The organism is Thermophilibacter sp. ET337 (genome assembly GCF_024733715.1).
In the GTDB taxonomy this organism is placed as follows: domain Bacteria; phylum Actinomycetota; class Coriobacteriia; order Coriobacteriales; family Atopobiaceae; genus Thermophilibacter.
The window spans coordinates 54986-112480 of record NZ_JANRHO010000007.1 but is presented as its reverse complement, the minus strand read 5'-3'; the positions used below and the strand labels follow the sequence as shown (position 1 = coordinate 112480).

Below are 57495 nucleotides of genomic sequence, written 5' to 3'. Positions count from 1 at the left end.
GACAGTTGCGTCAGGTTGCGGGTTGACAGTTGCGTCAGGTTATATTGTCAACTCGTTCCGAGTTGACAATATAACCTGACGCAACTGTCAACCCGCAACCTGACGCAACTGTCACGACCAACAGCCCCTCTCACTGCAGGAACGCGGGCATCTCGCCGGCTCGGGTGGCGCGGGCGATCTCGAGCAGCGCGTCTGCCACGCCCTCGTCAGCGACAGAGCCCACGCGATAGTTGGCGGTGGCCAGGACCTCGTCGGTGGCGTTGGCCACGGCCACGGAGTGGCGGACCTTGCGAAGGATCTCGAGGTCGTTCTCGGCATCGCCAAATGCGACGACCTCATCGGCCGTGATGTCCAGCGCGTCGAGAAGAACGTCGAGCCCGGCGGCCTTGGAGACGCCCTGCGGCATGATGTCAAACCAGCCCGAGATGGGCGACGCGATCCGCATGTCCGGCGCCGCCTCGGCCACGATCTGCCGGCAGCGCTCCATGTGCTCGGGGTCCTCCGGGCAGGCGATGGTCGCCGCGATGTAGTCCTCGTCGGGGATCTGGTCGACGGCGATGCCGGTGAAGCGCGTGCGGCGGGCGTAATAGGCGAGCTCATCGTCGGTGGTGCCCACGCCATACGCGGGATAGAGCAGGTTGGTCTGCTCGGGGTAGCACACGAGGAACATGCCCGGCTCGGGGCGCAGCGCCGCGTCGATACGCTCGAGGGCGTCGCGCGGGATGAGCGTCATCTGGACGTAGGCGCCGTCAAGGCGGATGCGCTTGCCGTTGGAGAGGATGCCCGTCTTGAAGCAGGACTCGTCCATGTCAAAGAAGCGCAGCAGCTCGACGGTGTCGCGACCGGTGGCAGGGCCAAAGCGCACGCCCGCGTCCATGAGCTCGTGGATGGCGGAGATGGTGCGCGGGCTCACGTGCTTCTCGCCCAGCGGAATGAGCGTGTTGTCCATGTCCGAAAGAACGAGCTTGATCACGAGATGATTCCCCCCTCCACGCGCGGAAGCGCGTCAAAGCGGTCCATGGCCATGAGGATCTGCTCCACGTCCACCATGCCGGAGATGCGGCCCACGCGCCAGCCGCGCGCCCAGATGACGAGGTCGCGGTACCCCGAGCCCTTGCGCAGCCCGACCCACCCGAGCAGGTCGATGTCGTCAAATCGGACGGACGCGTCGTGCCCGACGAACGGCGTGATGACCAGGCGCGAGCCAAAGACCGAGACCTTGTAGCGGTTAAGGATGGCCCACCCGGCAAAGCACGTGACGATGAACGCGTCAAAGAACGCGAACACCGGCAGCGGGCTGGGCAGAAACTCGAGCATCGCGCAGAGCCAGCCCAGGACAAACCCCAGCACGCTCATGAACGCCATGGCCAGCACGAGGCCGCGGGTGAACGAGACCGGCACGACGTAGGTGTCGTGGTGGCGGTGATGCCGCTCGGAGAGGCGCACGTTGCCCATGTGCTCGAGCAGCAGCGCGAGCACCGGCAGCACGACCTCCACGGCGGCAAGAACGACGAGCTCCACGGGTCCCTACGCCTCTCCGCCGGGAGCCGCGGCGGCGAACTTCGCCACGAGGCGCTCCAGCATGTCGACGGTGAGCTCGAGGCTGCGCACCGGCACGAACTCGCGGACGGAGTGGGCGTTGTAGCCGCCCGTCGCGAGGTTGGGGCACGGCAGGCCGCGGAAGGTGAGCTGGGCGCCATCGGTGCCGCCACGCGCCGGGACCTCGACGGGGTCGATCCCCACCTCGCGGTTGGCCTCGAGCGCAAAGTCAATGAGACGCTGGTCGGCGGGGCCGAACTTCTCTGCCATGTTGCGGTACTGCGGGCGGATGGAGACGCTCACCGTACCCTCGCCGTAGCGGGCGTTGAGGAAGGCGGCGACGTCGCGCATGGTCTGCTCGCGGCGCGCGAAGGCATCGGCGTCGAAGTCGCGCAGGATGTAGGTGAGGGTGACGGCGGAGGCGGTGCCCTCGATGTCGGTGGGGTGGAAGAAGCCCTCGCGGCCCTCGGTGTGCTCGGGGCGCTGCGCGGCGGGAATCATCTGCTGGAACTCTCTCGCCACGGTGATGGCGTTGACCATGACGTCCTTGGCGCTGCCGGGATGCACCATCACGCCGCGCACGGTGACGGTCGCCTCGCTGGCCGAGAAGCACTCGTAGTTGAACTCGCCGAGCGCCTCGCCGTCCACGGTGTAGCCGCCGCACGCGCCGAGCGCCTCGACGTCGAGCAGGCTCGCGCCGTGGCCGATCTCCTCGTCCGGGACAAAGGCCGCGACGATGCGGGGATGCGGCAGCGCGGGGTTTTCCGCCAGGCGGGCGAGCAGCGCCATGATCTCGGCGACGCCGGCCTTGTCGTCGGCGGAGAGCAGCGTGGTGCCGTCGGAGCAGACGATGTCCTGTCCCACGAACCGCGCGAGGTCGGGGACCTGCTCGGGCGTGGTCTGGACCGGCTCGCCGTCGACGACGCCCGAGACGAGCGGGCCGCCCTCGTAGCGCACCACGTGCGGGCGCACGCCGTGGGCCGGGGCGTCCGGGGAGGAGTCGATGTGCGCGCAGAGCACGAGCGCCGGCAGGTCCTCCGCGCCGGCCGAGGCGGGCAGGAAGCCCGTGACGTAGGCGTGCTCGTCTGCCGTGACGTTCTCGCAGCCGATGGCGGCGAGGTCGTCCGCGAGCAGGCGCGCCATGTCGTGCTGGCAGGGGGTCGACGGGGTCTGATCGAGGTTGTCGGGGTCTGACGGAGAGTCAACCTGGACGTAGCGCAGGAAGCGCTCGAGGACGTCTGACATGGAACCTCCCGTGGTCGTTGCGGGGTCGCGATTTTCTCGCCTGATAGTCTAGCGCAGGGGTGGGCGACGCGCGTCAGCGGGAGGTAATCGAGGCGATCACGTCCGCTCCGCGCGAACGGTCTAGCCGAGCAGCGGCTCCAGGTAGCGCGCCACGCCGGACTCGGTGCACGGCGGCGCGACGTGATCTGCGGCGGCCTTGACCTCGGGCCGCGCATTGCCCATCGCCACGCCGTCGCCGGCCGCCTCGAGCATGGAGACGTCGCTGTCGGAGTCGCCAAAGGCGACCACGTCCGCGGGCGAGACGCCGAGGTGGCCGCAGAGCCAGGCCAGCGCAGTCCCCTTGGTTGCCGCGGCGCTCGTGATCTCGACGTTGACGCCGATGGAGGACGTGCGGCAGAGCTCCGGCCGCGCGTCGACGCCGCGCCAGACGGCGTCGCGCCCCGCGTCGTCCACGAAGAGCGCGTTGATGCGGTAGATGCGCTCCATCTGCTCGATGAGCTCGCCCGTGGTGCCCTCAAAGCGAAGGCGCTGCGCGAGCACCATCTCGCGCGTGGCCTCGTCAAGGGGCGCCTCCCAGTAGACGGGCCAGCGATCGGCGGAGGCGAAGACGGCGTCCTCGCCCGTCAGATCGAACGAGATGCGCTGCTCGCGCACCTCCTCGTACAGCGACCGCACGACGTCCTTCCGGATGGGAACCCGGTGAAGGGGTGCGGGGCCCTGTGCATTAGAGCGGAGGTCGTAGACGAGCGCGCCGCCGCTGCAGACGGCATAGCGCACGCAAGGATGGTCCCTGAGCTGCGGTGGAAGGCCACGGACGCTGCGCCCCGTGCAGGGGACGAACTGGACGCCCCGCTCGTGGGCCACGTCCAGGATGCGCAGGTTCTCCGGCGTGATCACCTTGTCCGGCGTGACGAACGTGTCGTCCATGTCCACAAAGACCAGCTTGACCATGTGCCCTCCCCCATCGTGAACGCACCCATGATAGCGCCGCCTCTTGCGCGGGGCGAAACGGGGACGATGGGGGCACGCGTTCTGCAAAAGTGGCCTTCGGGACATATTCCGGTGGGCGCCACGACAAAACCTTGCTTCGATCCATGAGTTTTTTGCCCAAGAGCGGCAGTCGCACGCGCGCTCGATTATAAAAGCCCAGTTAAGCTTTCCCGAGGCATGCCGCGAACCGGGCCGGAAGGCCAAAATGTCATGGATCGAAGCGAGGTTTTGCTTCGGCGCTCACCGGAATATGTCCCGGAGGCCACTTTTGCAGACACGGCGGGGCGGACCGGGCGCCCGGTCCGCCCCGCCGCGCCTCTAGCGGCGCTTGGCCGCCTCAATCTGCGCGAGCTGATCGTCGCTCAGGTGAATCGGGCCGTAGTCCTCGCCGCCGCGCGTGGGATCGTCGGGGTTCTCGAGCTTGAAGCCGCCCCCACGGTTGACGCGATAGTTCTCCTTGGCCACGGAGATCATGAGCTTGATGCGGTTGAGCTGGTTGACCTCGGAGGCACCCGGGTCGTAGTCCACGGCCACGATGTTGCTCTCGGGGTGCATCTGGCGCAGGCGCTTGATCACGGACTTGCCCACCACGTGGTTGGGCAGGCACGCAAACGGCGAGCAGCACACGATGTTGGGCGTTCCGGTCTCAATGAGGTCGACCATCTCGGCCGTGAGCAGCCAGCCCTCGCCCATCGTGTTGCACAGGGACAGCACCTTCTCGGCCTTGGCGGCGAGTTCGAAGATGTCGGGATAGGTCTGGAAGCGCGTGGTCTTGGCGAGCATCTTGTTGATGGGCTCGCGGAAGCTCTCGATGAGCTTGATGCCCGCCATGTGCGTGAGGCGGCTCGAGGCCTTGGTGCCCAGCTCCTTGTTGGTGTTGATGGCGTTGGTCATGCCAAAGAGGAAGAAGTCCACGAGGCCGGGCACGTTGGCCTCGCAACCCTCCTGCTCGATGACCTTGACCACCTGGTTGTTGGCCGTGGGGTGGAACTTGACGAGAATCTCGCCCACCACGCCCACACGCGGCTTGGAGCGGTCGTCCTCGAGCGGCAGCGCCTCGAAGGCATCGATGGTGCGCTGGCAGAGCTGGTAGAACCTGCCGCGAGACGCCGTGGAGGACGCCACGAAGCCCTTGGCCTCGGCCATCATGCGGTCATAGAGCGCGTCGGCAGCGCCGGTCTGCGCCTCGTAGGGACGGCAGCGGTAGAGCAGCTGCATGATGAGGTCGCCGTAAAGCAGGGCGTAGACGGCCTTGACCAGCAGGTCGGGCTTGAAGATGGAGAAGCCCGGGTTCTTCTCGTCCAGGCCGGAGGCCGCGGTGAGGGAGATCACCGGAACCTCGGGGTGGCCGGAGTCCTTGAGCGCCTTGCGGATGAGCGCGATGTAGTTGGTGGCGCGGCAGCCGCCGCCGGTCTGGGTGATGATGACAGCCGTGCGCGAGAGGTCGTACTCGCCGGAGAGCACCGCCTCCATGATCTGGCCCGTGACCAGGATCGACGGGTAGCAGATGTCGTTGTTGACGTACTTGAGGCCGGCCTCGACGGCGCCCTGGTCGACGGAGGGCAGCAGCACCACGTTGTAGCCGGCGCTCTTGAGCAGGACCTCGAGCAGGTCAAAGTGGATCGGCGCCATCTGCGGCACGAGGATGGTGTAGCCGGCCTTCTGCATGTCCTCGGTGTAGCGGACCTTCTCGAAGGCGGCGCTGGCGGCCTCGCGATAGACGGGCACGCGGCCGGGCGCGGTGGCGCGGGCGCGCTCGATGGAGCCGTCGGCGCTCATGACGCCCACGGGCTCGACCTCGCGGACCTTGCCCTGGGAGGCGGCGCGACGCAGCTCCTCGCGCTGCTCGGTGAGGGCCGCCATGAGTGAGCGGATGCGGATGCGGGCGGCGCCGAGGTTGGACACCTGGTCGATCTTGAGGACGGTGTAGATCTTGCCGGAGGCCTCGAGGATCTCCTGGACCTGGTCGGTGGTCAGGGCGTCGAGTCCGCAGCCAAACGAGAAGAGCTGAATGAGGTCGAGGTCGTTGCGGGAGGCCACGAAGCGCGCCGCGCGGTAGAGGCGGCTGTGGAACATCCACTGGTCGATCACGCGGATGGGGCGCTCGGGCTTCATCTTGTGCGCCACGGAGTCCTCGGTGAGAACGGCAAAGCCGAAGGAGTGCACCAGCGACGGAATGGCGTGGTTGATCTCGGGGTCGTTGTGATAGGGACGGCCGGCGAGCACGATGCCGTGAGCGTCGTGCTCCTCGATCCAGCGCAGGGCCTCGTCGCCGGCGCGGTGCATGGCGTCCTTGAACTCGAGGTCGGCCTCCCACGCGGCGTTGACGGCGGCGTCGATCTCGGAGCGGGTGATGCGCTCACCGCGGACGCGCCCGCGGCCCTCGGCGGCGTCCTTCTCGCGCTGCTCCACGATCAGCTCGTAGAGGCGGCGCTTGAGCTCGCGCTTCTTGTCATAGGGGATGAAGGGCGAGAGGTACTCGACCTTGCTCCCCTCCCCCAGCTCGTCGACGTTGAGGCCCAGCGCCTGCGGGTAGCTCATGACGATCGGGCAGTTGTAGTGGTTCGTGGCACCCTCGTCCTCCTGACGCTCCCAGCGAATGCAGGGCATCCAGATGAAGTCGGGGTCCTTGGCCAGCAGGTTCATGATGTGGCCGTGGGAGAGCTTGGCCGGGTAGCACACGCTCTCGGAGGGCATCGACTCGATGCCGGCGTCGTAGGTGGCCGCCGAGGTCTGATCGGAGAGCACCACCGAGAAGCCCAGCTTGGTGAAGAACGCGTGCCAGAACGGGTAGTTCTCGTACATGTTGAGCGCGCGCGGGATGCCCACGGTGCCGCGGGGCGCCTCCTCCGGCGAGAGCACCGGGCGGTCAAAGAGCAGCTTGTTCTTGAAGTCAAAGAGGTTGGGGGCGTCGTTTTTCTTGGCGCGCGAGCCGCCGGCGCCCTTCTCGCAGCGGTTGCCCGTGATGAAGCGACGGCCGCCGCCAAAGTCGTTGATCGTGAGCAGGCAGTTGTTGGAGCAGCGCCCGCAGTGGACGTTGGTGTGCTTGACCTGGAGGTTGTCAATCTCCTCGCGGGAGAGCAGCTGCGAGGTGCCGCCGACTCCGGCGCGGTCGCGGGCGAGAAGGGCCGCGCCGTAGGCGCCCATCGTGCCGGCGATGTCCGGTCGGATGACGTCGCGCCCGGTGAGCAGCTCGAAGGCGCGCAGGGTGGCGTCGGACATGAAGGTGCCGCCCTGGACCACGCAGTACTGGCCGATCTCGTCGAAGTCGCGGAGCTTGATGACCTTGAACAGGGCGTTCTTGATGACGGAGTACGAGAGGCCCGCCGCCACGTCGCCGATGGTCGCGCCCTCCTTCTGCGCCTGCTTGACGCGGGAGTTCATGAAGACGGTGCAGCGCGACCCCAGGTCGACGGGGCTCTTGGCGCCCACGGCCGCCTGCGCGAACTCCTGGACGGACATGTTCATGGACACGGCGAAGCTCTCGATGAAGCTGCCGCAGCCCGAGGAGCAGGCCTCGTTGAGCATGATGTGCTCGATCACGCCGTCCTTGACCTGCAGGCACTTCATGTCCTGGCCGCCGATGTCGAGGATGAACTCGACGCCCGGGACAAAGGCCTTGGCGCCGCGCAGGTGCGCGACGGTCTCGATCTCGCCGGAGTCGGCGCGGAGGGCCTCGATGAGGATCTGCTCGCCGTAGCCCGTGGTGGTCACGTGGCCGATGACGCAGCCGGCCGGCATCTTGTCGTAGATGTCGTCCATGATGGTGCGCGCAGTGCCGAGGACGTCGCCGTTGTTGTTGCCGTACCAGGTGTAGAGCAGCTCGCCCGCCTCGCCCACCACGGCGGCCTTCATCGTGGTGGAGCCGGCGTCGATGCCGATGAACACGCGGCCCTGATAGCTCTCGAGGTCGCCCTTGGGCACCACCTGCTTGTCGTGGCGCTCCTTGAACTCCTGGTAGTCGGCCTCGGTCTCGAAGAGCGGCTCGAGGCGCGCGACCTCGGAGCCCTGGACGTCCTTGAGGTTCTCGAGCAGCTGGATGACCTCGCCAAAGGTCACGTACTTCTCGGACTCGCCGGCGAGCGCCGCGCCGGTGGCCACGAACAGGTGCGCGTTCTCGGGCACGATGATGTGCTCGTCGTCGAGGTTGAGCGTGAGATAGAAGCGCTTGCGGAGCTCCGAGAGGTACTGGAGCGGGCCGCCGAGAAACGCCACGTGGCCGCGGATGGGGTGCCCGCACGCAAGGCCGGAGACCGTCTGGTTGGCCACGGCCTGGAAGATGGAGGCCGCGATGTCCTCGGGACGGGCGCCCTCGTTGAGCAGCGGCTGGACGTCGGACTTGGCGAAGACGCCGCAGCGGCTCGCGATGGGGTGGATCTGCGTGGCGCCCTTGGCGAGCTCGTTGAGGCCGGAGGCGTCGGTGTGCAGAAGGCTCGCCATCTGGTCGATGAAGGCGCCCGTGCCGCCGGCGCAGGTGCCGTTCATGCGCTGCTCGATGCCGTTGTCGAAATAGATGATCTTGGCGTCCTCGCCGCCGAGCTCGATCGCGCAGTCGGTCTGGGGGATGAGCGTCTCGACGGCGCGCTTGGAGGCGATGACCTCCTGAACGAACTCGAGGTCGAGCCAGCTCGCGAGCAGCATGCCGCCGGAGCCGGTGATCGAGACGCGCATGGGCGCCTCGCCGATCACCTTGCGGGCGCGGGCGAAGAGCTCCTTTGCCGTGGCGCGGATGTCGGTGTGGTGGCGCTCGTAGTTGGCGTAGACGAGGTTGTCAGAGTCGTCGATGACGGCGAGCTTGACGGTGGTGGAGCCCACGTCGATGCCCAGGCGCAGGTGGGCGTGGGAGAAGTCAGCGGGCCGCGCCGGCGAGAGCTCGGCACCTTCCTGCTTGAGCTCGAGCGGCTTGTGGGCGCGCGCGGTTTGCTCGGCCCGGATGGAAGCGGCGGTCTTGTCGGTCATCAGTTGTCCTCCTTGGAGCACATGGCGGCGAGCGCGAAGCTGGGTATGTCAAGGTCGATGGGGCTGTCGTAGAGGTCTCCTGGGCGCACGAACATGAGCGCGGTCATGAGGCGCGCCATGGTGGGAACGCTCTCGCGCATGCCGCCGTCGAGCCAGCGCAGGAGCACGCCGACCTCGGCCGAGATGGCAAACGTGAGGTAGTAGTCAAAGAGCGGGCCAAACGCGCGCAGGTCAAGCCCGTCGACCGCGCGCATGCCCACGACCTCGTGCACGAGCGCCTTGATGCGCTCGGCAAAGGCCGGGTCACCGCCGTTGCCGAGCAGCGGGCGCAGGTAGTCGCCGCGTTCGCGAACGGCGCGCAGCAGCGCCTCGGCGCCGGGGGCCGGCTCGCCGTTGGCGAGGGCGCGGCGCAGGTCGTCGAGGTGGCACGCGGCCAGGCGCGCGAGCGGAGCGCGCAGCTCGGCGAGGGTCTCGTCCTCGATCTGGCGAACGAGGTCGGGGATGTCACGGAAGTGGGAGTAGAAGGTGCGGCGCGTGACGCCGGCGCGCTCCGTCACCGCGGTGACGGTCACGCGGGAGAGGTCGCCGGTGGAGGCGATCTCCTCGGCGAGGGCGCGGCGCAGGGCAGACCTAGTCCGGACGCTCCTGCGGTCGGTGCTGAGCACGCATTCCTGCATGTGGCGGGCAGTCCCTTCGACGTTGCGGACCGGGTCGCGGGACCCGGATATTGCACAGCCTGCGTAGTATTGCACAACCTGTGCAGAAACCTTACGGCGGCGCGGATGCGGAGGCAGGCAGCACAACATCTCCACGGTGCGGCGGGGCTGCCCGGAGACGCATAGAAGAGGCCCTATCCCGCGCCCGACCGTTCGCACGTTTTTTCACAATGGATACCAAACGCCCTCCTGACGCTGCGATAATGGGAAGGGTTCAACGTGGGTTGGAGGCTTCATGAGGCACGGAGCAACGCTTGCTCAGGCGCTGGCAGGTACGGCATGTGCGGTTCTCCTTGCCTCGTGCGGCGTGACGGAGCCTGCCGTCACCGCCGAGCAAAGCGAGCCAGCGGCGCAGGTCGAGGTCGAGGACCGAGCCCCCGACGAGGAGCCGGACGACGCGGCGGCGGACGCGCAGGGCGAGCAGGACGAGCAGGCCGCCGAGCCCGCGGCAGAAAACGCCCCCGCCGAGGACGAGGCCTTCGATCCCAGCGGCCCCGTCGTCGAAGCCGCCTCAGATCTGGGCGTGACCGTGAGCGCGCCCGAGGGCTTCCTCGAGACGGAGGAGTTTGCCGCCCTGGAGTCGGAGATCTCCGCGCTCGTGGAGGCGGGCTACAGCGTGAGCGTGCGCGCCGTCGACCTGGAGAGCGGCGTCGGCGTGAGCTACAACGCAGACGAGGTCCGCTATCCGGCAAGCGCCATCAAGGCCGCCTACTGCGCCTACGTCTGCGAGACATACAGCGGCTCGGCGGGCCTGGGGCAGACCATGGCAGACTGCCTGCTCAACTCCTCCAACACCTCGTACGAGACGCTGATCGAGACCTTTAAGCTCGCGCCGTTTGCCGCGTGGCTCACGGAATGCGGGGCGACGGGCGCCGGCGGGCGCGCCTATGACCACTACTACCCCGACATCACGGCAAACGAGCTCGTTGCGGTGTGGCAGGAGATCTGGCGCTACGGCACCTCGGGCGAGGCGGGCGCCGAGGAGCTCACGGGGCTGCTCGCGCAGACGGGCTTCTCCCCCAGTGGCGGCGCCCTGCGCGACGAGCACGAGGTCTTGGCCAAGGCCGGATGGTATCCCGAGGACGGAACCGGCTACACCTCGACCAACGACGCCGGCGTGGTCATCTCGGAGGACGGCGCCTACGCGTTTGCGGTGATGACCGACCTCTCCGCCGACCTCGATCGACTCGTGCCGCTCATCTCCGCGCTCGACGACGCCCTCGACACGATGCGCTGAAGCCGCGCGGGGCAAAAAAATCCTCCGGGGATCAGTCCCATGGACTGCAAAATCGGCCTTCAGTCCATATTCGGCCGACCCGCAGAACAAAACCGTGCTTCGATCCATGGAAAAATGACCCCTCGGGCCGATTCGAGATGCTCCTTGCGATAGCTCAACTGGGCATATGCAATCGAGCAAGCGCGAGGACCGCGCCTGAGGGCAAAAAACTCATGGATCGAAGCGCGGTTTTGTTTTCCCGCCCGGCCGAATATGGATCGAAGGCCGTTTTTGCGGCGCGGCATCCCCCGCACGGGTCAGATTGCGCGCAAAGCGCCGCGTCAGACGAGGCGAAGGACGCTCTGCCGCTCGACGAAGGTCGTCGAGAGGTGCACCACGCTCGTGTAGTCGCGCGGCGAGCGCATGCGGTCCACGATGGTCTTCACCGCGAGCTCGCCCATCTCGCCGTTGGGGACGCGCATCGTCGTGAGCGGCGGGTTGGAGATGCTCGCGAAGGAGAGGTCGTCAAACCCCAGCACCGAGACGTCCTCGGGGATCTTGATGCCGCGCTCGGTCATGGCGCGCATGCAGCCGAGCGCCATGATGTCGTTCTCGACGAAAAACGCCGTGGGCAGCACCGGGTTAGTGGCCAGCCACGCCTTCATGGACTCGTAGGCGGTGTTGACCGTGGTCCCCACCTCAACACGGAAGTTGGGGTTGACGGGAAGGTTGGCCTCGCGCATCGCCCGACGGTAGCCGCGCTCGCGCAGCGGGAAGTTCTTGATGCGATACGACCCCGCGATGTAGCCGATCTCTCGGTGCCCCATCTTGATGAGGTAGCTCACCGCACGCAGGGCCGAGTTCTCGTTGGAGGTCACGATGCACTCGAAGAAGAGGTGGTCGCTCCACCCGTCAACGACCACAAACGGCGACTTGGCACCCCTGAACAGGTCGTAGTCCTCCTCCGCCATCTCCGTGCCAAGAAGGACCACGGCGCTCGAGGAGTCATTGACGATCTCACGGGCCTCGCGCGCGGCCTCCTGGCGGTCACCGAGCTCCATGTTGGTGAAGATGATGCTCAGGTCGTGCTCGCGCGCCGCACGCTCGACGCCCTTGATGACACCCATGTGGAAGGTGCCTTCGTCGAGAATCTCTCCGGTCTTGCGCGCCTGGACAAAGTTGATGTGAGTGATGTGGTTGGAGCGGTCATAGCCGAGCTCGCGGGCCGCGCGCAGGATGATCGCCGCTGTCTCCTTGTTCACGCCGCGCTTGCGGTTGAGCGCATTGGACACCGTCGCCGGGGAGAAGCCCGTCTTCCTGCTGATCTCTCGAACCCCGACGTTTCTCATGCAACAAACCGCCCTTCCGTGTCTCACAACATGAACACCATGATAAACACCGCCGAACAATGTTTGGCGCCCCATCTGGCCAGCGGCTCATTTCTCGGCGGACGGCATCTCTTCCCCTGGTTGTCAGCGACCTTCGTCGTACGCAAACGGGCCCGGCCGGCTCTTCTTGCCCAGCAGCTCTTCTCCTAGTCGTCAGCGACCTTCGACCCATACGACACGGGCCGCCCGCCCTTCTCATCCGGTGATTTCTGAGCGAAGCTCAGTGAACCGGAGAGAAGGGCGGGCGGCCCCTCAGGTGCGTATGGTGCGAGCGCGACTTACTCGTTGTCGCCCGCGGTCATCTGCGTGGCGGAGATGTCCTCGCCCGCGTCGGAGGCGTCACGCCACTTCCAGTCGGTGAAGGCCGGGTGGTCGTAGCCGTTGTCGACGGCAAACTGGAACGCGTCGACGCGGAAGTTCTCCCACTCGCCGATCTGCGCGGACCACTTGTCGGCGTCGATCATGCGCAGGGCATCGGCGGCAAGGGCCCAGCGGTCCATGTCGTTCACGCGGACCATGTCGTACGGCGTGGTCGTGGAACCCTGCTCCTGGTAGCCGTGAACGTTGAAGTTGTCGTGGTTCGGACGGTCCCAGATGAGGCGGCGGATCGTGCCGGGATAGGCGTGGAACGCAAACAGAACCGGCTTGTCGGCCGTGAAGAGCTCGACGAACTTCTCGTCAGACATGGCGTGATCGTTCTCGGAGACGTTCTGGATGCTGAGAAGGTCGACCACGTTGACCAGGCGGACCTTGACGCCGAGCTTGTCGAGCAGGTCGAGCGCCGCCATGGCCTCGCCGGTGGGCACGTCGCCGCAGCAGGCGAGCACGATGTCGGGCTCCTCACCCTCGGCGGTGTTGGAGGCCCACTTCCACTCGGCGGCGCCAGCCGCGAGCTCCTCGCGCGCCTCGTCGAGCGTGAGCCACGTGGGCGCGGGCTGCTTGCCGGCGAAGATGGCGTTCACGCAGTTGGTGGACGCGTAGGCGCGCTCGGCGACGGCGAGCAGCAGGTTGGCGTCGGCCGGGTAGTAGATGTTCACCACGTGGTCGTTGTTGAAGTTCTTGTTGAGAAGAACGTCCACGAAGCCGGGGTCCTGGTGGGAGAAGCCGTTGTGGTCCTGGCGCCAGACGTGGCTGGAGAGCAGCATGTTGAGGCCGGAGATGGGCTTGCGCCAGTCGATGTGGCGCACGGTGGCCTCGAGCCACTTGCAGTGCTGGTTGACCATGGAGTCCACGATGTGGACGAAGGACTCGTAGGAGCTCCAGAGGCCGTTACGGCCGGTGAGGATGTAGCCCTCGAGCAGGCCCTCGCACTGGTGCTCGGAGAGCTGCTCGATGACGTTGCCCACGGGCGAGAGGTGCTCGTCGTTGGCGGGGTCGTCATAGGTGCCCTCGCCAAACCACTGCTTGTCGGTCACCTGATAGGACGGCTGCAGGCGGTTGGACGCGGTCTCGTCCGGGCCAAAGATGCGGAAGGCGTCGCGGTTGTTGTTGATGAGCTCGGCGGTGTACTCGCCCAGGACGCGCGTGGCCTCGACGGCACCGAAGCCGTGGCCCTTCTCGGCGACCGGCACCTCGTACTTGCGGGTGTCGGGCAGCGTGAGCTCGTTGCGGATCGTGCCGCCGTTGGCGTTGGGGTTGGCGCCGATGCGCAGCTCGCCGGTGGGCATCCAGTCGTTGACCTCGGGGCGGATGGCGCCGTTCTCGTCGAAGAGCTCCTCGGGCCTGTAGGACTCCATCCAGCCCTTGAGGATCTGGAAGTGCTCCTCGGTGTCGCGCGCGGAGGCCAGCGGCACCTGGTGGGCACGCCAGGAGCCCTCGGTCTTCTTGCCGTCGATCTCCTTGGGGCAGGTCCAGCCCTTGGGGGTGCGGAAGACGATCATCGGGTAGAACGGACGGCTCGCCTCGCCGGCGGCCACGCGGGCCTTGATGTCGCAGATCTCGTCGAAGACGGCCTCGAGCAGCGCGGCGAAGCGACGGTGGATCGAGGAGTGGTCCTCGTTGTCAAAGCCGGCGACGAAGTTGTACGGGTGGTAGCCCATGCCGCGGAAGAACTCGTCGCGCTCGGCGTCGGAGATGCGGGCGAGGATCGTGGGGTTGGCGATCTTGTAGCCGTTGAGGTGCAGGATCGGCAGCACGATGCCGTCGGTCAGCGGGTCCATGAACTTGTTGGTCTGCCAGGACGTGGCAAGAGGTCCGGTCTCGGCCTCGCCGTCGCCCACCACGGCCACCGCGAGCAGGCTCGGGTTGTCGAGGACGGCACCGTAGGCGTGGGAGAGCGTGTAGCCGAGCTCGCCGCCCTCGTGGATGGAGCCGGGGGTCTCGGGCGCGTAGTGGCTGGGGATGCCGCCGGGGTAGGAGAACTGGCGGAAGAACTTCTGCAGGCCGGCCTCGTCGTCGGTGATGTCCGGGCGGACCTCACGATAGGTGCCGTCGAGCAGGGACTGCGCGGTGCCGGCCGGGCCGCCGTGACCGGGGCCCATCAGGAAGATGGCGTTTTGCTGGTGGTCGGCGATGAGGCGGTTGATGTGGCCAAAGAGGAAGTTGATGCCGGGCGTGGTGCCCCAGTGGCCCACGAGGCGGTGCTTGACGTCCTCGCGGCTGAAGCCCTCGCGCATGAGCGGGTTGGAGCGCAGGTAGATCTGGCCCACGGAGAGGTAGTTGGCGGCGCGCCAGTAGCGGTCGACGCCCTTGAGCTCCTCCTCGGAGACCGGCCCGTTGAGCTTCTTCCACGGGGTGCCGATGACGGGGTTAGCCATGCTGTTCCCTTTCTCCCTCGCGGCCTCGCGTGTCGAGCCCGCGATGTTTCCTAACGGTTTCAGTATATTTGGTAAAACGTTTTACCTCTCAGCGTTTTTCATTTTGACCGAACGTTTACTAAACGGCCTCCGCAGGCGGCTCGCCCATCGCGCGCACGCTGCTCTTGATCACGAGGCGCGGCATGAGGATCCGCTCCTCGGGCTCCCCGAGCTCGTCCTCCTCCACGCGCCTAAACATCACGTCGAGCGCCGCCGCGGCGAGCTCGTCGACGTTCTGCTCGATGGAGGTGAGCGCCGGCTCAAACAGCACGTCCGCCGCCGAGTTGTCGTAGCTCACCACCGAGTAGTCGCGCGGGACGCGCAGCCCCCGCTCGTAGAGGCGCTTGAGCAGGCCCAGCGCGATGTTGTCGCTGCCCGCAAAGACCGCCGTGGCGTCGGTGTCGAGCAGACGGGCCGCCACCTCGTAGGCCTTGGGGATGTAGTAGGCGCACGGCAGCACGAGCGCGGGGTCGGGCTCGATGCCGCGCTCGCGCAGCGCCCGCTCGTAGCCCGCCAGGCGCTCGCGCCCGGTGTTGGAGGCCACGTTGAGCAGGCACGCGATGCGGCGGTGCCCGGCGTCGAGGAGGTAGCGGCACGCCAGGTAGCCGCCCGCCTCGTTGTTGAAGGCGACCTTGTCGCAGGCGATGCCCTCGGCGAGGCGGTCGACCATCACAAACGGCATCGGCAGGCCCTCGAGCGCCGAGCGCAGGGCGGGGTCCCCCTCGGACCCGGTGGAGGCCACGACAAAGATCCCGTCCACGCCGCGGTTGGCGAGAAGACCCACGAGCTCGGCGTCGTTTTCCGGGGAGTCGTCGGAGTTGGTGATCAGCAGCACGTAGCCGCGCTCGCGACACCCCAGCTCGAGCCTGCGCGCGAGGGACGAGAAGAACCTGCTCTCGATGTTGGGCACCACCAGGCCGATGGTCTGGGAGCGCCGGGTCACGAGGCTGCGGGCGATCTGGTTGGGGATGTAGCGCTTGCGGCGCGCCACCTCCTTGATGCGCCGGCGGCTCTCCTCCGAGATCTTGCACGGGCGATCGTTGAGGACGAGCGACACGGCGGTGGTCGAGAGCCCCACCTCGCGCGCGATGTCGCGCAGGGTCACCTTGGCCGCCATGCGCTCGTCCTCCCCTCTCACTCGCTCGTGTCCGTTAGTGCGCGCCGCCCTGGCCGTAGTAGGCGTTGGGGCCGTGCTTGCGCAGGTAGTGCTTGTCCTGCAGGTACTGCGGCGCCGGCTCGACGCCGGGCAGCAGCGCCTCGGTGCGGGTTGCCATCTTGGCGACCTCCTCGAGCACCACCGCGTGGTAGACCGCCTGCGCAGCATCCTTGCCCCAGGAGAAGGGGCCGTGGTTGCGCACGAGGACGGCGGGAACGGCCACCGGGTCGATGCCGCGCTCGGTGAAGCCCTCGTAGATCACCTTGCCGGTGTTGAGCTCGTAGGCCTCCTCGATCTCGGCCTCGGTCAGGCCGCGCATGCAGGGCACCGGGCCGTAGAAGTAGTCCGCGTGCGTGGTGCCGTAGGCCGGCACGTCGCGGCCGGCCTGCGCCCAGGAGACGGCCCAGGACGAGTGCGTGTGCACGACGCCGCCGATCTTGTCGCCCCACTTCTGGTAGAGGTAGGCGTGGGTGGCGGTGTCTGAGGAGGGGTTGAGGTCCCCCTCGACGACCTTGCCGTCGAGGTCACAGACGACCATGGACTCGGGCGTGAGCTCGTCGTAGTCCACGCCGGAGGGCTTGATCACGAAGAGGCCCTTCTCGCGGTCGAGCTCGGAGGCGTTGCCCCAGGTGAACACGACCAGACCGTGCTTGGGAAGGTCCATGTTGGCCTCGTAGACCTTCTCGCGAAGCTCCTTGAGCATCATGTGCTTCTCTCCAATCAGTCAGACGATGAAAAGGGACGGTCCCCTTTCATCAGGCGAGGGCGGCCTCGGCGGCCTTCTCGGCCTCGTTGACCTTCTTGAACGTGGCAAGGAAGGCGCGGTAGCCCTCGACGTCGGCGGCATCGGGCTCGAGCGTGGTGCCCTCCATGTCCGCGAACACCTTGTCGTTGAGGTAGTCGGCCAGCGACTCGCCCTCGGCCTTGTGGATCATGTAGGACGCCGCGACGGCCTGGCCCCAGGCGCCGCCCTCGCCGGCGGTCGCCATGACGGTCACGGGCGCCTCGAGCGCGGCGGCGAGCAGGCTCTGCGCGACCTTGGGGGTCTTGAAGATGCCGCCGTGGCCGTAGAGCTTGTCGATCTTGACGTCCTCGGCGCGCAGGACCTCGTTGCCGGCGGCCAGGGCGCCGAAGGCGGCCATGATGTTCATGCGCATGAAGTTGGCGATCGTGAAGTTGGCGTTCTGGCCGCGGACCACCATCGGGTAGCCGGTCTGGACACCCATGACCGTCTCGCCCGAGATGAACGGGATGGAGACGAGCCCGCCGGCGTCCTTGTCGCCCGTGAGCGCGGCGTTGAAGAGCTTGGTGAAGACCTCGCCCTTGTCGAGCTTGGCGCCCATGAGCTCGGAGAAGTCGCAGAGCAGGTCGACCCAGTCGTTGATGTCGGAGGTGCAGTTGTTGCAGTGCACCATGGCCACCGGGTCGCCCACGGGGGTGGTCACGAGGTCGATCTCGGGCACGGTGGCGTCCTTGAGCGCGTGCTCGAGCACGACCATCGAGAAGACCGAGGTGCCGGCCGAGACGTTGCCGGTGCGCGGCGCCACGGAGTTGGTGGCGATCATGCCGGTGCCGGCGTCGCCCTCGGGCGGGCAGACCGGGCAGCCGGGCTCGAGGTCGCCGTCCTTGTCGAGAAGTACCGCGCCCTCGGCCGTGAGGTGACCGGCGACGTCGCCGGCGACGAGGATCTTGGGCAGCAGGTCCTCGACCTTCCACGCCACGCCCTTGCTCGCGACGAGCTCGTCGAACTTGGCGAGCATGGTGGCGTCGTAGTCGTGGGTGGTGGAGTCGATGGGGAACATGCCGGAGGCGTCGCCGATCGAGAGGACCTTCTCGCCGGTGAGCGCCCAGTGCGCGTAGCCCGCGAGCGTGGTGAAGAAGTCGATCTTGGAGACGTGCTCCTCGCCGTTCAGGACGGCCTGGTAGATGTGGGAGACGCTCCAGCGCTCGGGCGTGTGGAAGGCGAAGAGCTCGGAGAGCTCGTGGGCGGCCTGCGTGGTGGTGGTGTTGCGCCAAGTGCGGAAGGGCACGAGCAGGTTGCCCTCGGCGTCGAAGGGCAGGTAGCCGTGCATCATCGCGGAGATGCCGAGCGCGCCGAGCTTCTTGAGGGTGACGCCGTACTTCTCGGCCACGTCCTTCTTCATGGACGCGTACGCGGCGGCGAGGCCCGCGAAGATCTCGTCTTTGCTGTAGGTCCAGTAGCCGTCGACCAGCGAGTTCTCCCAATCGAAGGCGCCGATGGCGATGGGGTCGTTCTCGGAGCTCACGAGGACCGCCTTGATGCGCGTGGAGCCGTACTCGATGCCCAGCGAGGTGGCGCCGGACTCGATCTCTCCGACGATCTGTTCTTTGGTGAGTGCCATGTCTTCTCCTTGTTGAGTGAAGCGGCCGCGCCCCCGGGCGAGGACGCGGCCGCCGTGTGACAAAGGGGCTGTCCCTTCGTGTCGCTAGCGGTAGCAGACCTCGCCGAGCATGAGGTCGCGCTTGAAGCCGCGGATGGTGGTGTCGGCGTCGATGACCACGGACTCGATGCCCATGGCGTCGGCCCAGTCGACCATCTGGTCGGCCGTGAGGTCGTAGGACATAGCGGTGTGGTGCGCGCCGCCTGCGTAGATCCAGGCCTCGGTGCCCACCTTGAGGTTGGGGCGCGGGGTCCAGAAGACGGTGCCGGTGGGCAGCATCGGCATGGGCTTCTCGACCTTCTTGCAGTCGACGTCCTGGATGATCAGGCGGAAGCGGTTGCCCAGGTCGACGAGGGACGTGGCGATGGCCGGGCCGGTCTTGGCGGTGAAGATCAGGCGCGCGGGGTCCTCGCGGTCGCCCATGGAAAGCGGCGTGGCGCGGATGGCGATCCTGCCCTCGGCGACGGACGGGTCGACCTCGGCCATGTGGGACTCGAGGATGCCCTCCTTGCCCGGGACCAGGTTGTAGGTGTAGTCCTCCATGAGGGCGGAGCCCTTGGCGGACGGGTCGCCGGCGGTCATGACCTTCATGAGGCGCACCATCGCGGGCGTCTTCCAGTCGCCCTCGGGGCCAAAGCCAAAGCCCTTCTGCATGAGGCGCTGGATGGCCAGGGACGGCAGCTGCTTGAGCCCGCCGAGGTCGCCGAAGTGGTCGGAGAAGGCGTTGTAGTTGTGCTCCACGAGGAAGCGCTCGATGCCGATCTCCTGGGCGGCCTGGACCTCGACGTGGCGACGGAACTCGTCCGGGTCGCGGCCGTCGAGCACGAGCTCATAGGTGTCGTAGTACTCGTCGGTGAGGGCCTTGACCTCGTCCGGGGTGACGGCGTCGACGTAGGGCACGAGGTCGTTCACCGGCCAGGCGTCCACGGTCCAGCCAAAGACCTGCTGGGCCTCGACCTTGTCGCCGTCGGTCACCGCGACGTTGCGCATGGTGTCGGCGAAGCGGCACACGCGGATGTTGCGGGACTCGTTGATGCCCACCGCCACGCGCTGCCAGGCGCCGAGCTCGGCGAGGACCGACTCGTCCTTCCAGTAGCCAAAGATCACCTTGTGGTTCCAACGCATGCGGGCGAAGATGTGCCCGAACTCACGCTCGCCATGGGCCGCCTGGTTCTCGTTCATGAAGTCCATGTCGATGGTGTCGTACGGGATCTCCTCGTTGTACTGCGTCGCGAACTGGCACAGCGGCTTGCGGAGGTCGCGCAGGCCGGCGATGTAGTTCTTGGACGGGGAGAAGGTGTGCGCCCAGGTGATGATGCCCGCGCACTCCGGGTCCATGTTGGCCTCGTTGAAGGTGGCCTGGATGACGTCGGAGGTGAGCAGGTTGGGCTTGAGCACGACCTCGAAGGGCACCTTGTCGGAGGCGTTGAGCGCCGCGACGACCTCGGCGGAGTGCTCGGCGACGTGCTTGAGCACCTCGTCGCCATAGAGGTCCTGGGTGCAGGGGCAGAAATAGAAGCGGTACTTCTTGATCTCGAGCATGTCTGTTCCTTTCGGCACGACATGACAATGTCGTCAGACGTTTTTGTCAACCAGACTCGTTTGTCAACCGCCCCTTCCGACCCCGGGGCCCCGCCCCACGAGGGGGCGGGGCGGAGGGAAGGGAAGGAAGGACTCGTTACCTCAGGAGAGGCAGCGTCACTCCGTTTGCTTCTTGCGCGCGAGGACGATGCTCTGGATGACGAGGAACAGGCAGATCATCGCGGCGACGGTGATCTTGGCCCACCACGCGTCGGTAAAGCCGGCGGAAGAGACGATGTTCTGGATGGTGCCCAGGGACAGGACGCCGAAGAACGTGCCGATGATGTTGCCCACGCCGCCGGAGAGCATCGTGCCGCCGATGATGGACGCCGCGATGGCGTTCATCTCCATGCCGTCGGCGTTGGTGACGGCGCCGGAGGCGGAGTGCATGATGTAGACGTAGCCGGCGATGCCCGCGAGCAGACCGCTGATGACGTGAGCCAGGAACAGCGAGCGCTTGGTGTTGATGCCGAGCATAAGGGCGCTCTGGCGGTTGCCGCCGAGGGCGTAGAAGCTGCGGCCGAGACTCGTCCAGCGCAGCATCACGAAGGCCAGGACCACGAGGACGAGCGCCACGGCGACGCCGATCTCCATGTAGGCCGCGGTGAAGTTGCCGGAGTTGTTGACCGACCCGAGGAACGGGATCGTGATGCGGGTGTCCTTGAGGGCGAGGAACGCCTCGTTGGCGACGTTGAAGGGCTCAGCGTGGATGATCGTGGTCAGGCCGCGGGCGAAGAACATGCCCGCCAGCGTGACGATGAACGGCTGAATCTCCAGGTACGCCACCAGGAAGCCCTGGACCACGCCGAAGGCCAGGCCGATGCCGAGCGCGATGGCGAGCGCCGTGACGGGACTTCCGCCCTGATAGTCGAGGTTGACCGCGCAGCACATGGTGACGAGGCCGACGACGCCGCCGACGGAGATGTCGATGCTGCCGCAGATCATGACGATCGAGAGGCCGATGGCCGTGATGATCAGGGACGCGTTGGTGTTGAGGATGTTGAAGAACGTCTGCCACCTCAAAAAGCCGCGGCCGAGGAACAGCATGGCCCCGATGTACATGACCGCGAAGACGACGATGGTGATGGTGAGCAGCAGGTTGGTGTCCGTGATGGCGCGCTTGCCGGCGCCCTCGGACCTCTTGAGCTTGAGGGTTGCCATCTTACTTCACCGCCTCCACTTCTGCCTGCTTGGGACTGCGGATCTTCTTCCAGATCGCGGAGAGCTTGGCGCGCACGATCGGGGCGCTCAGCACCACGAGGATGATGACGACGACGGCCTTGTACGCCGGAAGGGCGGCGGAGGCGACGTTGAACTTGTAGAGCGTGGTGGTGAGGAACTGGATGACATAGGCGCCGAGGATGGAGGAGCCCATGTTGAACTTGCCGCCGGAGAGCGCGTTGCCGCCGAGGGCAACGGCCAGGATGGCGTCCATCTCGATGTCGGCCGCGATCGTCTGGTAGTTGATGGTGGAGATGCGGCTGACCTTGATGAGGGCGGCCACGGCCACGCACACGCCGAGGATCACGAACGTGAGCCACTTGATGAACGTGGGGTTCAAGCCGTTGAGGCGCGCGGCCTTCTCGTTGATGCCCACGGACTGGACGTAGAGGCCCAGGCTCGTGAACTTGAGCACGAGGAAGATCACGACAAAGCACGCGATGGCGATAAAGACGGGCGTGGGGATGGGCACGCCGGGGATGAAACCGCCAAAGACGCCAAAGCCGGAGTCGGTCGGGATGATCGGGAGCGCGTTGTTGTTGATCCACGCGGCGATGGAGCGGCCGGCGGTGTAGAGGATCAGCGTCGCGACCATGGGCTGCACCTTGAAGACGGCGACCATGACGCCGTTGAAGGCGCCGCACACCATGGCGATGACCACGCCAAAGAGGAAGGCCACGATGATCGGGGCGGCCAGCGTGTCCGGGCGCATGTTGCCGCCGCAGAGCACGGCGAGCATGGCGGAGCCGGCGACGGCGATCGTGGCGCCGACGGAGATGTCCTGGCCGCCGGTGGCCGCCGTGACGAGCGTCATGCCGATCGCAAGGATCGCGAGCTCGGAGCCGTTGTTGAGGATGGAGATCAGCTGGCCGGAGAGAACCGAGTTGCCAGTGGAGTCCTGGTTGATCGTAATGGCGAAGAACGACGGGTCAGCGATGAGGTTGAACACCACGAGCGCGAGAAGGGCCGCGATCGGGATGATCATCTGGCTGTGAAGAAGGCGCTTGAGGATGTTGTCGTCCTTGGTCTTCTCGATCGTCACTTTGCCTCACCTCCTGCGATGGTGCTCATGATCTTGTTCTGGTTGAGGTCGGAGCCGGAGAGCTCGCCGACGACGTGACGGTCGCGCATGACGACGAGCCTCGAGCAGGTGCGGATCATCTCGTCGAGCTCCGAGGAGATGAAGGTCACGCTCATGCCCTGGGACGCGAGCTGCAGCACGAGCTTCTGGATGTCGACCTTGGTGCCGATGTCGATGCCGCGCGTGGGCTCGTCGAGAATCAGGTAGTCCGGGTGGGTGAACAGCCACCGGGCCAGGATGACCTTCTGCTGGTTGCCGCCGGAAAGCGAGGCGATCGGCGTGTCGGCAGAGGCGGTCTTGATGTCGAGGAGCTTGATGTACTCGTCGGCGATCTTGTAGGTCTCGGCCTTGGAGAAGGGCTTGAGGAAGCCGCGGAGCACCTGGGCCGCGAGGATGATGTTCTCGCGGACGGAGAGCGACCCGATGATGCCGTCGCCCTTGCGGTCCTCGGGCAGGTAGGCGATGCCCTGCTTCATGGCGTCGAGCGGCTTGGAGATCTTGACGTCCTTGCCGGACTTCTTGACGGAGCCGCCGGTGACGTGGTCGGCGCCGAAGATGGCGCGCACGCACTCGGAGCGACCGGAGCCGAGAAGACCGGTGAAGCCCGTGACCTCGCCCTTCTTGATGTGGAAGTCGAAGGGGTAGACGGCGGCGTTGCTCTTGAGGCCGGTCGCCTCGTAGACCATCTGGTCGGCGTCGGCGCCGGCGTAGGTCTCGTAGTCGCCCTTGATGTCGGCCATGTCGTCCATCTGCTTGCCGAGCATGGCGGCGACGAGGTCGACGCGCGGCATCTTCTCGATCTCGTACTCGCCGACCAGCTGGCCGTCGCGCATGACGGTGATGCGGTCGCAGATCTCATAGACCTGGTCGAGGAAGTGCGTGACGAAGATGATGCCGACGCCGCGGTCCTTGAGCTGGCGCATCATGCCGAAGAGCTTCTCGACCTCGGACTCGTCGAGCGACGAAGTGGGCTCGTCGAGGATGAGGACCTTGCAGTCCATGTCGACGGCGCGCGCGATGGCGACCATCTGCTGCATGGCGATCGAGCAGCTGCCGAGCTGCTGCTTGGCGCTCACGGGGATGCCGAGGTTCTGCAGGATCTTGTCGGCGTCGGTGTACATCTGCTTCCAGTTGGCGACCTTGGAGTGGCCGCGGCCGATGTACATGTTCTCAGCGACGGTGAGGTTGGGGCAGAGCGTGATCTCCTGGTACACGGTGGCGATGCCCACGTCCTGCGCGTCCTGCGGGGACTTGATGGAGACCGCGCCGTCGTGGCCCTGGAGGTAGATGTCGCCGCCGTCCTTCTCGTAGACGCCGGTCAGGACCTTGATGAGCGTGGACTTGCCCGCGCCGTTCTCGCCCATGAGGGCGTGGACCTCGCCCGGGCGAAGCGTGAAGTCGACGTTCTGCAGGGCCTTCACGCCAGGGAAGTACTTGCAGATGCCCCTCATCTCAACGAGGTGGTTCTCTTTCACCGGTAGTTCACCTCCTTGTTCGAAAGAAGGGGCGCGGCGTCTGCGTAGTGCCAGTCGCGCCGCGCCCCTTCGTACAGTCAATCTGTCAGAGATGCTGAGTCATGGCGATTAGATGCCGTTCTCGTCGATGTACTCCTGCGTGATGGTCTCGCAGTCGGCGTAGCCCTCCTCCATGATGATCTTCTTCTCGGTGACCTCCTCGCCGGCCTCGAGCTTGTCGATGATCTCGAGGATGGTGGAAGCCTGGTAGGGGTTGCACTGGCCGTCGTAGTTCCAGTTGCCGGCCATGACCTCCTCGAGGGCCCAGGTGTTGTGGTCGAAGCCCATGATGATGACGTCGCCGTCCTTGCCGTGGGTGATGCCGGCGGCATCGAGGGCGGCCACGGCGCCACGGGCCATGTCGTCGTTCTCGGCGTAGATGACGTTGAACTCCTGGCCGGAGTCGATGACGGACTGGGTGATCTGCTGGGCGGTCTCGGCGTTCCAGTCAGCGGTCTGCTGGACGACGAGGTTCCAGTTGTCGTTGGCCTCGACGGCGGCGTTCAGAGCGCCGGTGCGGCCGACCTGGGCGGCGGAGCCCATGACGCCCTGGATGTGGATGATGTTGTAGGTGTCGAGGGCCTGGTCGGTCAGCCAGTCAACGGCGGTCTGGCCCTCGGCGTCCATGTCGGAGACGACGGCGGCCACGTAGAGGGACTCGTCAGCGTCGACGACGCGGTCGAACAGGATGGTCTGGGTGCCGGCGTCCAGGGCGTCCTGGAGCGGGGTGTCCCAGCCGGCGGTGTCGGCGGCGGAGACGAGCAGGTACTTGACGCCGTTCTGGATGAACTGCTGAGCGGAGGCGATCTGCTCCTCGTTCTTCATGCTGTAGGCGAACTCGGCGGCGAAGCCGTTCTCCTCAGTGAAGGTCTCCTTCATGTCCTTGTCGTTAGCGGTGCGGTAGCCGGACTCGTTGGGGTCGTTGTTGATGATGCCCACGGAGATGAGCTCGCCGCCGGCCTGCTCCTCGCCGCCCTCGTCGCCGCCGTCGTCAGCAGCGGGCGTGGTGTTGTTGCAGCCCGCAAGCGCGAAGACGCCAGCAGTGCCACCCGCGACCTTGAGGAAGTTCCTTCTCGAAATGCTCATGTTCCCTTTCCCCTTCCTTGAACCTTACGTTCATTCCTGCCTTGCGGCAGCTCTACCAAACCACAAGTAAACAATCATGGACTGTTTACTTATTCGGCAAACCCTAGGAACGCATCCGGTCGCAGGTGAGAGGGCCCCCTCGTAGCTACTCCCCTTTGGACGACACGCGACGCTGTCTTATGAACAGCCTCTTGTTGCCGTGCAAAGGGCGGGCGGTCCGGCGGCCCCTCCTATGCGCCATCTGGTCCCGCATTCGCTAAGCTTTTTTTACGCCTTGCCAACCCGAGGGCAAACCGTTCAACCCGCCGAGCGGCAGACTTTCGTCTGTAAACGTAATGTTTAGATTGTGTTTACACGAGGTTCGCTCGTTTTTGACGTTCTTTGTTTAGAAGTGTTTAGATACGCCGCAGGCCGGTGGCAAGCGTGGCGCTGGCGCCGTCTACCTGCTGATTTACAAGTGTTGGCGAGCATAAACGCCCTTGGCCAAGCAAGCCCGAGTCAGGCGGCTGCCAAACGTCTTTTCCTGAGCAACGGTTGCCGCCTGCGCGGCTAGCGGCGGTTCGCCCGCCAGAGGCTCCAAAGCCCGCGCAGGGTGAGCGTGGCGTCCACCTGCGCGTCGTGGCGCAGCAGCGCCGAAATCGCTTCGGCGCCGTCCCCGGTGACAACGACCGTCGCAGGCTCGCCGAGCTCCGCCATCACGGCGTCCAGCAGACCGTCGATCCGCGCGACCTCGCCGAGCACCACGCCCGACTGCATCGCCGCGCGCGTGTTGCGCCCGATGACCGCGGCCGGCGCGCGCAGCTCGATCATGGGCAGCCGGGCCGCCGCCGCGGAGAGCGAGCGGGCCCCCAGCGCCACGCCGGGCGCGATGATGCCGCCGACGAAGGTCCCCTCGGCGTCCACGACCTCGAAGTTGGTGGTCGTGCCCAGGTCAACCACCACGACGGGCGCGCCATAGTCCTCGCGGGCGGCCCGAACGTCGGCCACGCGGTCCGCGCCCACCTCGGAGGGGTCGTCGTAGCGCATCTTGAGGCCCGTCTTGAGGCCCGGCCCCACCACGAGCGGCCGGGTCCCGCACGCGGCGGCCAAGGCGCGGCGCCAGACGTCGGTGAGCGTGGGGACCACGCAGGCGAGGATGGCCTCCCCCGGAACGCCCTCCCCCATCAGCGAGAGCGCCTGCGCGAGCTGCATGCGCGCCTCGTCCACGGTGAGGCGCCCGCGGGTAGTGAGCTCCCAGGTGCTCGCGAGCTCGTCGCCCACAAAGAGCCCGAGCCGCGTGTGGGTGTTGCCCACGTCCACGGCAAGCAGGTTCTTCTCGGCCACGCTGTTCTCGTCACGCGCCATGCGTCCTCCAAAAGAAGCCCCCGGTTCCAGAAAAGGGATCGGGGAATGGGTATACTATGGATGATGGCAAGGCCCGCTGTGATGGGCTGGGTCGCGCCGGATATGAGTGGAGCGGGTCGCTAGTTCGCTAGGCTAGCGGCCCGACTCATGTTCGTCGTTGGACCTGCTCGCTTTGGACAGGAACGTCAAGACTCCGTTGACAAGGCCGAGCAGCGTACCGGCCAGCTTCAGGATTTCAGTCAGGAGTTCCATGGGGCTCACCTCCCTTCCGGGAGGCGCGACCCAGCGAACGAGACCTTGTTGTCAACCGCCTTCGATTTTACTTCATGGGCCAAACGCCTCGGCGCGCCGGCTTCTGCCATAATCAGACGGTCCCAGAAACCCGACTCCCCGCCAGGGGGAGCGGATATTCGAAGGAGCACATATGAGCGAGAAGGGCTCTCGCGCCTCGTGGCGCGGGCAGCTGAGCCCCGTGGGCATTGCCATCGGGTGCCTCGGCTGCGTTATCATCACGGCGTCCTCGGTCTACACCGCCCTCAAGCTGGGCGCGCTGCCGTGGCCGACCATCTTCACCTCCATCGTCGCGCTGTTCTTGCTGCGTGCCTTCGGGCACCGCAGCCTCAACGAGGCCAACGTCACGCAGATCGTGATGTCGGCCGGCTCCATGGTGGCCGGCGGCCTGGCCTTCACCATCCCCGGCATCTGGATGCTGGGCCTTGCCGACGAGGTCAGCTGGGTCGAGATGCTCGTCGTGGCGCTTTCCGGAACGCTGCTGGGCCTGGTGTGCACCGCGGCGATCCGCCGGCGCTTTGTCGACGAGTCCGACCTCGAGTACCCCATCGGCACCGCCGCAGCCGAGACGCTGATGGCCACCCAGACCGGCGGCGTGACGGGCAGGCGCCTCTTTGGCTCGATGGGCCTCGCGGGGCTCTGGTGCGTCGCGCGAGACGCGCTCGGCCTCATGCCCACGCTGCTGGCGCAGCTGCCCATCCCCGGCGTGAGCTTTGGCATCTACAACTCCCCGCAGATGCTCGCCGTGGGCTTTCTCGTGGGCGGCTTTGCCGTGGCGTTCTGGTTCCTGGGCGCGCTCGTGGGCAACTTCGGCATCATAGTGGGCGGCCTCGCCGCGGGCCTATGCGACGTTGCCACCGCGCAGGGGATCGTCTCCAGCCTGGGCATGGGCCTCATGATGGGCTCGGGCGCAGGCGTGGTCCTCAAGGACATCCTGCCCCACGCGGCGAAGCTGCTGCGCGGGCACGCGACGACGGATGACGCGGCGGGCGAGAAGGGCAACGGCGCCCGCGGCTGGAGCCGCCTCGAGCGCGGCACGCTCGCGCTCATGGTCGCGGCGGCGGCGCTGCTCGTGTGCATCGGGCTGGGCCTGGGGCCGGTCGTGGCCGTGGCGGTGGTTCTTCTCGCCTTTGTGACCACGATCATGAGCGCTCAGTCCGTGGGCCAGACGGGCATCGACCCGATGGAGATCTTTGGCCTCATTGTGCTGCTTGCCGTCGCGGCCTTCTCCGACGCGAGCCAGGTGCAGCTCTTCTACGTTGCCGGCGTGGTGGCCGTGGCGTGCGGCCTCGCGGGCGACGTCATGAGCGACTTCAAGACCGGCGCGATCATTGGCTCGAGCCCGCGCGCGATGTGGGTGGGCCAGGCCATCGGCGCGCTTCTGGGCACCGTGGTGGCCGTGGCAGTGCTGTGCACGTTGGTCGCCGCCTACGGCACGGATGCGTTTGGCCCGGGGCAGCTGTTTGTCTCCGCGCAGGCGAGCGTGGTGGCGACGATGGTCTCCGGCATCCCGAGCGTGCCCGGGTTTGTGATCGGGCTTCTGGGCGGCGTGGCCCTCTACTGGGCGGGGCTGCCGGCAATGATGTTTGGCCTGGGCGTCTACCTGCCGTTCTACATGTCCCTCACGGCGGCGCTCGGCGCGGGCGTCAAGTGGGCCTACGAGCGCGTCTGCGCGGCGCGCGGCGGCGAGACGGCAGGGGGCGCGGAGGAGAAGGGCGTCGTGGTGGCGTCCGGCGTGCTCGGCGGCGAGTCGATCGTGGGCGTGGTCATCGCGCTCGCGAGCGTGGTGAGCGGCCTGTCCGGCTAGTTCTGCACGTTGGGGACAGTCCCCAACGTGCAGGTGCGCCAGGTGAGCGAGGCGGCGAGAGGATCGTTCTTCTCGCCGCCTCTTTGCGTCCGCTACTCCTCGCCGCGGTTCTCGTGGCGCACGAGGCGCCGACGGTAGAGCCAGGTCTCGTGACGGTTGTCCCAGAGCTTGAACGCCTCGGCCACGAGGGTGGGCACCACCGAGAGCGCGAGCGAGCACGCCCAGCTGAAGGGCCCGATGGGCGCCAGGCCAAAGACCGCGCCCACGGGCTCCGCCAGCACGAGCGCCGAGAAGGCCGCGATCACCCCGAGCGCGCTCCACACGAGCGGCATGTTGTCGCGCACCGTGCGGCGAAAGACCGAGCCGCGCGTGCGGACCGTGAAGACGTGCAGCACGCTGGTGAACGCCACCACGAGGAAGCACATGGTCTGTCCCGCCTCGAGCGACGGCCCCTCCCCGCCCGGCAGCCACGCGAAGGCGCCCAGCCAAAACGCGAGCAGGCCCACCGCCGCAAACGCCACGGTCTGCAGCGCGATGACGCGCGTGATGCCCGAGAAGAAGCTCTCCGTGCGGCCGATCGGCCGGCGCGCCATGATGCGCTCGTCGCTCACATCGTTGGCGAGGTTGAGGCCGGGGATGCCGTCGCCCAGCACGTTGATGAGCAGCAGCATCACGGGGGTGAGCGGCGTGCCCCAGCCCATGAGCTGGGCGCCCAGCATGACGGCGATCTCCGAGAGGTTGCATGCCAGCAGGAAGTAGACGGTCCGCTTGATGTTGGAGAAGACGTTGCGCCCCTCGCGCACCGCCTCCACGATGGTGGCAAAGTTGTCGTCCGTGAGGACCATGTCCGCCGCGGCCTTGGCGACCTCGGTTCCGGAGCGGCCCATGGCAACGCCCACGTCCGCCGCCTTGAGGGCCGGGGCGTCGTTCACCCCGTCGCCCGTCATGGCGACGACCTCGCCCTGCTCCTGCCACGCCTCCACGATGCGAATCTTGTCCTCCGGGGAGACGCGCGCGTAGACGGAGTACGCGCGCACGTTCTCCACGAGCTCCTCGTCGGTCATCGCCGCGAGCTGACGCCCCGTGACCACGGGCGCCCCGGCGCGGATGAGCCCCAGCTGTTGCGCGATGGCGCCGGCCGTCGCCGCGTGGTCGCCCGTGATCATGACGGTGCGCACGCCCGCGCGTCGCGCGAGCGCGATGGCCTCCGCAGCCTCCGGGCGCGGCGGGTCTATGAGGCCAACGATGCCCTCGAACGTAAGGTCGCGCTCCAGGGACTCGAGGTCCCCGTCCGTGGGAAGCTCGTCCACCACGCGGCTGCCCAGCGCGATCACGCGCAGCGCGTCGTGGGCAAAGGCGTCGTGGGCGGCCTGGCGCTCGGCGCGCTCGGCCTCGCTCGCCGGCGCAAAGGGCAGCCGGTCGAAGGCGCCCTTGGTGAGCACGAGGAAGCGGCCATCCGGTAGCGAGTGCACGCTCGTCATCATCTTGCGGGCGGACGAGAAGGGCACCTCGCCCACGCGCGGGAGCTCGGCCAACAGCGCTTCGCGCGTCTCGCCGGAGGCGGCGAGCAGGCGCATGATGGCGGTCTCGGTGGCGTCGCCCACGATCTTCTCGCCACCCTTGCCGTCAGGCTCGACGGTAGCGTTGCTCGCAAGGGCAAGGCGGCGGAGAAGAACCAGCGCCCGCGGGTCCTCCGCGCGCTCCCCCACCTCAGCGGCCGGCGCGCCCGGAACCCAGACGCGACGCACGCTCATGCGGTTCTGCGTGAGCGTGCCCGTCTTGTCCGAGCAGATGACCGAGGTCGAGCCCAGCGTCTCCACCGCGGGGAGCTTGCGGATGAGGGCGTGCCTCTGCGCCATGTTGCGCACGCCGCGCGTGAGCGTGAGGGTGACGATGAGCTGCAGGGTCTCCGGAACGGCGGCCACGGCCAGGGAGACCGCGGCGAGCATCATGGCCCAGAACTCCTCGCCCTGCTGAAGGCCCGTTGCCAGCAGCGCCACGGCGGCGAGCACCGCCACCGCGCTCAACCCGTGCACCACGCGGGCGAGCCTGCGCTGCAGCGGTGTCTGGATCTTCTGGGCGTCGTTCAGGAAGGAGGCGATGCGTCCCATCTCGCTTGCCATGCCCGTGGCGGTGACCACGGCGCGCGCGTTGCCCGCCGTGACGAGACAGCCCGAGAAGACCATGTTGGCGCGGTCGCCGAGCGGCGCGTCAGGCTCCGCCAGGGCTTCCGCGTCCTTCTCGGCCGGCTCGGACTCGCCGGTGAGCGAGGACTCGTCCACCGCGAGGCCCACGGCCTCGATGAGGCGCGCGTCCGCCGGCACGAGGTCGCCGGTCTTGAGCAGGACCATATCCCCGGGCACCACGGCCGCGGTGTCGACCTCCGCGCGGGCGCCGTCGCGCAGCACGAGGCAGGTGGGGCTGTTGAGGTCGCGCAGGGCCTCGAGCGCGCGCTCGGCCCCGCGCTCCTGCGTCACGGCCAAAACGACGTTCATGGCTATGACGGCCAGGATGACGACGGGCTCCACGTAGCCGTGGCCCTCGCGCACGGCCAGTGCGAGCGAGAGCCCCGCGGCGAGCAGCAGGATGAGGTTGGCTACGTCCTTGAACTGCCGGAGCACCATGGCGGGCAGGGACTCTGGCTTGGACTGCTGGTACTCGTTGGGGCCGTGTGCGGCGATGAGGTCGCTCACCTGCTGCTCGTTGAGCCCGTAGTCCGGGTTTGAGGAGAGTTTTTCGATGGTCTGAGCTGCGGTGATGCTCCAGTATTTCATGTCCCTCGTCTCGTGTTCGGGGGGCGGATACTCTTACTTTAATACCATCGAGATACTAGGATTATGCGGCGACGGCAGCCGGAACCAGAACCTCTCCACAGGTCGTGAGCTGCGGCGCATTGCGTCGGCACCGCGACAGGCCACGTCGCGGCGCCGACCAGGTGTGACCCCTGCGGAAGCGTCGCCCGCTAGGCGAGCAGGACGGCAGCTCCCAGGGAGATGAGCAGGGGCAGGGAGATGATCGAGAGGATAGTCGTGGCGCAGACCGTGAGGACCGCGGTCTTGTAGTCGCCCTCGTACTGAGCGGCGTAGATCGCCACGTTGGCGCCCGTGGGGGCGGATGCCGCGATGAGCAGCGCGAGCCCGACCTCGCCGTGGCCCCACGGGAGCGCGGCGAGCAGAAGCAGCGAGAGCAGCGGCACCACCACCAGGCGCATGCCGCAGACCGCCCACACGCCCCCGGACGTCGCAAAGTCCCGCAGCTTCACCTGGGCGAGATACGAGCCGCAGACGATCATCGCCGCCGGGGTGTTGAGCCCGGCGATCGTGGCGAGCACGTCGCTCGCGAAGGCGGGTTCGGGCGCGCCCAGGGCATACAGCGCGAGCCCCAGCGCAAACGAGATGATGATGGGGTTGGTCATGACGGCGCGCGGCCTCACGCTCGCGCGGTCCCCCGTGATCATGAGCACGCCCACGCTCGCCTGCAGGGCGTTGAGCCACCCGATCATGCAGACGATGTAGATGACCGCCCCCTCCCCCATCGCGGCCTCGACGAGCGGGATGCCCACGAAGCCCGCGTTGGAGAACGCGGAAGAGAACGCCAGGAGCCCGTCGCGGCGAAACGCCACGCGCGAGACGACGATGGCAAGCGCCAGAAGCGCGAGCGCGAGAAAGAACGTCTCCACGATGACCTGCGTGGTCCGCGCGGTGCGCTCGGTCCAGAGACTCCGCACGATGACCACCGGAATCACGACGTAGAGCAGCAGCGACCCCAGGTCCTTGGCGCCCGGGCCGCCCATGCGCCCCGTCTTGAACAGCGCCACGCCAACCGCCATGAACACGAACATCTGGGCGATCTGAGCAAAGATGACGGTCCCGTAGCTCACCTCTCGCCATCTCCTCCCAGACGCTCCGAGCAGATCCTGGCCAGGGTCCTGCGGTGGGCGTCGGTGCGCTTGCCGGCGTAGACCTCGAGAAAGCCCATCTTGGTGCCGGACACCACCGCGTCGACGCGCAGGCCGCCCAGCCCGCCGGCGGCCTTGAGCGACGAGACGTCCTCCCAGCGACCCGCGCACGAGAGCTTGGTCGCCCACGTCGACCCAAACGCCGCAATGCCCCGGTCCGTCACGAGCAGCGCGCCCGTGGCCCGCTCGGGCACGGGGACAAACTCGTGAAAGACGGAGAGCTCGCCGAGAAGGACGAGCAGCACCTCGTCGTCTTGCTCGAGCAGCGCACTGGCACCCGCGAGGTTGGCGCGCGCCGCCCGGCCCGGATGGACCCTGTCCGCCCGAAGCAGCGCGGCCACGTCCGCGCGCAGGCCCGCCGCGCTACTCGTCGTCATCACCCATCTCGAAGGTGAGGTCGTTCATGACGACGACGCCCTGACGCGCCTCCTCGACCATGCCCCTGACCTCGTCGAGGGTGACGTCGCCCGTCACCATGGCGAGCTGAAGGAGCAGCGGGAGGTTCATGCCGGCGACAAGGACGGTGTTCTCGCGCTCGAGCCAGGGCATCACCGTCTGGTTGGCGCTGCCGCCCATGAGGTCGGAGCAAATCACGACCTGCTCGTCACCGCAGGCGTCGAAGAACGCCGAGACGTCCTCGGCGAGCCCCTGGGCACCGCGCTCGATGGAGACGCAGGCGGAGGACACCTCCCTCATCCCAAAGAAGTTGGAGAGGACGCTGGCCATTCCGGCGGCGAGATCCCCGTGGCTCACGAGCAGCAGCTTCATCATGACTCCTGTCAAAAACGGGGGTGGGCCGCCCCATGACGGCCCACCCGAGGCTCACGCGTACTAGGCGCAGATTCCGAGGGCGCCGAGAACGATGGCGACGATCATGACGATCCAGACCATCTTTCCAGGGCTCATGCCCTTGATGTCCAGGCCGAGATAGATGGCAAGCATGGTGACGAGGTTCATGAAGCTCGGGAGGATCCCGTTCAGAAGCTCGTCGAGGTTCTGGGTGAGGTCGCCAACCGTCCAGGAGATCGCGAGGTGCACGTCAACCGTCGAGACCGTGAGGGCACCGATGACGATGATGCCGAGGATGGCGCAGGCGTCCGTCAGGTGCGCGAGGGAGCGGCTCTTCTCGGTGATAAACGAGATGCCCTTGTCGTAGACCGTGTAGGACAGACGCCAGAACACGAGCCAGAGCAGGATGTTCACGGCAATGGCCATGAACCAGCCCACGAGCGAGCCCTCGAGCGCCGAGTAGGACGCGATGGCCCCCACGACCGTGGGGAGAAGGACCCACACGATCGAGTCGCCGAGGCCGGCGAGCGGGCCCATGAGGCCGGTGCGGACGTCGACCGCCGTCTGGGTGGCGTCCGGGTCGCGCGTGGTCTCGATGGCGAGGGCGGCCATGAGGATCAGTCGACCGAACCAGGGGTGCGTGTTGAAGAACTTGTAATAGGACTTGTACTTCTCGCTCAGGACCTGATCGTCCGGATAGAGCTTCTTCATGGCGGGGTGCATCGACCAGACCCAGCCCGCCGACTGCATGGTCTCGTAGTTGAAGCAGATCTGGGCGCTCATCACGTAGCGAAGCAGCACCTGGGAGAGGTCCTTCTTGGTGAGGCGCTCCACTCCCTGCTGCGGCGCCTGGGCGCCGGTGGTCTCGACGTTACTCATCTTCCATGTCACCCCCAGCAACGGCAACGGCCGGCATCGCGGAATCCTTCTCGAGGTCCTGGAACACGTAGACGCAGATCACGACGCCGATCAGGGCGATCGCGAGCACGCTGAGCCCCGCGTAGGAGGCAAGGACGTAGCCTAGGATCAGGAAGTAGCCGTACTTCTTGATGGGCAGGTAGTGCAGCAGGATGGCAAAGCCCATCGCGGGGAGCATGCCCGCGGCGACGTCAAGGCCGGTGGAGAGCCACGCCGGGAAGTTGTTGACGAGCATCTCGACGGCGCCGGAGCCGGCGGTCATGAGGATGGCGATCGGCAGCGCGTTGAGGCCGAGCATCGCAATCTGGGACGCCCAGGTCCAGGTGGCCATGCCCTTCCAGTTGCAGTTGTCGGAGCACGCCATGGCGCGGTGGATGAAGAACGAGCCGCTCATCTTGCCGAGGACGTCGAGCTGGACGCCGAGCGCGGCAACGGGCACGCCAACGGCGAGCGCCGTGGAGAGCGCCTCGTCGCCCGCCTGGCCCATGCCGATGGCGAAGACGGTGCCGGCGATGCAGCCGAGCTGGTAGTTGGGAACCGAGGACCCGCCGTAGCCGGCGAGGCCGAGGCTCATGAGGCACATCGTTCCGCCGACGAGAAGACCGGTGTTGAGGTCGCCCATCACAAGACCGCAGAACGCTCCGATGCCCACGACCTGTGCGTAGTACAGAATCTGCAAGTTGTACTTGTGCCACGTCATCAACGCCGTGAACAGCGTGATGACAACTATCTGAAACACGTTGAACATCACAGACCCCCTTCTTTGTTTGTAGTTGTCAGTGCTTGCCCTTGCCCATAATCGCGTCTGTCGCCTCTAGCCGAGCAGCGACCCCACGTCCTGCTCCGTGTCGCCGGGCAGGAACCGAACCGTGATCTTCACACCCCCATCCCTCATCTCGCGCAGCATGTCCCTCTCCTCGTCTGAGACGCGAACGGTCTTGTCGAGAACCGTCACGTTGCCGGTGTTCTGGGTCACGTTGCCCAGGTTGAGCTGGGGCATGGGAACTCCCGCGCGGAACAGCTCGTAGGCGCTGCGGATGTAGCGGAAGACGCAGAAGACGCGCTGGTTCGCGTACTTGCCGGCAAGGATGTTGTTTGTCGCCTTGGTGCAGTCAATGACCGAGAGGGCAACGCCGGGCGGGCAGGCCATCTTGAGCGACGCGCGCACGACGTCATTGGTCGAGGCAGGACCGTCGACCACCATGGCGCGCGTTGCCTTGGAGATGGGCACCCATTGGGTTGCCACGATGCCGTGCAGCATGCGGTCGTCGACCCTGAAGTGAATGATTCCGGTTTCCATGTCTCTCCTATCCTTGTCCGTGGCCGTGGAACAACGTGGTCGCGGCCCTCTGTGCGCTCCGACCCTAGCGAATGCGGTCGGCGAGGTAGAGCAGGTTGCCCTCGCGACCGTCGACGCGACGGCCCGTCGCGGGGTCGGTCTTGGCCGCCCGCAGGCACGGCGCCCCGTTATGCTCCGCAGGCTCCGCGGCGTCCTTCCCGGCGAGCACGAGGTCGCAGAGCTCCAGGTTGTCCTCGAGGACGCGCTTGGTCGAGGCGCAGGTCCCGTGCTGACGGAGCACGATGGCATAGCGCCCCTCGTGCTCCTTGAGGCGCAGCAGGCTCTCTCGATAGCGCTCGACCGTCGTGGAGTGGGGCAGCATGATGAGCGTGCCCACGCCGCAGGCATCGCCAAAGATCGCGATGCCCTCCTCCACGACGAGCGGCACCATCATGCCCGGGGTGTGCCCGGGAACGGCGATCATCTCGACGGTGACGTCCCCCAGGTCGAAGACGTCGCCGTCCGCCAGGGGCCGCATGACGCTTGCGTCAACCCCGGCGAAGTCCTCCGGCACCACGTCCTTGAAGTCAGGGTGGCCGCACGAGTCGACCTTGGCGCGGCGACGCTCGAGGGAGCAGAACTCCTCGTAAATCTCGATGTCGAGAGGACTCATGCGACAACTTTCGAACTGCGCGGCACCGGCGGCATGGTCGATGTGGCCATGCGTGATCACGACGTCATAGGGCTTGCCGTCGAGCAGACCCTCGACATAGCCCCGCAGATCGCCGACGCCATAGCCGGTGTCGATGAGCAGGGCGCGGTCTGAGCCCTCAACGAGATACATGCAGACGTCACCGTTCCCGCAGATGCGACGAACGTGTCCCGAAATCGTCTCGGTGTAAAAGTGAACCATGGCCTTCTCCCAACGTCTCTAAGCTATGGCGTCATCCGTGGGCCCATAGTACGAGTATTGAATGGTACATCCATCCATTCGTCGGTAAACGGTAATTTCATTCAATCAATCGCTCGCCGCAGGTTTGAGCTGACATACCGGCAACACCATGATTTAGCGTGCGTTTTGTTGTATTGTGGGCGTAAGTTGCAAGGGTGCTGAATGATTAATTCTCATTTTGCATCATCGGTGAACGGCTCATTCATTCACTACATTCGAGAACGAGGTCCCCCATGGATGCCCTCTCCCTCATCGAGCTGCACAGAGACAGCTACACCGCTCGCGAACTCGAGGTGTACGAGGCCGTCAAGGCCCATCCGGAGGCCGTCCTCGGAAGCAACGCCACGCAGTTCTCCGAGGCGAACGGCTTCTCCCAGAGCGCTGTGAGCCGCTTTTGCAAGCGCGCGGGCTTCGAGGGGTACGGCGACTTCCGCATGGCCATGCACCAAGCGGTCTACCAGCGCAGCCACGATCAGTCAACCCGGCGCGAGGGCAGCTACTCAGAGGACGTCTTCAGGCTCAGCTCCCTGATTGAGGAGTCGGTTGACCAGGCCGAGGTCAGCCATCTCGTGGCGAGGATTCGCTCCTCCCGGCGCACCTACGTGCTCGGCATGGGCGCGAGCAGCATCTCGGCACGCGTTCTTGCGCTCGGCCTCACGTTGAGGTCCGTCCCATCGGAGTTCGTCGAGACCGGCTGGGAGGAGGAGTCGCTCCACTGCGTGGACAACGAGGACACCTACGTCATCTTCTCGGCGAAGAATCCCTCGTTCAGCGGTTTTCTCGCAACCGTGTCTGGCCTGCGACCCGAGATGCGTCCGCACGTCGCGCTCGTGAGCCTCACCGACCACCACCCGCTCAAGGACTTTGTGGACCAAAACATCGTGCTGCCGCACAATGCCGCGGCCGGCAGCGCGTACCTTGACTCCTTCGTCTCCTCGACCCTCTTTGCCGAGCTGCTGGCAAACCTTGTCGGGCAGGATGACTAACAGCCCTGCGCTTCCCTGAGAGCTGAGAGCTGCGCCCGGCGCCGGCCCGCGTGTACCGCGGGCGCCGCTTGCCGTATGATTGAGCACGTCATGCGCTCCCGAGGAGGTTCCCATGGACATCGTGTCCATCGTGCTTGGCGTGCTCGCGCTCGTCACCGCGCTCACGCCGTTCATCTGGCTGCAGGTCATCGGCGGCTTCGTGGGCATCGCCGGCATCGTGCTCGCGCGGCGCGCCAAGAAGGCCGACTACCGCAAGAGCCTCACCACGGCCATCGGCATGCTGTGCTCCGTCACGGGCGCGCTGCTGTGCTTCGTTGCGCCCGTGCTTTCGCTGATCAGCAACATAGCGCTCGCCTTCATGACTAAGTAACGGCCGCGAGAGGCTCTTGCGCTCTTTTTTCTCTGCAATATCGCCCTTCGATCCATTTTCGCGAGCGCCGCTTTGCAAAACCTCCGTTCAATCCATGGGATTTTGGGGGCTGCACTCCGTCTGGCGCGACCGCACATTACAGAACCGCAGGTCAGCGCTATATCAAATATTGTATTTTCTCAACAAAGCACTTTTGGTCCATTTTTCCATGGATCGAAGGGTCGTTTTGCATGGAGCCTCAGCGGAATATGGACTGAAGGTCAGTTTTGCAGGCAGGGTCCCGATAGCCGATACCCTGAATTAATCCTTCGTTGTCTGGGTATCAATTATGTGACGCAACGTTGCCAATAGAAAGGACCTCCCATGAGCTCGCTCGTTGCTTTCTTCTCCGCAACCGGTACCACCGCCCGCGTAGCCAAGAACCTCGCCGAGGCCATCGGTGCCGATCTCTTTGAGATCGTCCCTGAGCGGCCCTATAGCCCCGCGGACCTGGACTGGCGTGACGAGAACAGCCGCAGCACCCATGAGATGAACGATGACGCCTGCCGTCCCGCCGTTGCGGGCGGCGTGGGCAACATGGACGCCTACGATACCGTCTACGTGGGATTTCCCATCTGGTGGTACGTCGAGCCGCGCATCATCGACACCTTCCTTGAGACGTTTGACTTCTCCGGCAAGACCATCGTGCCGTTTGCCACGAGTGGTAGCAGTGGGCTAGGCAAGGCGCCGCAGCGCATGGCGTCGCTCGCGCCGGGCGCCACGGTCCTCGAGGGACGCCTGCTCAACGGCAATCCCAGCACGGGCGAGCTGCGCACCTGGGCGGAGAGCGTCGCGCTCTAGTACGCCCCCGCTGACGACGGTCGCACAAAACCGCAGTTGGCCACGGCGGCGGCGCGGCAAAGGCATACTAGCCCAACAAAGCGGGCCGCGGGAAGGAGGGCCCGCGGCCCGCGCAGTCACTGGGGTCCGGCCTACCCTAGGCCCCGTCCGTTGCTGGCGATGCAGCGCTGGTACCAGTAGAAGCTGTCCTTGCGCTCGCGCGAGAGGTCGCCCGTGCCGTCGTCGAACTTGTTCACGTAGATGAAGCCGTAACGCTTGGCCATCTCGCCGGTCGAGAGACTCACGAGGTCGATGCAGCCCCACGGCAAGTATGCGATGAGGTCAACGCCATCGTCGATGGCCTCCCCCATCTGTCGCACGTGCTCGCGGAAGTACGAGATGCGATAGTCGTCATGGATGCACCCGTCCGCAGGGTCCTTCTCGTCGTAAGCGCCCAAGCCGTTCTCGACAACCATGATGGGCACCTGATAGCGGTCCCACACCTCGTTGAGCATGTAGCGCAGGCCCTTGGGGTCGATCTGCCAGCCCCAGTCGGAGACCTCGAGGTAGGGGTTCTTCACGCCGCCAAGCAGGCTGCCCTCGGTGATGGGCGCGTTGGGATCTGTGCTCACGCAGAACGTCATATAGTAGCTGCAGCTATAGAAGTCCACCGTGCCGGCGCGCAGTTCCTCGGCGTCACCCGGCTCCATGCGCACCTCCACGCCCAGCTCGCGGAAGAGACGCTTGGCGTAGCTCGGGTAGTACCCGCGAATCTGCACGTCGGGGCAGAGCCAGTTGATCATGCGCATCTGCCGCTGCGTGGCGAGGACGTCGTCCGGGTTGGGCGTGTATGGGTAGTCCGGCAGCGCCACGATCATGCAGCCGATCTTGAGGTCCGGGTAGTGCTCGTGCGCGTAGCGGGTCACCCGCGCGCTCGCCACGAACTGGTGGTGCATCGCCTGGATGCGCTCCTGCGGGCTGTCCACGAGCGTGTCGAGCGGCCCGGAGAAGCCGCGCAGGTTATTGGTGGAGTTGAACGCCCCCGTGTAGAGCAGGTCGCAGTTGACCTCGTTGAACGTGAGCCACCACTTCACGCGGTCGTGATAGCGGTCAAAGAGCACGCGGCAGAAGCGCTCGAAGAGCTCGATGACCCGACGGTCGCACCAGCCGTTGTACTTCTCGACCAGCGCGTAGGGCAGCTCGTAGTGAGAGAGCGTGATCAGCGGCTGGATGCCGTGCGCGAGCAGGCAGTCGAAAAGGCGGTCGTAGAACGCGAAGCCCGCCTCGTTGGGCTCCGCCTCCTCGCCCGTTGGGAAGATGCGCGTCCAGTTGACCGAGGTGCGCAGCATCTTGAAGCCCATCTCGGCAAAGAGCTCGACGTCCTCCTCGTAGCGATGATAGAAGTCAATCGCGTCGTGACTCGGGTAGAGATAGCTGGGGTCGAGCGAGGGCTCCACGCGCCGGGGCACGCCGTGCGCCCCGTTGGTCACGACGTCGGGCATGCTCGCGCCCTTGCCGTCAATGTCCCACGCCCCCTCGACCTGATTGGCCGCGATGGCCCCGCCCCAGAAGAAGTTCTCAGAAAACTGTGCCGACATGGTGGCCTCCTTGTCTGAATGTCCCGGCGAGAAGAACGTCCGCTAGGCACTCGCCGTGATGACGCCCGCCTTGACGTCCACGCTCACGGGCCCGCACTCGTCGGCGTTAGTCACGATCACGGGGGCGACAGCGCTGTAGCCGGCTGCCTTGATGGCGTCGACGTCAAACTCCACGAGCAGCTGCCCCTTAGTCACGCGATCGTCCTGCTTCACGTGGGTTGTGAAGCCCTTCCCCTCGAGGTTGACGGTATCCATGCCAATGTGGACGAGCAGCTCGACGCCGGTGTCGCTCATGAGACCAAGGGCGTGCCCTGTGGGAAACACCACGCCGTCAACGGGCGAGAAGGGCCGGCGTGCCGCTTTTTTCAAAACATGAAAGCGGCTGGCGCATCCCTCCGCGCCGAGTGAGAGGAACGCGCGAGAAGGACCTCGATTCTGAGGCACTTCTCGCACGTTCCTTTTGCTCGAAGCTCGGTTGGCCACCCGATGAGGGTATCCCCAAAGTGGTGTAAATTGGGGACTGTCCCCAATTTACAGATGCGGAGGCACATGTCGCACAAGTTGGTCAAGATCGTGTCGCTGGTGCTGGGCAACCTACTCGTGGCGCTTGCCGTCACCTGCTTCATCGTCCCGCACGGCCTTGTGCTCGGCGGGTCGACGGGCATCGCGCTGATCGTCACGCACGTCGTCCCCCTGCCGCTCTCGCTGGCGGTGCTCGTCATCAACGCCGTGCTCTTCCTGCTGGGCGCGGCCTTCCTGGGGCGCTCGTTCGCCGCGTCGACCATCTTCAGCACGATCGCCTACCCGCTCGCCATGTCCGTCCTCGAGACGCTCCCTCTGGACCACCTCACCAGCGAGCCGATGCTCGCCGCCGTGTGCGCCGGCGCGCTCATGGGCGCGGGCGCGGGCCTCATCCTGCGCGCCGGCGGCTCGACGGGCGGCAGCGACGTGATCGCGCTCATCGCGCACAAGTACCTGCACGTCAGCGTCTCCGCGCTGCTCTGGGTGATCGACGGCTGCGTCATCGCCGGCCAGATCCCCTTCTCCAACTTCGAGCAGACGCTTCTGGGCGTGCTCGCGCTGACGCTGCTCACCATCGTGATGAACCGCGTCATGGTCATGGGCCGCTCGCAGGTGCAGCTGCTCATCTTCTCGTCCGAGCACGAGAAGATCCGCGAGAACATCCTGGGCGAGCAGGACGCGGGCGTCAGCGTGATTCCCATCGAGCAGGGCTACACGCGCCAGGAGGGCAGGGCCCTGCTCAGCGTGATCCCCCGCCGCAAGCTCTGGACGATCCGCGAGATGATCACCTCCGTCGACCCGGCGGCGTTCTGGGTGATCTCCGAGGTGAGCGAGATGCGCGAGCGCCAACTCCGACGCCGGGCGTAAGGGCTGCCCCGACGCCTGGGTTGACAATATAACCTGACGAGATTGTCACTCCGGGAACCAGGGTCATCCCGGGCTCAAGGGTCGCACGGCCGGACCTTAGGTCGCGGTAGCAGCCAACGCTGTCGTGATCGGTAAACGAGATGATGCCCGCGCCCTTTGCGGCCAGCATGTCAATGAGCTGCTGCGCGGTGCAAGTCCCGTCCGAGTGGACGCTGTGCATGTGCAGGTCGATTATCGGGTCGCCATCGCCCATGTCTCTCCAACCTCTGTCACAACGGCCTTCTTTGGCTACTCTAGTAGGACAGAGGGACGAAAGGCGCATTTCGTCCGCCAACGCCGGCATGAGGCCGCCGATGGCAAAGAGGGGCCGCGGAATCACCGCGACCCCATGCCGGCAGCCTCGTTGGAGTGGAGAAGGACGTCGGTGCGCCTGGTCCTCTCTACGAGCTCCTGCGCCACCCTCGGCAGGACCCCGTCATTCAAACAAGCCATGCTCCCCCGCCATGAAATCGGCGAGATTGAGGTGCCTCACGCCCTCGCGTCCCTGGAGAAGCGGGTCGAGGGTGAAGAGGAAACGCGGGTAGCCGTCGCGAATATAGCTGAAAGGCCGATACTCACGATCTTCGGTCGCGCGGTCCGCGATGCTCATCGCCACCTGAATGTAGGCGTACGCGTTGCGCTGACGGGCAATGAAATCGCACTCGAGCTTCCCGATCCTTCCGACGGAAAGCCGGTAGTCCCTGGCTCGCAGATACAGGTAGAGCACATTCTCGAGCGAGGGACCGTAGTTGAGACGGACGTCTACGTTGCGAGCGAAGTAGATGCCCGGATCCGCAAGATAGTACTTCTCCTCCCCGCGCAGCGACTTGCGGGACTTCAGGTCGAAGCGGGGGCAGCGGTAGAGAACCTTGGCGTCGACCAGCGTCTGGATGTAAGAGGCGATGGTCCTGCGCTGCACGCGGATCTTCTCGACGTTGGTGAAATGGTCAACCAGATTCGTCAGGCTCGTCGGCGCGCCGAAGTTGTTGATGAGGTACGTCATGACCCGGTTGAAGGTGTCGACGTGCCGGATCTTCTTCCGTCCCTTGATGTCCTTCTCGATGATCTGGTTCACAACATCCTCGATGTAGCGCGCCTTCGCGTCCGGATCATCGTATGCGAGCGACCTCGGAAAGCCCCCGAAGCGCAGGTAGTCCTCGAACTCGCGGCGCGCGTCTCCGACCTCCCTGCCCAGATGGCGCTTCATCCCCAGGTACTCGGCAAACGAGAGCGGGAACATCTCGAACTCGACGTAGCGGCCCGTCAGCTTGGTCATGAGCTCGCCGGAAAGGAGGTAGGAATTGGAGCCTGTGATGAATATGGAGAAGCCGCCGTCCGCGTTGTACGCGTTAACGACCTCCTCGTACCCCTCGACGTTCTGCACCTCGTCGATGAAGAGGTACTTGAAGTCGTCGTCCGCCAAGCGCTTCTCGATTGCCGCCTCGAGCTGGTCGGGCGTCTTGATCGACCGGTTGCCCCGTTTCTCGAGATCGAGGTAGACGATGTCCTTATCGGGGACCCCGCGTTCCTTGAGCTCCTCGATGACCGTCTCCATGAGGCTTGACTTGCCACACCGCCGTATGCCCGTGATGACCTTGATGATGTCATCATCGTAAAACGGTCGAATTTTCTTGAGGTACTGTTCGCGACGGTATAGCTTCATGAAAATCGCCCCCTGGCTCCAGTATAGAGTCAGGGGGCGTTATTCGCGGTTTAAGGCACCAACTTTTTTATTTTTACGGAAGTTGGTGTCTTAACTATGTTATTCCCACTCGATCGTACCCACGGGCTTGGGCGTGAGGTCGTACGTCACGCGGCAGATGCCCGGCACCTCGGCGAGGATGCGGTCGGTGATGCGCTTGAGCAGCGCCCAGTCGAGCTCGGGCACCGTGGCCGTCATGGCGTCGACGGTGTTGACGGCGCGGATGATGGCCGGCCAGTCGTAGGCGCGCTTGCCGTCGCGCACGCCCGTGGCGCGCATGTCGGGCACCACGACGAAGTACTGCCACACCTTGCCGGCGAGCCCCGCCTCAGCAAACTCCTCGCGCAAGATGGCGTCGGCCGCGCGCAGCGCCTCCAGGCGGTCGCGCGTGATGGCGCCGAGGCAGCGGACGCCCAGGCCCGGGCCCGGGAACGGCTGGCGCTCGACCATGCCCTCGGGAAGGCCGAGCGCACGGCCCACCACGCGGACCTCGTCCTTGTAGAGCAGACGCACGGGCTCCACGAGCTCAAACTGCAGATCGTCGGGCAGGCCGCCCACGTTGTGGTGCGCCTTCACGCCGTCGGACTCCACGATGTCCGGGTAGATGGTGCCCTGCGCGAGGAAGTCCACGTCGTCGGCGACCTTGCGGGCCTCCTCCTCGAAGACGCGGATGAACTCGGCGCCGATGATCTTGCGCTTGCGCTCGGGCTCGGCCACGCCGGCGAGCAGGTCGAGGAAGCGGTCGGTGGCGTCCACGTAGACCAAATTGGCGTCCATCTGGTTGCGGAACACGTCAATGACCTGCTCGGACTCGCCCGCGCGCATGAGGCCGTGGTTCACGTGCACACAGATGAGCTGCTTGCCAATGGCCTTGATCAGCAGGGCGGCCACCACGGAGGAGTCGACGCCGCCGGAGAGGGCGAGAAGCACCTTCTTGTCGCCGACCTGCGCGCGGACGGCCTCGACCTGCTCGTCGATGAAGGCCTGCGCCAGCTCGGGGGTGGTGATGCGCGCCATGTCGTCCGGGCGCTTGTTCGGGAGGTCCATGCGGGGCTCCTTTGCTCGGGGCTTCAGTTACCTGATTGTACCGCGCCGCCCAGGTTGCAGTGACCTCACGCCCGCGGCGGGACGATGACGTCGTAGCGAACGGCCTTGCCCGTGACCTGGTAGCTCGGCTTGGCGCCCGCGAGCAGCGGCCCCTTGGGCGGCCGCTTGATCACGACCTTGCGCGGGCGGGCCGAGAGCGCCGCCTGGAGCAGCTCGTCCTCGTTGTCGCAGGGGCACTCGAGATGATGCAGCAGCTGGAACTTCTTCTTCACCGCCGCGCTCTTGGTGCGCTCCGGAAACATTGGGTCGAGGAACACCACGTCAGGAGAGAAGCCCAGATCGCGCAAGCCGGCGACGGAGTCGCCCTCGACGAGCGTCATACGGGAGACCGCCGGCGCCAACGCGACGTCATCAGCCGCGCGCTCGAGCGCGTCACGCAGGAGTGCGGCGATCACCGGGTCCTTCTCGAACAGCGTGACCGTAAAACCGGCCGCCGCCAGGAGCAGGGAGTCCTCCCCCAGCCCGGCAGTGGCGTCCACCGCCGTGGGGGCCTCGACGCCGCGAACGCGCGCCGCACGCACAAGCAGCTCGCGGCTCAGCCGGTCCGGGCGCAGCCGGGGCAACAGGGCCGAGAGGTCCGCGCGGAGCACCATGCCATCACCCGCGAGCGCGAGGCCCTCTTCGTCATGACGCAGCTCGAGGCCGGAAGCGCTCGATGAAAGGTTGGCGTCGAGCATCGAATCCTCCGTGTGCAAAATCGCTCTTCAATCCATATTGTCACGCCGGCGCGAACAAAACCTGCCTTCGATCCATGAGTTTTTTCCTCAAATCCGGGCATTCGAGCGTCCGTCTTGAGAAAAAGCCCAGTTGGCGCTTCAAACGCCAGAGCCAAATCTCCCCCGGCGGGCCAAAAGTCCATGGATCGAAGGCGGGTTTTGTCCGCGGCGACCCGAGCATATGGCTTGGAGACGGAAATTGCAGGCCTCCGCCAGATTGACGCGCGCGTGATTTAGGATACGCAGGGCGAAGGTGCGCGACAAAGGGAGCATGGCATGGAGCAGACGTCGGAGATCTCGAGACGGCCAAAGGTTCCCGTGAGGCTGGGCCTCACGGTCATCTGCGCGGGCGGATTCATGGACGCATACTCATACCTGCTGCACGATCACGTCTTTGCCACGGGCCAGACCGGCAACATCGTGCTTCTGTGCATGAACCTCGCCGAAGGGGCATGGCTCGGCGTGGCCCACTACCTCGTCTCGATCTGCGCGTTTGTACTGGGCATCATGCTCTCGCGCCACGTGCTCGTGCGGGTCCACGGACACGCGACCCACCGGATGCAGCGCTGGGTCGCCGTCTTCGAGGCTGCCGCGTTTGCGGCGATTGCCCTGCTGCCCGCATGGGCTCCCGACCTGCTCGTTAACAGCGCCATCTCCTTCTGCGCGGCCGTATCCTACGAGAACTTCCGCCAGTTTGGCACTAAGTCCGCCTACGCGAGCGTATTTTGCACCGGCAATCTCCGCTCCTTCGGCGAGACCCTTTACGACGGCGTGTTTGGCGGCGACAAGCACGAGCTTCACCGCTCCGCGCGCTATGCCGGGCTGGTGGCCTCGTTTTGCGTCGGCGCCGTGGCGTGCAAGTTCTTGATCGACGCCACGGGCCAGCTCGCCTGCCTTGCGATCAGCGCGCTGTTTCTGCTGTCGCTGCGCTTCATCACAGATCCCGAGGCATAGCCTCCCGCCGGTCTAACAGTTGACAGTGACGTCAGGTTATATTGTCAACCTCACCGCGGGTTGACAATATAACCTGACGTCACTGTCAAAGACGACAACTGGCGGGGCTGACGTGCGGGGGCGCCCGGACGGCTGCGTGTCGGGCGCCCCCGCGCTCTCACGCCGTCGCGCGCTCGTCTGCGGGGGAGACGGAGGACGGGCGCTTGTCGAACGTCGTGATCATGGGGGTGGTCAGCAGCCCGAGAAGCACGATGACGCCGCCGACGGCATAGGCGATGCGCGTTGACTCGGAGCGCGCCCGCGCGTCGATGCGCACGAGCTCCTGGCGCTCGGCGTCGGTCATCGGGATGCTCTGGAGCTGTCGCTCAAACTCCTCGTTGCTGCCGAGGTTGACGCTCATGGAGACGAGGTCTCCGCGGACCTGGGAGGAGAGGGCGGTGTCGGACGCGGCGCCGTCACGCACCATGCTCGTGATGCCAAAGAGCAGGACTGCTCCCAGCAGCGCCACGCCCACGGCCTGGCCGACGTTGCGCATGGTGCTCTGGATGCCGCCGGACTGAGAGGCGTCGCGCTCGGGCAGCGCTGCGGCCACCACGTTGCTCGCATGCGAGGCGACGGTGCCCGCGCCCACGCCGGCGAGGAATGCCCCGAGGTAGACGAGGACTGCGCTGGCGCCCGTCGACGTGACCGAGAGCGCCATCACCGTGAGCGCGGCGGCCATGGTCACATAGCCCGTCTGGATGACGTGGCGCGGGTTGGCATGCGGCATCAGCTTGGGGATGCCAAGCGAGAGCGCAAAGGTGGGAAGACCTGTCACGATGGAAATCGTGCCCACGTCGATGGGCGACCAGCCGGCAACCAGCTGCAGGTACGGAGCCATGAGGATAGACTGGGCGCCCATGAAGAAGAACATGACCGCGTTGGCGACAAGACCCGCGAGGACCTGCGGAGTCCCGAGGAAGGAGCTGGGCAGCAGCGCGATGCCGTCGCGCTGCTCCACGTTCTTCTCGACCCGCACGAGCACCGCCAGGACCAAGAGGCCCAGGGCCACGGAGGGCAGCGCCGGGGAGATTCCGAAGACGGTGAACGGACATCCGGCGAACGGCTCGATGAGGCCCCAGCTCGAGACGCTCGAGAGGCCCACGAGCACGAGGAACAGGCCCGCGGCGGCAAGCGCCACGCCGAGACCGTCGAAGGGAAGTTTCTCGCTGGACTGGGCGACGCGCGGCAGGCGCAGCGAGAGCGCCCCCACCACGACGAAGTACGCAGCGAGCAGCAGGAAGGTCGGCCGCATGCCGGCGGTCTCCATGACCACGCCGAGAATGAGCGGCAGCACGGCGGAGAGCCCCGAGGCCGCTCCGATGCACCCAAAGGCGACCATGCGGTTGTGGCCTCGGTACAGCAGCGGAACGAGCCCCAGGACAGAGGGGACGAGCAGGCTCGCGCCCAGCCCCACGAGCACGCGCCCGACCCAGATGAAGACGGCCATGCTGGGCGCGAAGGCGAGAACCACCTCGCCGATTCCGCACACGAGCGCGCCGGTGCGGAAGGTCCGCGCCCAGCCAAGGATAGTGCCGAGCAGGCCGCCCGCGATCATGAATGCGCCGCCCACGAGCGGATAGACCATGTTGGCGAGCTGGATCTCGGCGGTGGTGGCGCCGAGATCGGTGGTGAGGGCCGAGGCGGCGAGCGACAGGGCCCCGTTGTCCCCGCTCGTGCCCATCTGGGCCAAAATCAAGATGATGATCGGCAGGACGAGGAAGCGCTCCTTCGCGGCAGACGCTCCCGCCGGCCCCGCGCTGACGGCAGGACTGTGCATGGTGTCTCTCCTTTTTGGCATCTGTTAGTTGGGGACAGCCCCCAATTCACATATGCACGTTGGGGACTGTCCCCAACGTGCAGGCGGCGGCTACGCGGCGGGCACGAAGACGGGCGCGGACCCGTTCATGTCGCACGAGGCGAGCGGGTAGGCGCGAATCTCCAGGTCGTCGTAGGCGGCGTGATAGTAGGTGAGCGTCGCGGCAGAGAAGCAGCTCGTGTAGAGCGTCCGCTCGAAGGCGCCCTCCACCACCTGTGCGCAGCCGTCCGGAACGGCAACGGAGCCCAGGGTGCGGAACAGGCGCGTCACGTTGGCGCGCTCCCCCTCCTGAGCGGGGTAGTGCGCGTTCACGAAGGCCGCCTTGACGAAGCGAGAAGGACCGCTGTAGTCGCCGGGGATGCCATGCATGCCCATGCCGGACCCAAAGGGCGGAAGGCTGGCCTTGCCCCACGCGGCGGCCGTGGGATCGGCGTCGCTCAGCGTGAGGTAGTTGCGCAGGTTGGTGCGCTGCCAGCCAAAGTCGGGCTCGTTGGTGAGGACGTCGACGTCGTTCTCCCAGACGCGCAGACCGTCCTCCAGGCACTCCACGACCACGCTGCCCGTGGCGTCGCCGATGATCCAGTGGAGGTTGGCCACGGGAAGCTGGCGGTTCACCGGCTTGGCGACCACATTGACGCGCGCGAGCGCCTCGCGAACCTCCTCGACCGACGAGAAGTTCCGTGCGATCCAGAACGGGAACTCGTAGGCGGCGACGTTAATGGCGCCGTGCCTGTGCTCGCTCGCGTAGCGCGCGCTCTGCGGGAAGTTGAGGCCCGCGACGGCAAGGCCGGCGTCGTTGCCGCAGTCAAAGTAGAGCGGGATGCCTTCCACGACGATGCCCATGCCGATGACGGCATGGCCGCGCTCGAGGTCTCCCTCGCGAGAGAAGGCGGCCGGGATCTTCGCGGCCGGCGGCGTCATCACCACGCGCTCGCCGTAGCCCTGGGTCCAGTCCAGGTTGCGGCCAAAGTACATGGAGCCGGAGGTGCTGGTAAAGCGGATGCCCGTGCACATGGGGCGACCCCTTCCCTGCCCGGCGGCGGCCTGCCGACCGGGCACGTTGGATGTAGATGATCCTCTCGTACCCGGTCTGAGCGGCCAAAATCATGTTAGGTTCCTCTAATTTCTTTGGCTTTGCGCCCGCGCCGCCCAGGGGCTCGAGGGTATGTACACCCGCCCTTCAGGGTATGTACACCGCCCGGACCCGTGGCACTCGCGTTTGCGCAGGTACAGCGCTTGCTGAGAAGAACAGACGGGTCGGAAGGCATACATACCCTCCCGGCGGGGTGTGCATACCCTCAAGGGGAGCCGCTTACTTGCCCTGAACCATCGTGAGCGAGATCTTGCCGCGGTCGCGGTCCACGCGCTCGACCCAGACCTTGACCGTGTCGCCCACCGCCACGACGTCGCTCGGGTGCCTGACGAAGCGCCGGGCCATCTTGGAGATGTGCACGAGGCCGTCCTGGTGGACGCCCACGTCGACGAAGGCGCCGAAGTCCACGACGTTGCGCACGGTGCCCGTGAGCTCCATGCCGGGCTGGAGATCGTCGATCGAGAGGGCGGCGCGGCTGAAGACCACCTCGGGAGCGTCATCACGCGGGTCGCGCCCGGGCTTCTCCAGTTCGGAGACGATGTCGATCAGGGTCATGAGACCGCATTCGAGCTCGCCGGCAAGCAGAGCGACGTTGCCCAGGCGCTGCTGGATGTCGGGGATGCCGCCGCGCGCGAGGTCCTTCTCGGTCACGCCGGCGCGCTCGAGCAGGGCCTGAGCCACCGGATAGCTCTCCGGGTGCACGGCCGTGGCGTCGAGCGGGTTGGCGCCGCCGTTCACGCGCAGGAAGCCGGCACACTGCTCGTAGGCCCTGGGACCGAGCTTGGAGACCTTCTTGAGCTGGCGACGGTCGGTGAAGGGGCCGTTTTCCTCGCGGTAGGCCACGATGTTGCGGGCCACGGCGGGCGTGATGCCGGCGACGTAGCCGAGCAGGCTCGCGCTCGCGGTGTTGACGTCCACGCCCACGCGGTTGACGACGTCCTCCACCACGTTGCCCAGGGTGCGCGCGAGCTCCGCCTGGTCGAGGTCGTGCTGGTACTGGCCCACGCCGATGGACTGGGGCGGGATCTTCACGAGCTCGGCGAGCGGGTCCTGCAGGCGGCGGCCCAGGCTCATGGCGCCGCGCGTGGTGACGTCGAGGTCGGGGTACTCCTTGCTCGCGAGCTCGGAAGCCGAGTAGACCGAGGCGCCGGCCTCGTTGACGATGGTGTAGCGCAGCTCCGGCGCGGACTCGGCGATAAACTCGGAAACCACTTCCTCGGTCTCGCGGCTGGCCGTGCCGTTGCCGATGACGATGGTGTTGATGGCGTACTTGGCCGTGAGGCGCGCGAGCTCGCGCTTGGTGCCCGCGACGTCGCGGCGCGGCACCGTGGGGTAGACCACGCCGTGGTCGAGCAGGGTGCCGTACTCGTCCAGCACCGCGACCTTGCAGCCCGTGCGGAAGCCCGGGTCGAGCGCGATCACGCGGGCGCCACGCACGGGACGGGCCGAGAGCAGGCTCTCGACGTTTTTGGCAAAGACACCGATGGCGTCGGTCTGGGCGCGCACCGTGAGGCGGGCGCGGACCTCGCGCTCGAGCGAGGGGGCCATGAGGCGCTTGTAGCCGTCGGCGATCGCGGCATCCAGGACCGGCGCAAAGACGCCGCTGCGGCGCGGCCAGCGGGCGGCCAGGCGCGCGACGGCCGCGGCGTCGTCCACGCGCACGCGCACGCGGAGCTTCTCCTCGCGTTCGCCGCGGTCGATGGCCAGCACGCGGTGGTTGGGAATCTTGCGCGCCGGCTCGGCGAAGTCGTAATAGGGCTCGTAGGGGGTCTTCTCGTCCGCGCTCACCGCCACGGACACGATGTCGGCCGTGCCAAAGGTGAAGTCGCGCAGGTCGGCCACGTTCTCGGCATCCTCGGCCACAACCTCGGCCACGATGTCGGCGGCACCGGCGAGGGCCTTCTCCGGCGTGTCGAAGCCCGCCTCGGCGGCCTTGGGCGTCACGAAGCGCGCCGCCTCGTCGAGCGCGGAGCCCCTGGTCGCCGCCTGCATGAAGATCATGTTGGCGAGCGGCTCCAGCCCGGCCTCGCGCGCCTTCTGCGCGCGGGTCAGGCGCTTCTTGCGGTAGGGCTTGTAGAGGTCCTCCACGCGCTGGAGCTGCGTGGCGGAGCGGATCTGCTCCTCGAGCTCGGGGGTGAGCTTGCCCTGGGCCTCGATGAGCGTGATGACGTCGGACTTGCGCTGCTCGAGGTTGCGCAGGTAGGCCAGGCGCTCGTCGAGGGTGCGCAGGGCGACGTCGTCCATGCCGCCCGTCGCCTCCTTGCGGTAGCGCGCGATGAAGGGGATGGTGTTCCCCTCGTCGATGAGGTCGACGGCGGCCTGGACCGCGGCGGGCTTGAGCCCAAGCTCCTCCGCGAGCGTGGCGATGATGTCCATGTAGGCTCCCTCGGTTGGGTGCATGAGTGGATAAGGATAGCCGTGCGCGCCCCGTAGGGCAAAGGGCGAGGTCTAGGGGACAAACCGGCGCACCGAGAAGTGCTGCGGGCAGTCGCCCTGCTCGCCGTGAAGGTCGAACGCCCCCGCGGCAGGGTCCGGGCAGGTCGCTATAATGGCTGCCGTACACGGAGGTGACCAGGATGTGGCTTGCGTTTGCGGCGGGGTCGGCGCTCTTCTCGGGGCTGACGGCCATCCTTGCCAAGTGCGGAATCCGCACCACCGACTCAAACGTCGCCACCGCGATCCGCACCATCGTGGTGCTCGCGTTCTCGTGGCTCATGGTGCTCGTGGTCGGCTCCGCCGGCACCGTCTCCGACATCGCACCGCACACCTGGGTCTTTCTCGTCCTCTCGGGCCTCTCGACCGGGGCCTCGTGGCTCTTCTACTTCCGTGCCCTGCAGCTCGGTGACGTCAACAAGATCACCCCCGTCGACAAGCTGAGCACCGTGCTCACCATGGTGCTCGGAGCAACGCTCCTGCACGAGCGCTTTAGCGTGGCAAGCGCCGCCGCGGTCGCGCTCATCGGCATCGGAACACTGCTCATGGTGGTGCGAGGCGATGACGGCAAGCCCGCGCCCAACGGGGGCACCTCGCGCTCGTGGCTCCCCTACGCCGTGGGCTCCGCGGTGTTTGCCGCCCTCACCGCGATTCTCGGCAAGGTGGGAATCGAGGGCGTCGAGTCGAATCTCGGCACGGCCGTCCGAACCGTCGTGGTGCTCGTCATGGCGTGGCTCATGGTGGGAGTCACCGGCACGCTTCCGCAGGTCAGGGGGGTGCCTCCGCGAGAGCTCGCCTTCATCTGCCTCTCCGGGGTGGCGACCGGGGCGGCATGGCTCTGCTACTACCGCGCGCTCCAGGAGGGGCCAGCGAGCGTCGTGGCTCCCGTCGACAAGCTGAGCATCGTGGTGACCGTCGTCTTCTCACGGGTCTTTCTCGCCGAGCGGCTTTCCCGCCGGGCCGCCGTGGGGCTTGCGCTCGTGGTCGTCGGGACGATAGTCGCCACCGTCGCCTAGGGGCGGGCGCGACCGGGCCCGGGTTGCCCTAGGCCCGGTCGGACGCGGGAACTCCTGATGGAAGGTCGGCAAGCTGTCTCAAATCAGCCCCTAAACGCTCAGGTCGCGTCGAGAAAAGGCAACGATCCCCAGAGAGGAGAGCACGACACCCAAGACGGCAAGAGCGGCCGTGCCCAAGACGGCGCCAGCCTCCCCCGAGGCGACCCCGAGGGGATCGAGGAGCGAGAGAGGCGTGACGTCGGCGAGCCAGGCAAGCTTGTCTCCCATCCCCGAGAGCATCTGGACAAGGACGAAGAGCGTGCACACGGCAACGCCCGCCCACCTCGCGGCAGAGACGTTCGGGAAGGCACAGGCCCCCGCCCAGCACATGCCGGAGAGGAACAGCCACAGACAGAACGTGGCCACGTTGACGGCGACGAGGTCGGAGGCAACGAGCTCGCCGGGGAACATGGCATGGGCCGCAGCCAGCTCGAACGCAGTGAGCGCCACCGCGAGAAGAACGAGGCAGAGAATGAGAACGCACGCCTGCGAGAGCATGAGACGCGTGCGCCCCACGGGCTGTGCGAGCAGGTAGGCGATGCTGCCGCACTCGACGTGACGGACCACGAGCCGGCTGGTGAGCACCGCCACGAGAACGAGGGGGAGCACCACGAGCAAAAAGCCGTGCAGGTAGTTGACGACGAACTCTAGAAGCGTCGTCCCCTGGTCGGCCATGCCGAAGGCGGCAAAGAGCTCAGGCATGGCATCGCGCATGAGGGTAAGCGACTCACCGAGTTCGGGATCGTACATGCCGATGATGACGCAGGCATAGAGAATCACCACTGCTGCGATGATTGCGGTCGGAAGCAGGCAGGAGCGCAGCTCGTGCCTGAAAAGAGGAAGGATCATCGGAACCCCCCTAGCTTTGCCGCGAGGGCTCGACGCCCTCGTACAGGTGCAGGAACAGCTCCTCGAGCGTCTGCTCGCGGGACGTGACCGAGGCCACGTCGTAGGAGGAGAGCTCGCGGATGAGGGCGTTCACGTCGCGCACGTCGCCAAGCTCGACCCCGCAGGCGTCCCCCTCCACAGGCTCGGCACCGTGGGCAAGCTCCCAGCGCGAGCGCTCGGCCGCGCTCGAGAACTCGACCGAGTAGCCGCGGCCGCGCATCGAGCGCACCTCGTCCATGGTGCAGGTCATGGCCACCCGTCCCGCGCGGATGAACGCCACCCGGTCGCATGCACGCCCGACCTCCTCGAAGATGTGCGAGGAGAGCAGGACGGCGGCTCCCCGCGCTCGCTCCTCCGCCACGAGGTCGAGGAAGCGCTCCTGCATGAGCGGGTCAAGACCGCTCGTCGGCTCGTCGAGCAGGAGCACGTCCGGGCGCGCCATGAACGCCGCCACGATCGCGACCTTCTGCCGGTTGCCCTTGGACATCCCGCCGATCCGCGCACCGAGGTCCAGCTCAAAGACATCGGCGAGCTCCAGCATCCGAGAGCGGTCACGCATGCCCCGCATCCCCGCCATGAGGTCGAGGAAGGACCGAGCCGTCATCTCCTGCATGCAGGCGCCCTCGCCGGGCAGGTAACCTAAGCTGGCCTGCACCCGCGGGCGCTCCCGAAAGCAGTCGTGCCCGAGAATCTGAGCCATTCCTTTCTGCGGCTTGATAAATCCCATGAGGTGGCGCATCGTCACCGTTTTCCCGGCCCCGTTAGGGCCGAGAAACCCAAGCACTTCTCCCGCGGCCACCTCAAGGCTGACGTCGAAGACGCCGCGGCCTCGCCCGTAGTCCTTCGTGAGCCCGCGCACGCGAATCGCAGGCCTCGCCCCGTTCGCAGTCATAGGTACTCCCCCTTGTACGTAGCCCTCTTGAGCCAGTCGAGCCAGACGAGAAACTCAGAGAGCATCTCCCCCATATCGAACGTCCCTCCACCGCGCAGCCGTTCGTGGAGATAGCCGTCTCCGCACCATACGAGCATGCGCACCACCCGCATGGGATCGACGTCCTCCCGGAAGCGCTCCCAGCGCACATGGCCCAGGTACGTTCGCACCATGATTGGCACGGAATCTGTCATGAAGGCGTCGAGCACCCCGGAAACGTCTCTGTGACCGGGATAGAACGCCCGGACGAAGAAGTCCATGATGCGCGGGCCCAGTCTGACGAGGGCGGCCTTCCGAGTCGCGGCGTAGCGCATGATCTCGAAGAAGTCGTCAATCTGGTACCAGCGCTCGTCGACCACCGCGTCGGCCACGCGCCTGGTGACCGCTGTGAGGACGTAGAGGTAGAGGTCCCTTTTGTTCTTGAAGTAGAAGAAGAGCTGGCTCTTCGACACGCCCGCGCGCCTCGCTATGTCCGCCGTGGACGCACAGGCGTAGTCATCGCCTCCGAACACCTCGACCGCCGCGTCAACGACGGCGCACCTGCGGTCCTCGGAAAGACTCTCGAAGCGCTCGAACCTGCCTGACATGGAACCTCGCTTTCCCTTGGCTTTCGAGAACAAGGCTACCCCGTTGACCCAGATATGGAAGGGTACCTGAGCAAGTGAAACAACGTGCCGAGCACGTTTGAGACGAGCGGCTCAGCCTGACCCCTCCCACCGAGGAGCGGACATCCACCCGAACATCCACCTACGGAGAGCCGTGCCCGCAAGCGCGTAGAGCGCGAGACGGTGACAGGACCTCCATGAGAATTGCTCGCACGGAGTCCGGCAACGGCCAGCTCGGGCCATCGCTCATCCACTCACGCGTCTATTGAGCCTTCGGATCATCAGCTCCCTTGCCCTCCCTCGTCCTGCGGGCGTAGCGCCTCAGGTACGCCGCCCCAACGAAGCATGGCAGCATAGGCGAGAGCGCCTGGGCCGCGAGGATGCCCGGGTAGCCGAGGACGGGCACGAGCAGGACGGCGAGCCCCACGCGGACGACCACGGCGTCGAGCAGGGCGTTGACCGCCGCGAGCCTCGGCGCGCGGGTCGCCTGGGCGAAGGAGTCGAGCGCGTACATGGCGGCGTAGGCGAGGCTGTTCGCCGAGCAGCAGGCGCGCAGGTAGAGCACGCCCGCGGCCACCGCCTCGGGGTCGTCGGCGAAGAGGGCAACGAGCTGCGGGGCCAACGCCTGGACGAGAAGGACCACGAAGGCGGTCGCGCCCACCGAGACGGCGAGGCCGGTGCGCGCGTAGGCGAGCGCCCGGCCCCGGTCTCCCGCGCCCTCGCAGCGCGCCGCGGCGGCCGACACCGCTTGGCCGACCGACCACACGGGCATCCCCGCGAGCGTGTTGGCCTTGGTGGCGGCGCCCGCCCCCGCCACGACCGCCGTGCCGAAGGCGTTGGTCATGGACGTGATGGCGAGGTACGAGAGGTTCACGACGACCTGCTGGAAGGCAGCCGGCGCGGCGACGCGGGCGAGCTCCGCGAGGTCTCGGGCGCGTGGGCGCGTCGGCAGCGCCGAGCCGCGCCTCCCGGCGAGCACCGCCAGGGAGAGCGCCGCGGCGAGCGAGGACGCCGCCGTCGAGGACCACGCCGTGCCGGCGACGCCGAGCGCGGGCACGAGCGCGACGCCGCCCGCGCAGTTCACCGCGGCCACGGCGACGGCGAGCCACATCGGGGTGCGGGCGTCGCCGCGGGCGCGCATGACGGCGCCGGCCGCCGCGAGCAGGAAGGCTCCCGGCAGCCCCGCGGCCCACACGCGCGTGTAGGCGGCGGCTCCCGCGAGCGCGTCGGCCGGGACGCCGAGCGCCGCGTAGAGCGGGGCGGCGAGGAGCGCGCAGGGCAGCGCGACGGCGACGGAGAGGACGGCCGCGGCGAGGAGCGCCGCGGCCTCCGCCCGGGCGGCGCCGTCCTTCTCGCCCGCGCCGAGGCGGCGCGAGACGAGCACCGTGGCGCCGACGGCGAGCCCGAGCGAGAGCGAGTTGGCCACGAAGCCGACCATCGTGGCGTTGGCGAGCGCGGCGAGCCCCCGCTCCCCGACGAACGCCCCCACGACGAGCATGTCCACGACCTGGTCGGCGGACTGAAGCAGGTTGGCGCCGAGCGCCGGCAGCGCGAAGCGCGCGAGGTTGGCGGCGGGCCTGCCGCCCAGGAAGTCCATTTCCTTCATTGGGTGTTCCTTTGCACGATCGAGACGAAAAGGGCCGCGGCAGCAAAGCCGCGGCCCCTGGGCTCGAACCGTGCGCGCACGACAGGACGAGCCGGCGTCTGCCGGACGTCATTACCATGCGCAGGTTGTACCGTCAGCTCCTCGCGACTTCCTGCCGAACATCACGGGGAGCGGTTCCAATTTGGAACTCACCAATCTCGAGGTACAAGGCAAACCTTTCAATCTATGAGAGCAGAGCGATTCTACCCCTCGTAGGAATGCGGCAGCAATATAAGACCGGCGGGGTCAACGAACGGCGCCTCGCCGCCTATCGAAGCCGCAAAAGGCCGGGGGCGCGACCGCTCCGGCATCCAGTTTTCTGCAATCGATTCCTCTGGTTGACGGATTGCCAACCATTGTTGGTGGCACCCGGCCCCGCCGCGCAGTTCCATGGACTCGCGCCAAAGCGGTACGGCCCGCAGAGCTGATAGAAAGGAACGACCATGGACTTCAACGACAGGCTCGCCGACCTCAGGAGGAAGCGAGGGCTCTCGCAGGAGCAGCTCGGATACGAGCTCGGCGTCTCGAGGGAGGCGGGCGCCGGGGAGACGCTGCGGAGAAACTTGCCTACGCCGCCATCGCCGAGAAAGAGGCTGACGCCGCGCGCCTGCGTGACTTCCTAGAGGGCATCGCCCGAAGGAGGGCGGCCCGACGGACGGGGCGTAGATGGCTGCTGCGGGGTCCCAACTGCCGATGCACCCTCAGAGCTAGGAGCCGTGCCTACACAGGCAGAACCGTTTGACCGGATCGCTCATCCTGACGTGCGCGTTCTTGAGGTGACCTGCGACGAGCTGAACGACTGGGAGAGCAGCATCAGGTTCATGGGCCGCGCGTGCGAGGCCCTGGGCCACCCAGCAGCCCCCACGACCCCCGAATGGCTGGCGGCAAACCGCGCTCTCCATGGCCGCTTAAGAAATCCGGGTTATGGCAAGCCGGGTCGTACAGACGCTTAGGAATCCGGGGTTGTCCCGATCTTCGTCAGACGAGAAGGGCGGCAATCCCGTCGTCGTTCGCTTTGGCGGTCGTCGTGCCGAAGAGGTTGGCGAGGAGCAGTATGCTCTGGACGTCCGGCAGGGTCTT

The 57495-nt window shown here is 66.5% G+C and carries 47 protein-coding genes (1 of these 47 running past the window's edge); 9 read left to right on the top strand and 38 right to left on the bottom strand.

What is annotated here, in order from left to right; genetic code table 11:
• Window positions 1-130 precede the first annotated feature (130 nt).
• The 6 genes from NW198_RS07595 to NW198_RS07570 form a co-directional block, all read right to left on the bottom strand.
• Window positions 131-973: an HAD hydrolase family protein gene (locus tag NW198_RS07595; RefSeq protein ID WP_087314336.1), complete on the bottom strand. Its 843-nt coding sequence runs from the start codon at window positions 971-973 to the stop codon at window positions 131-133.
• Window positions 970-1521: a hypothetical protein gene (locus NW198_RS07590; RefSeq protein WP_258340628.1), complete on the bottom strand. Its 552-nt coding sequence runs from the start codon at window positions 1519-1521 to the stop codon at window positions 970-972. The genes NW198_RS07595 and NW198_RS07590 overlap by 4 nt, the downstream gene beginning before the upstream one ends.
• 6 nt (window positions 1522-1527) lie before the next feature.
• A complete protein-coding gene (gene pepT, locus NW198_RS07585) occupies window positions 1528-2784 on the bottom strand; it encodes a peptidase T (protein WP_258340627.1) in 1257 nt (418 codons plus the stop codon).
• Window positions 2785-2904: 120 nt separating this feature from the next.
• Window positions 2905-3735, bottom strand: a complete 831-nt coding sequence (locus NW198_RS07580; protein ID WP_258340626.1) for a Cof-type HAD-IIB family hydrolase — start codon at window positions 3733-3735, stop codon at window positions 2905-2907.
• Between the two features lie 357 nt (window positions 3736-4092).
• A complete protein-coding gene (locus NW198_RS07575; protein WP_258340624.1) occupies window positions 4093-8733 on the bottom strand; it encodes a 2-hydroxyacyl-CoA dehydratase in 4641 nt (1546 codons plus the stop codon).
• Window positions 8733-9410, bottom strand: a complete 678-nt coding sequence (locus NW198_RS07570; RefSeq protein WP_258340623.1) for a TetR/AcrR family transcriptional regulator — start codon at window positions 9408-9410, stop codon at window positions 8733-8735. Before NW198_RS07570 ends, NW198_RS07575 begins: the two co-directional genes overlap by 1 nt.
• A gap of 274 nt (window positions 9411-9684) precedes the next feature.
• On the opposite strand from NW198_RS07570, the gene NW198_RS07565 reads away from it, so the two are divergent.
• A complete protein-coding gene (locus NW198_RS07565; protein ID WP_258340622.1) occupies window positions 9685-10686 on the top strand; it encodes a serine hydrolase in 1002 nt (333 codons plus the stop codon).
• A 320-nt stretch (window positions 10687-11006) separates the two neighbouring features.
• Here the strand turns inward: NW198_RS07565 and NW198_RS07560 are convergent, their stop codons facing one another.
• The 11 genes from NW198_RS07560 to NW198_RS07510 form a co-directional block, all read right to left on the bottom strand.
• Window positions 11007-12014: a substrate-binding domain-containing protein gene (locus NW198_RS07560; RefSeq protein ID WP_258340621.1), complete on the bottom strand. Its 1008-nt coding sequence runs from the start codon at window positions 12012-12014 to the stop codon at window positions 11007-11009.
• A 317-nt stretch (window positions 12015-12331) separates the two neighbouring features.
• The gene (locus tag NW198_RS07555; RefSeq protein ID WP_258340620.1) at window positions 12332-14809 is read right to left on the bottom strand and encodes a phosphoketolase; all 2478 of its coding nucleotides are present in this window, start codon (window positions 14807-14809) and stop codon (window positions 12332-12334) included.
• 118 nt (window positions 14810-14927) lie between these two features.
• Window positions 14928-15965 carry a LacI family DNA-binding transcriptional regulator gene (locus NW198_RS07550; protein ID WP_258340619.1) on the bottom strand — a complete coding sequence of 346 codons (1038 nt, stop codon included), beginning with the start codon at window positions 15963-15965 and terminating at the stop codon, window positions 14928-14930.
• 34 nt (window positions 15966-15999) lie between these two features.
• Window positions 16000-16710, bottom strand: a complete 711-nt coding sequence (locus NW198_RS07545) for an L-ribulose-5-phosphate 4-epimerase (RefSeq protein WP_258340618.1) — start codon at window positions 16708-16710, stop codon at window positions 16000-16002.
• A 49-nt stretch (window positions 16711-16759) separates the two neighbouring features.
• Window positions 16760-18367 carry a xylulokinase gene (locus tag NW198_RS07540; RefSeq protein WP_258340617.1) on the bottom strand — a complete coding sequence of 536 codons (1608 nt, stop codon included), beginning with the start codon at window positions 18365-18367 and terminating at the stop codon, window positions 16760-16762.
• 84 nt (window positions 18368-18451) lie between these two features.
• Window positions 18452-19948, bottom strand: coding sequence for an L-arabinose isomerase (araA, locus tag NW198_RS07535; RefSeq protein ID WP_258340616.1), 1497 nt, complete (start codon window positions 19946-19948; stop codon window positions 18452-18454).
• Window positions 19949-20104: 156 nt separating this feature from the next.
• A complete protein-coding gene (locus NW198_RS07530) occupies window positions 20105-21148 on the bottom strand; it encodes a sugar ABC transporter permease YjfF (RefSeq protein WP_258340615.1) in 1044 nt (347 codons plus the stop codon).
• 1 nt (window position 21149) lies between these two features.
• Window positions 21150-22250: an ABC transporter permease gene (locus NW198_RS07525; protein ID WP_258340614.1), complete on the bottom strand. Its 1101-nt coding sequence runs from the start codon at window positions 22248-22250 to the stop codon at window positions 21150-21152.
• On the bottom strand, window positions 22247-23764 hold the full coding sequence (locus NW198_RS07520; RefSeq protein ID WP_204204618.1) for a sugar ABC transporter ATP-binding protein: 1518 nt from the start codon (window positions 23762-23764) through the stop codon (window positions 22247-22249). Before NW198_RS07520 ends, NW198_RS07525 begins: the two co-directional genes overlap by 4 nt.
• 108 nt (window positions 23765-23872) lie before the next feature.
• Window positions 23873-24889 carry a substrate-binding domain-containing protein gene (locus tag NW198_RS07515; protein WP_258340613.1) on the bottom strand — a complete coding sequence of 339 codons (1017 nt, stop codon included), beginning with the start codon at window positions 24887-24889 and terminating at the stop codon, window positions 23873-23875.
• Window positions 24890-25438: 549 nt separating this feature from the next.
• Window positions 25439-26233: a type III pantothenate kinase gene (locus NW198_RS07510; RefSeq protein ID WP_258340612.1), complete on the bottom strand. Its 795-nt coding sequence runs from the start codon at window positions 26231-26233 to the stop codon at window positions 25439-25441.
• 424 nt (window positions 26234-26657) lie between these two features.
• Between NW198_RS07510 and NW198_RS07505 the strand changes: the two genes are divergently transcribed.
• On the top strand, window positions 26658-28331 hold the full coding sequence (locus tag NW198_RS07505) for an OPT/YSL family transporter (RefSeq protein WP_258340611.1): 1674 nt from the start codon (window positions 26658-26660) through the stop codon (window positions 28329-28331).
• Between the two features lie 92 nt (window positions 28332-28423).
• Here NW198_RS07505 and NW198_RS07500 read toward each other — a convergent pair whose 3' ends face one another.
• The 8 genes from NW198_RS07500 to NW198_RS07465 form a co-directional block, all read right to left on the bottom strand.
• Window positions 28424-31105, bottom strand: coding sequence for a cation-translocating P-type ATPase (locus tag NW198_RS07500; protein WP_258340610.1), 2682 nt, complete (start codon window positions 31103-31105; stop codon window positions 28424-28426).
• A gap of 188 nt (window positions 31106-31293) precedes the next feature.
• The gene (locus NW198_RS07495; RefSeq protein WP_258340609.1) at window positions 31294-32211 is read right to left on the bottom strand and encodes an AEC family transporter; all 918 of its coding nucleotides are present in this window, start codon (window positions 32209-32211) and stop codon (window positions 31294-31296) included.
• Window positions 32208-32666, bottom strand: a complete 459-nt coding sequence (locus NW198_RS07490) for a hypothetical protein (protein WP_258340607.1) — start codon at window positions 32664-32666, stop codon at window positions 32208-32210. The genes NW198_RS07495 and NW198_RS07490 overlap by 4 nt, the downstream gene beginning before the upstream one ends.
• Entirely contained in the window at window positions 32653-33057 is a 405-nt protein-coding gene (locus NW198_RS07485) for a PTS sugar transporter subunit IIA (RefSeq protein WP_158094551.1), read from the bottom strand. The genes NW198_RS07490 and NW198_RS07485 overlap by 14 nt, the downstream gene beginning before the upstream one ends.
• 63 nt (window positions 33058-33120) lie before the next feature.
• On the bottom strand, window positions 33121-33957 hold the full coding sequence (locus NW198_RS07480; RefSeq protein ID WP_087314404.1) for a PTS system mannose/fructose/sorbose family transporter subunit IID: 837 nt from the start codon (window positions 33955-33957) through the stop codon (window positions 33121-33123).
• Entirely contained in the window at window positions 33950-34744 is a 795-nt protein-coding gene (locus NW198_RS07475) for a PTS sugar transporter subunit IIC (protein WP_087314406.1), read from the bottom strand. The genes NW198_RS07480 and NW198_RS07475 overlap by 8 nt, the downstream gene beginning before the upstream one ends.
• A gap of 66 nt (window positions 34745-34810) precedes the next feature.
• Window positions 34811-35296 (bottom strand): PTS sugar transporter subunit IIB, encoded by a 486-nt coding sequence (locus NW198_RS07470; RefSeq protein ID WP_158094552.1) that lies wholly within the window; start codon window positions 35294-35296, stop codon window positions 34811-34813.
• Between the two features lie 64 nt (window positions 35297-35360).
• Entirely contained in the window at window positions 35361-36188 is an 828-nt protein-coding gene (locus NW198_RS07465; RefSeq protein ID WP_087314408.1) for an MBL fold metallo-hydrolase, read from the bottom strand.
• A 272-nt stretch (window positions 36189-36460) separates the two neighbouring features.
• Between NW198_RS07465 and NW198_RS07460 the strand changes: the two genes are divergently transcribed.
• The 3 genes from NW198_RS07460 (at window position 36461) to NW198_RS07450 (ending at window position 38423) form a co-directional block, all read left to right on the top strand.
• Complete coding sequence (locus NW198_RS07460; RefSeq protein ID WP_258340605.1) at window positions 36461-37213, top strand: MurR/RpiR family transcriptional regulator; 753 nt, start codon at window positions 36461-36463, stop codon at window positions 37211-37213.
• Between the two features lie 112 nt (window positions 37214-37325).
• Window positions 37326-37583: a hypothetical protein gene (locus NW198_RS07455; protein ID WP_258340603.1), complete on the top strand. Its 258-nt coding sequence runs from the start codon at window positions 37326-37328 to the stop codon at window positions 37581-37583.
• A 363-nt stretch (window positions 37584-37946) separates the two neighbouring features.
• Window positions 37947-38423, top strand: a complete 477-nt coding sequence (locus tag NW198_RS07450; protein ID WP_258340602.1) for a flavodoxin — start codon at window positions 37947-37949, stop codon at window positions 38421-38423.
• A 131-nt stretch (window positions 38424-38554) separates the two neighbouring features.
• On the opposite strand, the gene NW198_RS07445 is transcribed toward NW198_RS07450, so the two are convergent.
• Entirely contained in the window at window positions 38555-40000 is a 1446-nt protein-coding gene (locus tag NW198_RS07445; protein ID WP_258340601.1) for a glycoside hydrolase family 1 protein, read from the bottom strand.
• A gap of 42 nt (window positions 40001-40042) precedes the next feature.
• Window positions 40043-40444: a PTS glucose transporter subunit IIA gene (locus NW198_RS07440; protein WP_258340600.1), complete on the bottom strand. Its 402-nt coding sequence runs from the start codon at window positions 40442-40444 to the stop codon at window positions 40043-40045.
• Window positions 40445-40549: 105 nt separating this feature from the next.
• Here NW198_RS07440 and NW198_RS07435 point away from each other — a divergent pair, with 105 nt between their 5' ends.
• Complete coding sequence (locus NW198_RS07435) at window positions 40550-41389, top strand: YitT family protein (RefSeq protein ID WP_258340599.1); 840 nt, start codon at window positions 40550-40552, stop codon at window positions 41387-41389.
• Window positions 41390-41864: 475 nt separating this feature from the next.
• Here NW198_RS07435 and NW198_RS07430 read toward each other — a convergent pair whose 3' ends face one another.
• From NW198_RS07430 to NW198_RS07420, 3 genes are all read right to left on the bottom strand, one after another.
• Window positions 41865-43091, bottom strand: coding sequence for an ATP-binding protein (locus NW198_RS07430; RefSeq protein WP_258340598.1), 1227 nt, complete (start codon window positions 43089-43091; stop codon window positions 41865-41867).
• A 99-nt stretch (window positions 43092-43190) separates the two neighbouring features.
• Entirely contained in the window at window positions 43191-44177 is a 987-nt protein-coding gene (gene guaA, locus NW198_RS07425; RefSeq protein ID WP_258340597.1) for a glutamine-hydrolyzing GMP synthase, read from the bottom strand.
• Between the two features lie 65 nt (window positions 44178-44242).
• A complete protein-coding gene (locus NW198_RS07420) occupies window positions 44243-44914 on the bottom strand; it encodes a class I SAM-dependent methyltransferase (RefSeq protein ID WP_258340596.1) in 672 nt (223 codons plus the stop codon).
• A 315-nt stretch (window positions 44915-45229) separates the two neighbouring features.
• Between NW198_RS07420 and NW198_RS07415 the strand changes: the two genes are divergently transcribed.
• Complete coding sequence (locus tag NW198_RS07415; RefSeq protein WP_258340595.1) at window positions 45230-45907, top strand: YoaK family protein; 678 nt, start codon at window positions 45230-45232, stop codon at window positions 45905-45907.
• 157 nt (window positions 45908-46064) lie between these two features.
• Here NW198_RS07415 and NW198_RS07410 read toward each other — a convergent pair whose 3' ends face one another.
• The 3 genes from NW198_RS07410 to NW198_RS07400 all read right to left on the bottom strand — a co-directional run bounded on the left by NW198_RS07410 (window position 46065) and on the right by NW198_RS07400 (window position 51234).
• Entirely contained in the window at window positions 46065-47726 is a 1662-nt protein-coding gene (locus tag NW198_RS07410) for an MFS transporter (protein ID WP_258340594.1), read from the bottom strand.
• Window positions 47727-47816: 90 nt separating this feature from the next.
• The gene (gene bsh / locus NW198_RS07405; RefSeq protein WP_258340593.1) at window positions 47817-48779 is read right to left on the bottom strand and encodes a choloylglycine hydrolase; all 963 of its coding nucleotides are present in this window, start codon (window positions 48777-48779) and stop codon (window positions 47817-47819) included.
• Window positions 48780-49077: 298 nt separating this feature from the next.
• Entirely contained in the window at window positions 49078-51234 is a 2157-nt protein-coding gene (locus NW198_RS07400; protein ID WP_258340592.1) for a Tex family protein, read from the bottom strand.
• Window positions 51235-51434: 200 nt separating this feature from the next.
• Between NW198_RS07400 and NW198_RS07395 the strand changes: the two genes are divergently transcribed.
• Window positions 51435-52307, top strand: coding sequence for an EamA family transporter (locus tag NW198_RS07395; RefSeq protein WP_258340591.1), 873 nt, complete (start codon window positions 51435-51437; stop codon window positions 52305-52307).
• Window positions 52308-52397: 90 nt separating this feature from the next.
• Here the strand turns inward: NW198_RS07395 and NW198_RS07390 are convergent, their stop codons facing one another.
• The 4 genes from NW198_RS07390 to NW198_RS07375 form a co-directional block, all read right to left on the bottom strand.
• Window positions 52398-53195: an ABC transporter permease subunit gene (locus NW198_RS07390; RefSeq protein ID WP_258340590.1), complete on the bottom strand. Its 798-nt coding sequence runs from the start codon at window positions 53193-53195 to the stop codon at window positions 52398-52400.
• A 10-nt stretch (window positions 53196-53205) separates the two neighbouring features.
• Window positions 53206-54126, bottom strand: coding sequence for an ABC transporter ATP-binding protein (locus NW198_RS07385; protein ID WP_258340589.1), 921 nt, complete (start codon window positions 54124-54126; stop codon window positions 53206-53208).
• A complete protein-coding gene (locus NW198_RS07380; RefSeq protein ID WP_258340588.1) occupies window positions 54123-54752 on the bottom strand; it encodes a TetR/AcrR family transcriptional regulator in 630 nt (209 codons plus the stop codon). Before NW198_RS07380 ends, NW198_RS07385 begins: the two co-directional genes overlap by 4 nt.
• 280 nt (window positions 54753-55032) lie before the next feature.
• On the bottom strand, window positions 55033-56376 hold the full coding sequence (locus tag NW198_RS07375; RefSeq protein ID WP_258340587.1) for an MATE family efflux transporter: 1344 nt from the start codon (window positions 56374-56376) through the stop codon (window positions 55033-55035).
• A gap of 482 nt (window positions 56377-56858) precedes the next feature.
• On the opposite strand from NW198_RS07375, the gene NW198_RS07370 reads away from it, so the two are divergent.
• Complete coding sequence (locus tag NW198_RS07370; protein ID WP_258340586.1) at window positions 56859-57038, top strand: hypothetical protein; 180 nt, start codon at window positions 56859-56861, stop codon at window positions 57036-57038.
• Window positions 57039-57393: 355 nt separating this feature from the next.
• Here the strand turns inward: NW198_RS07370 and NW198_RS07365 are convergent, their stop codons facing one another.
• On the bottom strand, window positions 57394-57495 hold the 3' portion of the coding sequence (locus NW198_RS07365) for a helix-turn-helix transcriptional regulator (protein ID WP_258340585.1). It continues 36 nt past the right edge of the window; the window shows 102 of its 138 coding nt (coding positions 37-138); the start codon falls outside the window, past its right edge; its stop codon occupies window positions 57394-57396.

Coding starts and splice junctions, on each gene's coding strand:
- pepT (WP_258340627.1), bottom strand. CDS start 2,784: ATGTCAGACGTCCTCGAGCGCTTCCTGCGCTACGTCCAGGTTGACTCT.
- NW198_RS07580 (WP_258340626.1), bottom strand. CDS start 3,735: ATGGTCAAGCTGGTCTTTGTGGACATGGACGACACGTTCGTCACGCCG.
- NW198_RS07575 (WP_258340624.1), bottom strand. CDS start 8,733: ATGACCGACAAGACCGCCGCTTCCATCCGGGCCGAGCAAACCGCGCGC.
- NW198_RS07570 (WP_258340623.1), bottom strand. CDS start 9,410: ATGCAGGAATGCGTGCTCAGCACCGACCGCAGGAGCGTCCGGACTAGG.
- NW198_RS07565 (WP_258340622.1), top strand. CDS start 9,685: ATGAGGCACGGAGCAACGCTTGCTCAGGCGCTGGCAGGTACGGCATGT.
- NW198_RS07560 (WP_258340621.1), bottom strand. CDS start 12,014: ATGAGAAACGTCGGGGTTCGAGAGATCAGCAGGAAGACGGGCTTCTCC.
- NW198_RS07555 (WP_258340620.1), bottom strand. CDS start 14,809: ATGGCTAACCCCGTCATCGGCACCCCGTGGAAGAAGCTCAACGGGCCG.
- NW198_RS07550 (WP_258340619.1), bottom strand. CDS start 15,965: ATGGCGGCCAAGGTGACCCTGCGCGACATCGCGCGCGAGGTGGGGCTC.
- NW198_RS07545 (WP_258340618.1), bottom strand. CDS start 16,710: ATGATGCTCAAGGAGCTTCGCGAGAAGGTCTACGAGGCCAACATGGAC.
- NW198_RS07540 (WP_258340617.1), bottom strand. CDS start 18,367: ATGGCACTCACCAAAGAACAGATCGTCGGAGAGATCGAGTCCGGCGCC.
- araA (WP_258340616.1), bottom strand. CDS start 19,948: ATGCTCGAGATCAAGAAGTACCGCTTCTATTTCTGCCCCTGCACCCAG.
- NW198_RS07530 (WP_258340615.1), bottom strand. CDS start 21,148: ATGGCAACCCTCAAGCTCAAGAGGTCCGAGGGCGCCGGCAAGCGCGCC.
- NW198_RS07515 (WP_258340613.1), bottom strand. CDS start 24,889: ATGAGCATTTCGAGAAGGAACTTCCTCAAGGTCGCGGGTGGCACTGCT.
- NW198_RS07510 (WP_258340612.1), bottom strand. CDS start 26,233: ATGGCGCGTGACGAGAACAGCGTGGCCGAGAAGAACCTGCTTGCCGTG.
- NW198_RS07505 (WP_258340611.1), top strand. CDS start 26,658: ATGAGCGAGAAGGGCTCTCGCGCCTCGTGGCGCGGGCAGCTGAGCCCC.
- NW198_RS07500 (WP_258340610.1), bottom strand. CDS start 31,105: ATGAAATACTGGAGCATCACCGCAGCTCAGACCATCGAAAAACTCTCC.
- NW198_RS07490 (WP_258340607.1), bottom strand. CDS start 32,666: ATGACGACGAGTAGCGCGGCGGGCCTGCGCGCGGACGTGGCCGCGCTG.
- NW198_RS07485 (WP_158094551.1), bottom strand. CDS start 33,057: ATGAAGCTGCTGCTCGTGAGCCACGGGGATCTCGCCGCCGGAATGGCC.
- NW198_RS07480 (WP_087314404.1), bottom strand. CDS start 33,957: ATGAGTAACGTCGAGACCACCGGCGCCCAGGCGCCGCAGCAGGGAGTG.
- NW198_RS07475 (WP_087314406.1), bottom strand. CDS start 34,744: ATGTTCAACGTGTTTCAGATAGTTGTCATCACGCTGTTCACGGCGTTG.
- NW198_RS07470 (WP_158094552.1), bottom strand. CDS start 35,296: ATGGAAACCGGAATCATTCACTTCAGGGTCGACGACCGCATGCTGCAC.
- NW198_RS07465 (WP_087314408.1), bottom strand. CDS start 36,188: ATGGTTCACTTTTACACCGAGACGATTTCGGGACACGTTCGTCGCATC.
- NW198_RS07460 (WP_258340605.1), top strand. CDS start 36,461: ATGGATGCCCTCTCCCTCATCGAGCTGCACAGAGACAGCTACACCGCT.
- NW198_RS07455 (WP_258340603.1), top strand. CDS start 37,326: ATGGACATCGTGTCCATCGTGCTTGGCGTGCTCGCGCTCGTCACCGCG.
- NW198_RS07450 (WP_258340602.1), top strand. CDS start 37,947: ATGAGCTCGCTCGTTGCTTTCTTCTCCGCAACCGGTACCACCGCCCGC.
- NW198_RS07445 (WP_258340601.1), bottom strand. CDS start 40,000: ATGTCGGCACAGTTTTCTGAGAACTTCTTCTGGGGCGGGGCCATCGCG.
- NW198_RS07435 (WP_258340599.1), top strand. CDS start 40,550: ATGTCGCACAAGTTGGTCAAGATCGTGTCGCTGGTGCTGGGCAACCTA.
- NW198_RS07430 (WP_258340598.1), bottom strand. CDS start 43,091: ATGAAGCTATACCGTCGCGAACAGTACCTCAAGAAAATTCGACCGTTT.
- guaA (WP_258340597.1), bottom strand. CDS start 44,177: ATGGACCTCCCGAACAAGCGCCCGGACGACATGGCGCGCATCACCACC.
- NW198_RS07420 (WP_258340596.1), bottom strand. CDS start 44,914: ATGCTCGACGCCAACCTTTCATCGAGCGCTTCCGGCCTCGAGCTGCGT.
- NW198_RS07415 (WP_258340595.1), top strand. CDS start 45,230: ATGGAGCAGACGTCGGAGATCTCGAGACGGCCAAAGGTTCCCGTGAGG.
- NW198_RS07410 (WP_258340594.1), bottom strand. CDS start 47,726: ATGCACAGTCCTGCCGTCAGCGCGGGGCCGGCGGGAGCGTCTGCCGCG.
- bsh (WP_258340593.1), bottom strand. CDS start 48,779: ATGTGCACGGGCATCCGCTTTACCAGCACCTCCGGCTCCATGTACTTT.
- NW198_RS07400 (WP_258340592.1), bottom strand. CDS start 51,234: ATGGACATCATCGCCACGCTCGCGGAGGAGCTTGGGCTCAAGCCCGCC.
- NW198_RS07395 (WP_258340591.1), top strand. CDS start 51,435: ATGTGGCTTGCGTTTGCGGCGGGGTCGGCGCTCTTCTCGGGGCTGACG.
- NW198_RS07390 (WP_258340590.1), bottom strand. CDS start 53,195: ATGATCCTTCCTCTTTTCAGGCACGAGCTGCGCTCCTGCCTGCTTCCG.
- NW198_RS07385 (WP_258340589.1), bottom strand. CDS start 54,126: ATGACTGCGAACGGGGCGAGGCCTGCGATTCGCGTGCGCGGGCTCACG.
- NW198_RS07380 (WP_258340588.1), bottom strand. CDS start 54,752: ATGTCAGGCAGGTTCGAGCGCTTCGAGAGTCTTTCCGAGGACCGCAGG.
- NW198_RS07375 (WP_258340587.1), bottom strand. CDS start 56,376: ATGAAGGAAATGGACTTCCTGGGCGGCAGGCCCGCCGCCAACCTCGCG.
- NW198_RS07370 (WP_258340586.1), top strand. CDS start 56,859: ATGGACTTCAACGACAGGCTCGCCGACCTCAGGAGGAAGCGAGGGCTC.